This window comes from Armatimonadia bacterium (genome assembly GCA_039679385.1).
GTDB lineage: Bacteria > Armatimonadota > Zipacnadia > Zipacnadales > JABUFB01 > JAJFTQ01.
Window position 1 is genome coordinate 1 of record JBDKVB010000152.1, and the last position, 55,320, is coordinate 55,320.

Below are 55,320 nucleotides of genomic sequence, written 5' to 3' on the forward strand. Positions count from 1 at the left end.
GCAGGCTACGACACGGGATACTTCGGGAAGTGGCACCTCGGCGGGAACATGTACCGGGGACGTGAGGACAACCGTGCTCGCGGATTCGGAGGCGACTGGTACTTCCGGCGGGTCGAGAGTCCCGACGGGTTCAAGTTCGAGGCTGCCGCGGGTGGAGTCGGAGAGGATAAGCCACAGCACGGCTTCACCACCTGGGAGGGCGGCTGGGAACAGTATCATCAGTGGCTGCGAGATCAGGGACAGGGCGAGTTGCTGACCAAGTTCCCCAGCCTCGGCAACCACAACGATGCGCCGTCGGGCCCCGAAGGGACGCACCACTGGTCGCAGATCCCCGCCGAGTACCACATGGAGGCGTTCTTCGCCGGTCAGGCAGACCGATTCATCCGCAGCCATGCGGGGACGGGCAATCCGTGGTGTGCGGTGCTCTCCTTCTTCGGGCCGCACTCCCCCGTCGCTCCACCACGGCCCTGGGATGAGAAGTACACGCTCGAGCAGGCAGGCCTTCCACCGAACCACTACGACAAGCTCGAGGGCAAGCCGATCACTCAGCGAGCGAGCGCACAGTGCTACATGCTGCCGCGCTGGAACGATGGGCAGTTCATGGACTACCGGCGGCGCTACTTTGGCTACTGCAGCTACATCGACCACCAGATCGGCCGGGTGTTCCAGGCGCTGCAGGAGACCAACCAGTGGGACAACACCATCGTGGTGTTCACCTCGGACCACGGCGACATGGTCGGGGCGCATGGGATGATTCTCAAGCTCGGCTGCTGCGGCTATGAGGAGCTCTACCGGGTGCCCACCTTCGTGCACATCCCGGGTGTCACGCGGGCAGGCTCCAGTACCGACGCTCTCGCGAGCAACATCGACTTCATGCCCACGCTCCTGGAGGCGACCGGGCTTTCGGTGCCGAGCAACCTCGACGGCAAGTCGCTGCTGCCACTGCTGCGGGGCGAGACGAGCCGGCACCGGCAGGCGATCTTCAGCGATTGCAGCGACTCGTCGCTGATCACGCGAGACGAGCGGCACAAGTTCGTGCTGAACTGGAAGCGCCGCGACCTGGACGAGCTCTACGACCTCCAGTCCGATCCGGGCGAGATGACCAACCTGGCCTACGACCCGGCGCACAAGGCGACGGCGGACCAGATGCGCAAGCGGGTGCTGGACTGGACGGCGGAGACCACACACCCCTTCGCGGCGGTGATTGCGGCCCAGGCTGCGAAGACCCCGGAGAGCACCGTCGTGGAGATGCGGCCGGAGGCGGAAAAGTTCGGGTACCTGGGCGGCAACGAGTTCGAGATGGGCGTCGTGTGGCACGTCACCAAGCCCCTCAAGCCGGAAGGCAGGTACTGGTCCTTCATGCAGTTCCTGCGGGGCAACTCCGGGGAGATCGCCTTCCGTGCGACGCCCTATCCGGAGCCGCCGGTGACTGAGTGGAAGGCCGGTGAGGACTACCACGTGGGCCCGGTCAAGTTCGTCGTGCCTCCGGAGACGGCAGCGGGGAACTTCCGTGTGCGAGTAGGCCTGTATGATCCGGCACTGAAGAAGGGGCCGGGCAATCTGCTGGGCGGCGAAGGCAATGCCAGGACCGTCGGGATGTTGACGATCACCCGACAGGGCGGCAAGATCAGCGGGGTCAGCTTCAAGCCACAAGAGTAGGGCATACAACGTCAGCGCCAGGCATACCAAAAGGAAAAGGGCCTCGCCGATGGCGAGGCCCTTTGGTGTGTGTATGGGTGCATTCCGAGCGAAGCCCGAGCGGCTAGCGGCTGAGCCCCTCGATGGCCTTCGCCACAGCTTCCTTGACCTCGAACACCTTGTCCGGATCAGGCAGGATGCGGCTGGAGTAGCGGCCGCCGGCATTGGGGATCTCGACCAGGGAGGCTGCCAGTCCGAGGGCCTGCTGGGCCTGGGTGGTGTCCTTACCTGCTGCCTGAGCGCGGGCCACCAGGTCGCGGAGCAGGTACTGGTACTCGTAGTCCTCGACGCCCTCGCGGGCCTGGGCCAGGCGGACGGAACTCACGAAGCCGTCATAGCCGATGGGCTTTCCGGGATAGGCCAGGAAGCCGTCACCGTTCGGATAGCGGACCCAGCCGGTCTCGCCGGGCTGCCCGCTCTGGGAGATGTACGAATGCCAACCGAACTCGTAGGGGTTGTAGGTGAGCCAGGTGATGCCCCAGAACTCGTAGGCGCTGACCCCGTACTTCATGCAGTAGTGAGGCAGGAGTCGCTCGACGGCGCAGTAGGGCGTGTCGGTGCACATCTGGCCGTCGGTCGTGAACCACATCTTCGCGCCGCCCTTGCGGATCTGCTCCATGCGATCCACCGGGACGATGCCGTAGTGACCGATGCCCCAGAGGGTGATGTAGCCGTCCCACTCCGGCTGATGGTGCCAGGTGCTGGAGTAGATCGGGATGTTGGGATCGACCTCGTGGATCATGTCGCAGAGGGCCTTCATCTGCGCACGGATGCGCTCCTGGCTGTCATAGGGCTCGTCGGAGATGTACAGGACGACCTTGTCGTACCAGCCCTTTTCCTTCATGTGGTTGACATACAGGCGCAGACACTCCTGATAGGCGCGCTTGTACTCGGGCCGCAGCTTGCTGCGGTCGGTGTCCTCGTAGGGGTACGCACCTTCGAAGGGGTTCTGACCAAAGATGACCTTTGGCGGATAGCCCCAGCCGAAGAGGTAGAAGAGGCCCGGCGTGTAGCTGAAGGGGAACTTCAGCTCATCGAAGTAGTAGGCGCAGGCCTGGTCATAGGCGGTGAAGTCAGCCGAGGCCTTGCCGTTCTCGTACTTGAAGACGGGCTCGGGCTGCACCCGGTCCGGGCACAGGCGGTTGTCGGCCATGAACTTGAAGAACTCGCGGCGCACGGTGTCGATCGTCTTGCCCTTGGCCACCCACTGCCCGCCGAGGCGAACGTCATAGATGGCGCCGGTGTGATTTACGTCGGGCAAGGCGAAGTCCCACACGTGGACAGTGAAGGGGACCGTTGCCAGCGTGTTGCCGGCACTGACGAGCCTCATGCGGCCCTGGTAGTCTCCTGCGGCGGCCGTCTTGGGCACGCTCACGGTGATCCAGACCGGCTGCGTGGTATTCGCAGCAAGGTCGAAGTCAGCCTTCGGCAGGAGGGGATCGGGCCAGATGCCCGCCCAGCCGTCACAGCCGCCGGAACCGGCCGGCGGGAACTTGCGCTGCCAGGTCGGTGACTTGCTGCTGTAGTAGCTGGTCTTGTGGTCGATGGGCACGTAGCCGACGACCGAGACCTCTAGCTGGTCAAGCCTCTCGCCGCGGGCGTTAGCCGGCGAATCGACGACCACACGCACCCGATCGCGGGCCTGGGCGCTGCGGACGGCGAATTGCAGGGGCTCCTTTTCGTTGCGTGCCACGGTCACGCGAGCTGCCGGAATCTCCCGCGGCGCGCCGTCGTCCTGGAACACCTTGACGACGGAGTTGACCAGCCACACCGTCACCGCGCCGCCCGTCTGGGCAGGGACACGGGTCTCAACGGTACCGGGGGTGCCGGGCTGGACTTCGGCCACGAGCGCCCCATCATGCCAGGCAGTGCCCGTCGCCAGCATGGTCAGGTGAACCTGGAAGATCCGGCAGTCCTCGGGGATAGTAAAGAGCCCGGAGATCGGGGTCCAGTCGGTGGTGCCGTTGATGGCCGGACCGGCGGAAGTGTACGGGCTGTAGTCGCTGAGCGACCCGTCGGCCTTGCACAGGTGGACATGGATCTGCAGGCCGCCCTCAAGGTCCTGGCACTTGAGCCATGCCGAGCACAGGTAGGTGCGGCCGGGAAGGACGGGAACGTCCTGCCGCCAGCCGGTCCAGGCCTTGGTGGCATCCGCAGGAATGGACATGCGGGCGCAGCGCTTGCCGAAGAGACCGGATTCCTCCAGCCCCAGGCTGGCACCCTTCGGCAGCGAGCCCTCTGCGGAGCCCGGCCAGCCATCGGGCACCTTCGCACCGGTCTCGAAGCTGGGGTTCTTGACGAGATTCTGCGGCGAGGACAACAGGCGGGCATAGTCGGCGAGTGCGGCAGCATCGAAGCCCGCATCGGCGACAGTCGGGACATGGCTGGCGACGTCGGCGTTGTCATCGGGAGTCGCCGTGACCCGGGTGCCGCCAGTCGCCGGTGCTGCGGAAGCCACGACTTGCTTCTGGAAGCGCGCGTCGGCCGAGAGGTACACATAGTAGGTAGACACCGTGTCCGGCTCGACCTTCGCCGTGAACAGGACCATGTCGCGGAAGCGGAAGTGCGGGACGACAGTGCCGCCCTGGACCACGCGCAGGGAATCCAGATTGGCCTTGCCGCGCATCCGCACCAGGATCGAGGACAGGTCGGCACTTACCAGTACCGGGGCCAGTTCGACCCGCGACCTTGTTGCGGTCGGGTCGGCCTGGCTGATGACGCGAACCGGAATCCGGTAGTCCCAGAAGAGATCGTCCTTCGGATCGTCGTCGTACCAGGGAGCCCGGGCGCCGACCTCACGAAGGTCCATGCGCTCAACCTTCCCGGCCTTCGCGGTAAGGGGCGCTTGGCCGTCGATCAGCTCGAGGCTCATGTCGTCGAACCAGGCGGTACCGGTCCCGCGCAGGACGGTGCCCAGATCGGCGATCGTCGCTTCGGCTGGGGCAGTGAACTCGGCCCGGACTTCGCGCCAGTCGTAAGTGCCGTCGCCCGCCAGGAGCATGGGCGACACGATCATGGCGTTGGCGCTGTTGCCGACGTGGATGTACCAGCCGACGCTACCCTTGGCGTTCTGGGCCTTCACCCAGGCCTTCATGACATACTTGCCGCCGCCGGCGATGGGGATGCCGGACTGCCGGGTGGCGATCCAGGTCGGCTCAGCACCCTCCGCAACGACGGTCTTGAGGCAGTGGGTGCCGGAGTGAGGCGCCTCGGTGACCCAGGAGGTGCGATGGGTCTCGTCACTGGCGTCGTGGTTCCAGCCGATCGGTCCGTCGGAGGTACCCTCCTCCAGGTTCCCGTTGCGCAGTCCTGCGACGGTGGGCAGGAAGTCGGGAACGCGCCAGGCAGAGGGGTTATCGAAGTAGACGAAGTAGGAGGCAGTGGACTTCGCCGCGCACTCCGCCGGCAGGACGAGCTTGCTGCCCGCCGGGATTGGGCCCTGGCGCAGATCTACGCCGAGGGGATCGGCGATGCCAAAGAGCATCTCGACGCCCTTGGCATCACACACTCGGACGGCCTGGGCCTCAGCGCCGACGAGATCGGCCTCTCCGGCGCCCTTGCCGATGGTGACGGCCACGGGAGCGCCTTCTGCGGCAACCTCCCGGTTGTTGGTGATGTCGACCTGAACACGCTGGTGCCAGTAGCCGTCACCGGGCAGGTACAGCGAGTGGCTCCAGGGGACGGCAGCGCCCGCGGATAGGGCGGCCAGGAGCCCAAGGACGGGCAACATACTTCTCATCGGCCTTACCTCCAGGATGCGCAGCGTCTGAGTTCGGCTGCGCCGACTGACACGTCGCATGAGATGGTTCGTGCGCCTGCGGGCCCCAGAGCTATTCTGTGACCTGCTCGACCTTCTGCCGTTCGTTCACCCAGAGTCCGATCACGGGGACCTTCAGTCCCCAGGAGGAGACCACTGCGACAGCAGCTTTGATCTGGGCAAAATGCTCGTCGCGGGATCCGGGTGCACGCGTACAGTCGAAGTGCCCGACGACGGCGACAACCTGCGAGCCATGGGCCTCCACCGAGAGGCGGGTCCGGTCCTTGATGCTGAGCAGCTTGTCGATGACCCAGCGCGCGAGGACCATGTCGGCGCCGGGCTCAGTGACCATGTCGACGTAATCGACGTGGTGGGTGCTGCAGATCCACTCGATGACCGGGATCTGGACGCGTCCGTCAACACAGGCGATGGCCGTTCCGAAGGTGTCCTTGTCCATGTACGCTCACGCCCATCGTGGGAGTTAGTGGCCCTCTGATGGCAGGGCGACCGGGGCCTCTGTGGGGAGCGAGGAAACCTTGGCGCGACAAGGAGGAGTTTCGTTGCAGAAGAGGGAATTCCTTCTCTGGAAGACGAGAGGATCGAGGTGGGTGCTTGAGGAGGGTTTGGGGCGAGTTGCGCGCGGAGGCGTGAAAAATGCTTGCGTGGGTTGATTCAGGTCGCAGATATGGGGTAAACTGCGATGAGTAGCAAAGCCACAGACCGATAGGCCGGCTCCGAGCTTCCGCCGGTGAGGCGGGAACGGGGTCGGCATTTTCCGTGCATCTGGCGTTTGGGGCGGGCCACGAAGTAGCAGCAACAGACGTCCGGTATCCATTCGGGAGGGACTCCTATGCGTCGTGCATTGCGCCCCGGTCGCGCATCCCTGCTCCTGCCGTCACTCCTGGCCTTTGCAGCGATGTTCGCCGCAGTCATGCCTGTGTTCGCCCAAGGCACCGCAGCAGCAAATCCCAATGCCAGGCCCGACGGGTGGCTCGTGAACTACGGGCAGCCCGGTTACGCGGTCCCCGACGCCTCTCGTGCGCACTACGAGCGGGGTCTGGACCTGATGCAGCAGCAGGACTACGAGGGCGCCGCCCGAGAGCTTCTTGAATGCATGCGGCTCTTCAAGCCCTGGGTCGCAGCCGGAGAGCGCACGGCGACCTACGTGGACAAGCTGCGGATGGAGAACTACCTGACGCCGCTTGCCTCGGCCTCCGTAAACCTGGGGCACTCGCTGCGTCATCTGGGGCGCCTCGATACAGCGATCGCGCTGTATACGGCCGCGGCCGACACGGCGCCCGGTTACGTACCGGCGCACGAATCGCTCGCCTCAGCCCAGATCGAAAAGGGCATGCTAATGCATACCCAGCGCGATCGAGAGCGGCTTGCAGTGGGTGAGGCCTCCGGCAGTGAGGCCGAGCTCAACCTCTATCGCTCGGCGGTCGCGCACCTGCACATCGCCCGCCAGTTGGAGCCGCAGAACGCCAATGTGCACATGCTTCTCGGCGTCGCGCTGCGCCGCTGGGGAGTGTACGATGGCGCAGTGGTTCAGGCGCGGCAGGCCGTAGAGCTCGACCCGACGAACGCGCGCGGGCAGTACAATCTCGGGCTCGCGCTCGCCGCCTTCGGGCAGCCGCAGCCGGCCATCGACGCTTTGAAGGAAGCGGTTCGCCTCGCCACCGATGACACCGCTGCCTTCCAGGCTGAAGTCCAGAACGCTCTCGCCCTGACCCTGGCCGGCAACGGCAGCTTCGACGAGGCGCTCGCCGCCTACCGCAAGGCAGCGGAGCTTGATCCGGCTAACGGCGCGTACCAGAACAACCTCGGTGTCGCCCTGCGGGCCGCCGGCAAGCCCGAGGAGGCAGTCTCTGCCCTGCAGAGCGCAGCCGCGCTGCAGCCACACGAGATCGAGCATTACCTGAACCTGGCCGCCAGCGCCCGCGACAGCAAGGACCTCGACACCGCGGTCCGCGCCTATCGTCAGGCACTGCGTCTGAACTCCACCGACGCCGAGATCCATCACCAACTCGGGCTCACGCTGCATCAGCGGCGTGACCCGGACCGGCTTTTCGCAGCCTACAATGCCCTCAGCCAGACCCCGACCGACGATGAGGTCGAGGCCGCTCTGGCCGTCATCGCGACCCACTTCATGGCCGCCAAGCGGCTCTCCCTGGTCGACGCGATGGATCCGCGCAGCTACGAGGCCACTCCGCGGGTGAAGGTCACGCCCGACGTCTGGCCGCGGCTGAAGGCCCAGCTTGCAGCAGTCTGGCAACTGTGGGACAACCGCCCGCTGTACGGCACCACTCGCCTGGACATGCAGGACATGCTGGTCGACATCGACTCGCTTGAGCCGGCCATCCTGCGGATTGCCGCCAACTACCAGAAGGTGCTCGAAGTCAAGGCCGACGGCACCAGCACGGTCGAGCCGCTGGCGCTTCCGGACTCCGTGCTGAAGGGTCTGGCCTCCGACAGCACCATGGCAGCGAACGCCCAGACGCTGACCCCGAAGGTCAAGCGGAGCGTCATCGCAGCGGCCCAGGCACTCACCGCCGGCTCTGACCTGTGCGAGGCCATCGCCGAACTTCGGTGGGCCCAGCGCCTGAACTCGAAGTCCCCGTACATTGCGAACAACCTGGGCAAGTGCCTCTTTGATGCCGGCGAACCCGCCGCGGCCCTCGCCCAGTACGATCGGTCCATCAAGCTCAGTGCCGACATGGCCGAGACGCACTTCAACCGCGGTTACGCCCTGGCGGAGCTCGGCCGCATGGACGATGCCGTCCTGGCCTGGAAGCACGCTGTTGACCTCGGCATGCAGGACGTCCGCCTGTACACCGCGATCGGCGTTGCGTCGATCCCCCGGACCGAGTTCGACTATGCCAACGCAGCCTTCCAGAGCGCTCTGCGCATCGACCCGAAGTTCGCCCCGGCGCTGTACTACCAGGGACTGCTGGCTGCCCTGCGCGAGAGTTCCTCCTCGCTGACCTCGGCTCCGCTGGACGCCGCTCGCCTTCGGACTCAACTGGGCAAGCCGCACTACAACGTCCGTGGCGAGTTCATCACCACGGCAGCGCTGAAGCCGGCCCTCGACCTGCTCGCAGCCGCCGATAGCGCCGACCCGGAGCGCCGCCGCTTCTACGACTACATCGGCGTCGAGCTCGGCCTGCAGGACCCGGCACTCTCCAGCCAGAGCGGAGCGGTCGTCTTCCACGACGTCGCCGCCGCCCACGGCCTGCACCATGACTGGGCTGCAGTAACCAACAACATCGCCGTGATGCACGCACTGCGCGGCGACACCAACAAGGCCGAGACGCTGCTGCGCATCGCGGTCCGCGACGAGCCGGAGTACGCACTCGCGCACTGGAACCTCGGTCGCGTCCTGATGCAGAACCGCAAGGACGGCGAAGGGCTGCAGGAGCTCGGCACTGCGGTACGCCTCGCCAAGCAGCAGGGCCTGCCCTACTTCTTCAAGCTCCAGGCTGCAGCCGCTCCGCAGCCGGCCGGCCAGGCCGCTACCGCTACCGCAGCACCGATGCCGCGTCTCGCGGTCAAGGGCTTCGGTCTCAAGAGCCTGCTCGAGGCCTTCGACATTCCCGTTCCGTACCTGTAGGCCGCTGGCTCCAGGATGACGAAATAACAGCCCGGTCCCTCGTGGACCGGGCTGTTTGCTTATCCGGCACGGCCCAGACCGGCCAACGTGGATTCGCGTGGAGGCTAACATGAGACTGCATGCACTGCTCCTTGCCGTCCTCGGTATCACCGCCGCCGCCCACGCCGCACCACCTACCCAGGACCCTTCGCTGCGCCCCGAGCTGTGCCTGAACGGCGAGTGGCAGTTCCAGCCGGCCGACCCACAGCTCAGCTTCCCGCCGACCGGCGCCTGGGATCCAGTCGCGATCCGGATCCCCTCTCCGTGGAACGCCAACTCCTTCTCCCGCAGCGACGGCGGCGACTTCGAGTGCTTCCCGAGCTACCCGAAGGCCTGGGAGAGTGTGCAGGCAGCGTGGCATCGACGGACCTTCACGCTCCCAGAGTCCATGCGCGGCAAGGCCCTGTTCCTGCGCTTCGAGGCGGTGCACTACTGGGCCGACGTGTACGTGAACGGCAAGAAGGCGGGCTCGCACGAAGGAGGCTTCACACCCTTCGAGCTCAACATCACCGACCTGGTGCGCTTCGACGGTCCGAACGAGCTGGTCGTCGGGGTCAAGGCGCACCAGTTGTTCAACGTGAAGGGCCGCGCGACGTACGGCTGGGGAAGCTTCTGGGGTGGACACATACACGGCATCTGGCAGGACGTCTCACTGATCGCGCGTCCGCTGCTTCATGTCAGCGACGTCTTCGTCATGACCTCCGTCGAGCGCCGCGAGATCACGCTCCAGGTGTCCGTCACGAACCTCGATCGACAGCCCCGGCATGCGCGGATCAACAACCATGTCTTCGAGTCCGGGCAGCCCGCGCCGGGGAGCATGCCCAGCAAGGGTTTTGCGCGGGCACAGGCTGATCTCGCACCGGGCGAGACGCGGACACTGACCCTCTCCGAGCCCTGGGCAAGCGCGAAGCTGTGGTGGCCCGACGACCCGCAACTGTACGTTCTCCTGACGCGTCTCTATGCCGACGATGAGGACAACACGCCCATCGACATGAGGCGCACGCGCTTCGGCTTCCGCGAGTTCCGGCTCGATGCTGAGGGCAAGCACTTCGAGCTGAACGGTGTGCCCTGGCGCGGTCGGGCGGACGCCTGGCACTTCATGGGTATTCCGCAGCTCACGCCGGCCTACGCCCGCGCGTGGTATGAGATGGCGCAGGCGGCAAACGTGAACCTGATTCGCTTCCACGCGCAGGTCTATCCGGAGTACTACCTCGAGGTCGCGGACGAGGTGGGGATGCTGATCGTCGATGAGTCGGCGCTGTGGGGCTCGGCGATCAACTTCTGGTATGACGAGGACTTCCTGCGCAGGGCGAAGGCGCAGGTGCAGGAGCTTGTCCTGCGCGACCGCAACCATCCGTCGGTAGCCCTGTGGAGTGTGGCCAACGAGATCTATGCGCGGCGAGGAGACGACAACGCGCCCGACCAGGACTGGGTCTTCGCACGCTACGCCGAGCTTGCGGGTGAGATGAAGAAGCTCGATCCGACCCGCGAAGTGTCCTCCGACGGAGACGGTGACCTCAACGGTCGCTTGCCGATCTACAGCCTGCACTACCCCGGTGCGGGTGATCCGAAGAAGCCTAAGGCCAGCACGATCGGCGAATCCGGCGGGCTGTATCACATGACGCCGCCGGAGGTAGCGCAGTGGATCGGCGACCGCGCGTACCTGAGCTCGCGGGACCGGATGGACGCGCTGGCGGTGCAGATGCAGGACCTCGTGCCCGGGTACCGGCAGTGGGCCGCCTATGCGACGGTGTTCAACCTGGCCTGGTATGGCCTCGACCCGCTGCCGCTGGAGGTCCAGTTCCACTACGACGATCTGGGCACGCCGGGCGTCAAGCCGGAGCGGCTGGGGCCCTACTCGACCTGCCTCAACGCCGGGAGAGACCCGAAGCTGCCCGCCTACGAGCCGAACCCGCTCTTCACGGCGATGAAGGACCTGTACGAGCCGATCCGGTTCTTCGTGCGGGAGCGTGGGTACAGCCTGTGGGAAAGCGCGACCGTCGTGCGGCACCTGACGGTGCACAACGATGTGCTGGCGCCGTCGGCGCTGGTGCTGTCGTGGAAGCTCACTCTTGGGGCAAAGCAGGTCGCAACCGGGCGCACGCAGCTTGCCATGCAGCCCGGGGAGAGTCGCGAGGTGGAAGTGTCCTTCCGCACTCCGAAGGCGCCGGCGGAGGAGGAGTGGCCGCTCGCGAAACTGCAACTGGCGCTGTCACGTGAGGGGAAGGTCTGCTATCAGCAGGAGTTGGCCTATGCACTGTGGCCGCGACCGTCGCTGGCCAAGGCCGGGCCGAAGACGGCGAAGGACCTGCTGCTGTATGACCCCTCCGGGAAGACGGCCGAAGTGCTCGACTGGCTGGAGTGTCCCTACACGCGGGTGGCGTCGCCGATGGAGCTTGCGACCGACCGCGTTGCACTGTGTGTGGTGGGAGCGAACTCCGGGATCGGCCCTGGCGAGGCGCTGGCGATCGACGACAAGGCCCGCGGTCTGGTGGTCTTCGAGGGCAACCCGGCCTTCTACGGCGACGACTTCTACTGCTCGCGTCACAGCGGCACCTACACGCGGGGGTTCCTCGTGACCGTTGGTGAGGGCAGGGATGAGGACTGGCAACTTTGGGGCGCCGACGGTGTGATTGCCCGTGCGGCCTGCGGTCGCGAGGTCCACGGCGAGGTTCACCCCGAGGTCCGTTGCGGTGACGGGGACCTCGCCCTTTTCGACGTCATGAAGGGCGACCGACTGCGCGTGTTCTGCGAGCTGGTGGCGATCGAGAAGGCTCACGAGGAGCCGGTCGCTGCAGGGACCGTGATGGCCTCGATCGCACGGTTCTACCAGGAGAGTCCGGGCTGGTATCACCGGAGCCGTCCGGCGCTGATCGCAACGCCGCAGTCACGTTTCGTAGCGGCTCTGCAGGCCCTCGGAGTGCCCGCCAAGGCCGAGGATCCAGACCTGCTGCTGTGCGACGGCTCGGTTCCGCCGGCTGATCCGGAGGCGGTGCGTCGGTTCATGGCCGAGTCCACGCGAGGCGATCGGCGGATACTGCTGTGCAACCTGACGCCGGAGTCGCTGGAGGCCTGGAACGCGGTGCTGCCGGTGAAGCTGTCGCTGGAGCCGTCGGAAGCGGCGCAGCTCGTGGCCGACGGGAACGACGGCTTCCTGTCGCTGATCAACCTCGCGGACCTGTATTGGATCGAGGAGAAGAGCGCGCGGCGGATCATGGATTTCGCGGTGTCCTCCAGCGACCCGCAGGCCCGTCCGGTGCTGGTGACCAACCATACCGACTGGCGTCGCTGGGCCTTCCGGGGCGAGAACATCAAGACCGGTTCGCTGCTTCGCTCCGAGCGTGAGCCCTTCACCCCTCAGACGGGACTGCTTACCTGGAGCGGGGACTTTGGCGAGCTGATCGTGTCGCAGGTACGCCTCGACCCCACGAACCCTAAGTCGGCGCGGTTCTACAGCCAGATGCTCAGCGACCTGTGTGTGCCGCTTCGTCAGGGCGCACCCAGTGGTGAGAACCTGGCGGCCTTCAACGTCGACGCCGACGGGTACCTGACCAATTGGCTCGTGTGTGGCCCCTTCCAGTCTGAACGGCCCTATGACACCGACCTCCTCAGCGGAGAGAGCACGGTCCAGCCGGAGCCCGGTCTGTTCAACGGCACCTGCGTGTGGCGCGGGCTGCGAAGCTCGACGCCGGTGCTGGATTTCACCGGCGAGGAGGTCTTCGGCAAGCTCGACAACGCAGCCGTGTACGCGGCAGTGACGGTCCTGACGCCCCAGGCTCGCACGGTGGACCTGTGGCTTGGCAGCGACGACGGCGTGAAAGTCTGGCTGAACGGGAAGCTGGTGCATGCGAACCCGGCGACGCGCCCGGTGACGCCGGACAGCGACAAGATCGCCGGGCTGCAATTGCGGCAAGGCGAGAACCTGCTGGTCGTGGAGGTGAGCCAGGGGACCGGCGAATGGGGCCTGTGCGCCCGGTTCGTGGAGCCCACCGGCAAGCCGATCACAGACCTGACTGTGCTACCGGCCGGGCAGACCAAAGCGCGGCAGCCGCTGCCGACGACGGGCTGGTCGGCGACGGCCAGTCACTCGGGAGAGGATCCAGCTCGGGCCTTCGACGGCGACCCGGCGACTCGCTGGACCACCGGAACGCCGCAGGTGCCGGGCATGTGGTACCGCCTCGACCTGGGCAGCGTGCAGACCCTCAGTGAGGTCGTGCTGGACTCGGCAGGCTCAGTGCGTGACTACCCGCGAGGGTTCACGCTGGAGGTCTCAACCGACGGCCAGGAATGGAGAACGCTCGTCAACTGTCCGCAGGCGACGGGTGCCCAGGACAAGGGTGTCGTCACGGCGTGCTTCTCGCCAACCAGCTTCCGTTACCTGCGTGTCACCCAGACCGGAAGCGTGGGTGGTCTGTACTGGTCAATCCATGAGCTGCAGCTACTGCGCTGAGGCTGGGGGCTTGGCCGGTCTGGCCATGACCGGAGTCGTGGTCTTGGTCTTGTTGGCGGCTTCCGGCGCGGGTGCCTGCTCTTCCTTCAGCGACTGGCAGTGCGGCAGTCCGTCGACGACGATCAGATGAGCAGTGAGGACGATCGGCGGTGCTCCCATCTCGAAGGTCAGCAAGGCACCCTTGTCTGCGAGGTCGACGGAGGTGACCTTGACGGTCTTGTTCGCCCTGGCGGTGAGCCAGACCATCGCCTCGGTGGGGTTCTTGAAGCCCGCGGGATCCCAGTCGTCATCCACGAAGCAGTCGCGCAGGCAAACGGGCTCCTCCTCTTCCCCTTCGGCGTTCTCCGTGTCGTCCTCCGCCTCAAGGTCCTCAGCGTTGGCTGACTCGTCGGCCTTGGGGGCAGGCGGATGCAGCGCTTTCTGCACCGTCTCCAGCCAGATCTGGGCCTGATCCTCGGCCTCACGCAGAGTCAACTTGCGCTCTCCGCAGCCCGTTATGAGCAGGGCACAGCAGAGCAGACTGAGCAGTACCTGCGTCCGTAGATACCCTCGCACGGCATACCATCCCTGGGGAAAGCAAGATCGCAGGGCCCTGCGTGGCACGGGTCCCCGTCTATGTCTATAACGGCCCAGGGCCCGGGCGGCTTAAGGGACTGAGTCGGTCTCAGAACTTGCCGCCGAGGGTCTGGTACAACAGCAGGACGTTCAGGAGGATGACGATGGCGGAGGTAAGGATCAGGAGGGACTTCTCCAGCGGCCGGTTGGCGTACTCGCCCATGACCTTGCGGCTCGAGGTGAGTACTGTGAGAGCGACGCAGGTGAAGGGAAGCTGGATCGACAGGCAGACCTGGCTGAGGATGAGTAGGCGGAAAGTGTCGAGCGGAAGCGCCATGATGGCCACGGCGGGAACGAAGGTCAGCAGAAGGCCCAGGCGAAACCAGGGTGACTGGATCGCGGTCGGCTTGCCCAGGAAGCCGGTGAAGACCGTGCCTCCGGCCAGACCGGCGGTCATGCTCGAGGAGAGCCCCGCGCAGAGGAGGGCCACCGCAAACAGCAGGGCCGCCAAATCTCCGGCCAGTGGCCTCAAGGTCGCCTCGGCTTGCTCAAGCTCCGTGACCCCGGCGCCGTGGCGGAAGAAGACGGCGGCGGCGACGATGATCATGGCCGAGTTGATGAGCCAGCCCGCGGTCATCGCGAAGAGGGTATCGAGCATCTCGTAGCGTAGCAGGCGACGCTTTGCAGCGTCCCCGACGGCGCTCCAGTCACGGCTCTGGATGATCTCGGAGTGCAGGAAGAGGTTGTGAGGCATGACCACGGCCCCGAGCATGCCCATCGCCAGCAGGATCGAGTCGGAGCTCAGTTGCGGGGTGAAGGCACCAGTCAGCGTCAGGGGCCAGTCGGGCTTGACGAGCAGCATCTGCACCAGGTAGCAGAACCCGATAACCGAGACGAAGCCGATGATGAGGTGCTCGAGGACGTGGTACTTCTGCCAGCCGATGAGCGCCAGGATGACGACGGCTGCGAGGATCGACCCGGCCCAGAGCGGGAGGTGGAAGAGCATGCGCAGACCAAGGGCGGCGCCGCAGATCTCCGCCAGGGCGGTGCCGATGCAGGCCACCATCGCCGTCGAGCCGATCACGAAGGCCCAGGCAGGATGGAAGTGCGTCCGGCAGGCCTCGGAGAGACACTGGCCGCGGATGATCCCCAGGTGGGCGGCCATGTGCTGCAAGAGGAGGAGCATGAGGGTGCTGAGGGTGATGACCCACAGCAGGGAGTAGTTGAACTGGGCGCCGGCGGCGATGTTGGTCGCCCAGTTCCCCGGGTCGATGAAGCCCACGGTGACGAGGAAGCCAGGCCCCAGGTACCGGAGGAACTGGGTATCGAGCTTGAGGTTCTTCAGCCGCGCAGTGACTTCGCCGATCGCCATGGTTGCCGCCGATGCAAGGAGATCAGGGACGGCACACCTGAACCAGTCAGGCCCTTTAGCCGAACTTCCACACTACCCCGAAACCGCCGCGAGGGTACTCCCAGTCGATGTTGTCGTAGGGGCACACGATCTTGCACACGCCGCACTCGAGGCAGTTCTCGAAGGCGACGCGGTTCTCGTTGTCCTCCCACTCGTACACCTGGGCCGGGCAGCGCGAGATGCACGGCTTGTCCTCGCACTTGCGGCAGACTTCCTGGTCCTTGATCTTGAGGTGGGAGGCCTCGTCCGTCTTGTACTTGACCTTGTACAGGCGGTCGGCAAGGCCCACGTTCACCTTGCCCTCCATGACCAGTTCCCACGGCTTCGGTTCCTTGTTCTTCAGATCACTCATCGAAAGCCTCCGACCGATCGCGTCGGTCAAAACTCTAGACGCCTGCCCAGGGGCACGCCAGGGCTTCACAGCCTGCCGCCGACCGATCCCGGCCTAGGGGAAGGTCCGCAGGGCGTCGAGGCCATCCCAGGCCAGACCGAAGATATTGCGGCGCTGCAGCACCATCCGCAGCAGACGCCACTCCTTGGCGCGCTTCGTGTCGTCGTCGACCACCATGAACTCGCGCACCGCGTCGGAGGCAAGCTCGGGGTAGACCTTGAAGATCGGGTGCTGCTCCATGTAGGTGGTCATGCGCCGGTACTTGCGCAGGTCGGCCAGCGTCGGGCCATGTTCCAGGCGCTCGCGGTAGCGGTTGAGGACGCGGGAAGAGAAGTCGCCCTTGCTGTGGGCCTCGATGGCTGTCTCGGCGGCCGCCTTCCCCGACAGGATGGCGTGGTTCGAGCCCTCGCGATGCAGGGAGTTGACCAGCATCGCGGCGTCGCCGGTGATCATGATCCCGTTGCCGAAGAGCTGGGGCATGGCGTCGTAGCCGCCCTCGGGGATCATGTGCGAGAGGTACTCCAGCACCTGTCCACCCTCGAGCAGCGGGGAAATCATCGGATGTGCCTTGAAGCGCTGCAGCATGTCATAGGGTGTCAGGGGGCTGTCCATGCCATCGAGCAGGGACGGACCGACGCCGACGGAGAGCGTGCTCTTGTTGGTGTAGATGAAGCCCATGCCCAGCAGTCCGGCCGTGGCGTCGCCCATGATCTCCATGGCGGTACCGTGGCTGCTGTCGGGCAGGCCGAAGCGGTCGTTGATGACCTCTTCCGGAAGGCTGATGATCTCCTTGGCGATGCTGGCGAAGTGCTGGGGCTTGAGCTTCTTTTGCATCCCCAGCTTCAGGGCCAACTGCGGATTCACGCCCTCGGAGAGGATGACGACGGGCGCGTAGAGGTCGCCGTCCTGACGGCCGCAGCGGACACCGATGACGCGGTCGCCCTCCCTGAGAACCTCCTCGACCCGCGTCTGGCAGATGATGAGCGCGCCTTCCTTTTCGGCCTGGTCGGCGAACCAGCGGTCGACCTTGACCCGCAGGACGCTGCAGGCGTTCGGTCGATGCTCCAGCAGCTTCTCGCTGCGGTAGCCGAACTTGAGGGCCGAATCGGGCGTGAGCATCCAGACGAGCTGCTCAAAGATGGGGCGCTCGACCGGGGCTTCCTTCCACACATTCGGCCAGACCTCGGCCGTGGGCTGGGTGTAGAGGATGCCGCCCATCACGTTCTTGGTGCCGGGCTTGTCACCGCGCTCGATGACGATGGTGTTGAGGCCGGCACGGGCGCAGAGGGTGGCAGCTGCCAGACCCGAAGGCCCCGCGCCGACGATGATGACATCGAACTTGTTATCCACAGGTTGCTCCGCCGTCATGCCTGGTAAGTCTCCCTGTTCGAAGTGGCCGGTGATTCGGCAGTGCCGCGGCGGGCACCTCAAACACTCAGCTTGACCTCTTCGTCCTGGCCCAGCAGCACCTTCTTGAGGTCACGTTCCTTTGCGATACGGATCAGCTCGGGCACGACCTTGTACAGGTCGCCGACGATGCCGTAGGTGGCCACACCGAAGATCTTGGCGTTCGGGTCGCGGTTGATCGCGACGATGATATCGGAGGTCTCCATCCCGACCAGATGCTGGATGGCCCCGGAGATTCCGCAGGCGATGTACAGCTTCGGGCGGACGGTGGTTCCGGTCTGGCCCACCTGGTGATCGTGGGAGATCCAGCCGGCGTCGACCGTGGCACGCGAGGCGCCAACTACGCCGCCGACAGCATCAGCCAGCTCCCGGATGAGCTCGAAGCCCGCCGGGCTGCCAAGGCCGCGACCGCCGGAGACAATGATCTCGGCGAACTGCAGGTTCGGCTTGTCGCTGCCGGTGTCGGGCCGGAACTCGATGACCTTCGTCGGGATCTGGTCCTCGGTGCAGGCGAAGCTGCCACGGATCACTTCGACCTTGCGGCCACGCTGCCGAGGCAAGGCCTGCATCACACGCGGGCGGACCGTGGACATCTGCGGTCGAGTGTCGCGGGTGAGAATGGTCGCCATGATGTTGCCGCCGAAGGCCGGACGCGTCTGGCGCAGCAGTCGCGTCTCAGAGTCGATGTCAAGGCCGGTGCAGTCGGCGGTGAGCCCGGTATGCAGGTCGGTGGCGATGGCTCCGGCGAGATCGCGGCCGGTGGTCGTCGCACCCATGAGCATGATCTCGGGCTTGTACTTGCGGATCAGGTGGAGGATACCGGAGGCATAGGGTGCGGTGCGGTAGTCCTTGAGGATCGCCATGTCCATGACGTAGGCCTGATCGGCGCCGAACTCGCCCGCCTCCTCGGCCAGACGGTCGACCTTCTCACCGAGGATAACCGCGGCGAGCTTGCAGCCCAGCGCATCGGCGAGCTTGCGACCGGCGCCGAGAAGCTCCCAGCTTACCGGGTGCACGGTTCCGTGAGCCTGCTCGACGAAGACCCAGACGCCGGAGTAGGCGGCGAGATCCGGCTTGGTCTCCTCCTCAAGCTCTTCAAGCAGCTCGACCTCTTCCGCCTCCGCGGGGCCTTCTTCGCCCTCTGCGGCCTCGATGACAAAGGTGAAGGCTTTGGCCGGGCAGATCTTGGCGCACTTGCCGCACTTGATGCACTTGTCGAAGTCAACCTCGGCGACGCCATCAACCATCTCGATGGCCTCAACCGGGCACTCGCCGACACAGTAGGTGCAGCCTGTGCAGCGTTCTCTCTCGTAGGTCAGGGTCCGCTTCTTCTTCGCCATTCGCAATCATCGCCGTAGGTTGGGATGCGATACCAGTCAACTGCAAGACGGGCAGGACGCTTTGGCCTAAGCCGGATCAGGCGTGCTCCACCAGCGCCTCCAGCCGGTCTGCCAAGCTCTCAGCAGCGCGGCCGGGGTCGTCATCGGTGCCCACAATCTCACCAGGCTGACGTGCCGGTGGCGGGAAGATCCGGTTCACCATCGTGGGCGAGCCCTTGAGACCCAGGAGGTCGGGATCGCCCTTGAGGTCGTCCTTGCCCCACACTTCGGGCACATACCGCGCTGCCCGGATCATGTTGGGGAGCGTGGAGTAACGCAGCTCATTCATCTCTTCGACGCAGGTCAGGAGACAGGGGAGCGGGGTCTGGACGACCTCGACGCCCTTCTCAAGACGCCGCAGCACTCGGGCCGTGCGCGTCTCGAGGTCGACGTCCTCGACGCCGACGGCATAGGTGATCTGCGGGACATCGAGACGACGTGCCAGACCGGGGCCGACCTGCGCGGTGTCACCGTCGATGGCCTGCTTGCCGCACAGGACCATGTCGATGCCGTCCTCGTCGCGGAGTCGGCGCAGGGCCAGACCGATGGTGTAGCTGGTAGCCCAGGTATCGGAGCCCGCGAAGGCGCGGTCACTGAGCAGGATCCCGCGGTCGGCGCCGTAGGAGATGCACTGCTTGATGACCTCGAAGGCCTGGGGTGGCCCCATGCACACGATGGTCACCTTGCCGCCGTAGCGCTCCTTGAGCTCCACAGCCGCCTCAGCCGCGTGGGCATCGTAGGGGTTGAGGATCGAGGGCACGCCCTCCCGGACCAGGGTGTTGGTCACGGGGTCGATGCGGACCTCGGTGGTGTCGGGCACTTGCTTGACGCAGACTACCAAATGCATGACAGACCCTCTGAGCGTGACAGGTTCAGGCGCTCTCTCACACGGAGGCGGGCGCTATTCGTTGTCATGGTCGTGGCTATGGTTATGGGCGTGATTGTGGTTGTTGGTCATCCCGTGGGTGAACTGCTGGAGCAGTTCGCCGTCACAGGCCGGGTTGCACTCGAGTTCCAGCGTCGTATCGGAGAAGCCGAAGCGCTCGGTCAGGATCTGCTCGAGCTTGCAGCGCAGAGCGGTTCTCTCGGCCTCATTCTGCGGGCAGCTCACCACGTGGGCGGTGAAGGCCAGGACGTTCGAGCACAGGCTCCAGGCGTGGACATGATGCACATCCTGGACCCCGGGCACCTCGGCCAGGGCTGAGGCGACCTCGGCCAAGTCTATCCCCCGTGGGACGCCCTGCAGCAGGATGTGGGTCGCTTCCCGGGTCACGCGGAAGCCGCCCACGACGATCAGCAGACCGATCCCGGCGCTGAGCAGCGGGTCGATCAGCAGCCAGCCGGTGGCCAGGATGACGACTGCAGCCACCACTACCGCCACCGAGGCCAGGAGATCACCGGTTACGTGCAGGTACGCGCTGTGCAGGTTAAGGTCGCCGTGCTCATGGCCGCCGAGACGCAGCGCAACGATGCTGTTGGCGACCAGTCCAAGGATGGCCACGAGGAGCATCGGCCCAGATCGGATCGACGGCGGTTCGGCCAGCCGCTGGTAGGCCTCGTAGAAGATCACGGCACTGATGCCCAGCAGCGCCACACCGTTGAAGAAGGCGGCGAACACCTCTGTGCGGTGCAAGCCGTAGCTGTGTTGCTCCGTAGGCGGCCGACAGGCGAGGCCGACGGCAAGCAAGCTCAAGGCCAGCGCCAGGACATCGGAGAAGACGTGCCCTGCATCGCTGAGCAGCGCCAGGCTTCCCGTCCACAGCCCGCCGACCAGCTCACCGGCGAACACAACAGACGTCAGCGCCACAGCAAAGCGGAGCTGACGGGTTTTCACGACATCGAAGTCGACGGTCGACTCACAGCAGGGCTCAGGCGTGGTCATCTTGCATAGCCATATTACTACGACCGGGGCCGCCGCCGCAACCGCAGCACTGCCGAGACAGTCCCTATCCTCCGGGACGGCTCCCTCCCGGCTGTCCGGGCCACTGCGAGGAAATCGGAGCTTCGAGCCCGATGTTGTACTCTTCCTTGCAGTTGGGACACTTCAGGAGCATCGCCAGACGGCCTGTGGCCATCCCCATCTGGCCGGCGCGGAACACCAGGTGGAAGCCTCCGTCATAGCCGCAGTTCTCGCACACCGCGAACTCCGTAACGACCATCTTCGGCGTCGCCTGTCCCATGGCCTCCCGACACCTCCAGGGCGGCAATTGTCAAGCGTCGAGCGCAGCCATCATAGTACAGTACCGGCTTTTGCTCAAGACTAGCGAAACTGCGTGCGGAGGAGCGGTGTGGTATAATGCGGCCGGTTGTTTTACGAGAACGGTCGGCGTTGTCGCCCTTCCGAACCGAGAGGAATCTCCATGCCCAGCATGTTGCGCCGCCTGCTGATTGGCGAGCCGCTTCCTACCCAACAGCAGGCGCAAGAACGTCTCAGCAATTTCGCGGCCCTCGCGGTCTTCGCCTCGGACGGGGTCTCCTCGGTAGCGTACGCGACGGAAGAGATCCTGCTCATGCTTGCCCTGGCGGGCAGCGCCGGGATGCTGTTTTCGATGCCGGTGGCCATCGCCATCGCCACGCTGATCGCCATCGTGGCAACCTCCTACCGGCAAGTCGTATACGCCTATCCCTCCGGTGGCGGTTCGTATGCGGTGGCGCGCGAGAATCTGGGCATCATCCCGGGGCAGATCACTGGGGCAGCGCTGTTCGTGGACTACGTGCTGACGGTCTCCGTCTCGACGGCCTCCGGAATTGCGGCCGTGACCTCTGCGGTGCCGACTCTGTTCGAGCACCGGGTAGTGCTCTGCGTCATCGCCATCGCTTTCGTGACCGTCGCGAACCTCCGGGGCGTGCGTGAGTCGGCCCGGGTGTTCATGTTCCCAACCTACGGGTTCATGTTCTTCCTGTACGCCATGGTCGTGGCGGGGCTCTATCGCCACTTTACCGGAGCCGGCCCGGCCGAAACGCTCCCCGCCCAATCGGACGTCACACAGGTCTACCAGAACGCCTCGCTGTTTCTTGTGCTGCGGGCCTTCTCCTCGGGTTGTGCAGCCCTGACCGGCATTGAATGTGTCTCGAACGGTGTCCAGGCCTTCCGCGAGCCGGTCTCGAAGAACGCCTCGCAGGTTCTCTCGCGTCTGGCCCTCATTCTCGGCTCGCTCTTTCTGGGGATCACCTTCCTGTCGCGCACCTTCCACGTGATGCCCATCCACGAGGAGACCGTCGTCTCGCAGATCGCCCGCGCCAGCTTCGGGCACGGGTTCTTTTACTATGGCGTGCAGATGTTCACCGCCGTCATCCTGATCCTGGGTGCGAACACCAGCTTCAACGGCTTCCCACGGCTGGCCCGCGTGCAGGCTCTGGATGGGTTCTTGCCCCGGCAGTTCGCGAACCTCGGCGACCGGCTGGTCTACTCCAACGGCATCATCGCGCTCGGTGTGCTTTCCTCGGCGCTCATCGTCGTGTTCCGTGGCGAGACCCATCGACTGATCCCGCTGTACGCAGTCGGCGTGTTCCTGAGCTTCACGCTGTCGCAGGCCGGGCTGGTCCGACACTGGTTCAAGGCTCGCGACGAGGAACCGCGATGGAAGTCGCGGGCCTTCATCAACGGCCTGGGAGCGCTGGTCACCGGTGTGGTCGTGGTGGTCATCGCCGTCACCAAGTTCGTCCACGGCGCCTGGATCGTTGTTATCCTGATCCCGATGTTCGTGGGCGTCTTCCTGTCCATCCGCCGCCATTACGATGCGGTAGCCCAGAAGCTGTCCCTGCAGGGCATCGAGCCACCGACGGACGGCAACAACCTGGTGCTGGTGCTGGTGGGGAGCGTGCATCGTGGTGTCCTGGGCGCGATTCGCTACGCACGGTCCATCGCCAAGACACCGGAGAGTGTGCGAGCAATACACATTGAGACAGAGGCGAATCGTCCGCGAGCGGAGTTCGTCACCCGGTGGGAGCGGTATGGCCTTGGCCTGCCGCTTGTGGTGCTCAAGTCGCCCTATCGCAACCTGGTGGAGCCCCTGATGTCCTACATCGACGAAGCCCTGGAGAAGGAGGGCTTCGATTCGGTGACCCTCGTCCTGCCTGAGTTTGTGGTGGGTAAGTGGTATGAGAACCTTCTTCATAACCAGACTGCGCTTTGGCTGCAGGTGGCACTGCGCAATCGCCCCAACGTGGTGATTGCCAACTATCGTTACTATCTGTAGCCCCCAAGACCCCTCGGTCACTGCAACTTTCGGCCGTTCGGTTGTCTAACTGCTCAATCCTCGCGTGCTACGGGCGGACCTTTTCGCCTTGCCTGGGTACCGGGGGTGTTCTTGGCAATTGAAGGAGAGCCCCTTGTGGAAGTCCCCCTGATGGACCTGAAGACGCAGTACCTCGAGCTGCGGGACGAACTCCTGAAGGTCGTGGATGACGCCCTCACCTCGATGCAGTTGTTCCTCGGCCCGAACGTGCAAGCGCTGGAGAGCGAGTGGGCCGAGTACTGTGGTGTCCCGCACGCCGTGGGGGTCGGCAACGGTACCGAGGCCATCTGTCTCGCCCTGAAGGCGCTGGGTATTGGCCCTGGCGACGAAGTGATCACCGTGCCCTGGACCTTCATCGCGACCATCGAGGCCATCTGCCACACCGGCGCGAAGCCGGTCGTGGTGGACATCGACCCCCAGACCTACTGCATGGACCCCAACTGCCTTGAAGACGCCATCACGCCGCAGACCCGTGCGGTGGTGCCGGTGCACATCTTTGGGCATTCCGCCGACATCGATGCGATCCGTGCCGTGACGCTGCCGCACGATGTGGTCATCGTGGAGGATGCTGCGCAGGCTCATGGCGCGACCTACAAGGGCCGCCGCACCGGGTCACTGGGGATTGCCGCCGCCTTCAGCTTCTATCAGACCAAGAATCTGGGCGGCTACGGCGAGGGCGGCATCGTCACGACGACCTGCGACGAGGTCTATGAGAAGCTGACGCTGCTGCGCAACCACGGGCACCTGTCCAAGTACGAGCACGCCATCATCGGCTACAACGCGCGTCTGGATGAGATTCAGGCGGCGATGCTGCGCGTGAAGATGAAGCACCTGGATGCGTGGAATGACCGGCGCCGCGAGCTGTCGGCCATGTACACCGAGCGGCTGAAGGACCTGCCGCTGGTCACGCCCTATGAGGCGCCTGGTGTACACCATGTGTACCACCTGTACTGCATCCGGACCAAGAAGCGGGACGAGCTGGCGGCGGCCTTCCAGGAGGCCCACATCGGGCACTCGCTACACTACAAGGCACCGGCCAACACTCAGCCGGCCTGCAAGCCCTACGGTCTCGACCAGGCGAAGCTGCCCGTCACCATGGCGCTGGCGCAGGAGACGATCCAGCTTCCGATGCACCCGCTGCTCAAGGAGTCGGAGATCGACTACGTGTGCGACGTGGTGCGCAAGGTCGTCGGCTAGTCCGAAGGCCCCGATCAGAGAGAGGCAATCTGGCCGCCCGAGGCAGAGTCCCACGCTTCGGGCGGTTTTCGATTCCCGGTGAGGAGAGCCGGTCCGCAGTTCCTCGAGGCAGGAGCCCCTTTCGACCCTCGGGCTTGATTTCCGTCCTGTGCTGGTCCATTATTAGGCGTCGTATGGGAGGAGGCCGGAAGTCCGGCCTCCAGGGCGCCACTGGCGCCACACCACGATTTCCCCAGGGAGGGTATCTCCATGGCAGTACGAGTTGGCTTCATCGGCGCCGGTGGGATGAACTCATCGCACATGCGTAACCTGGCCCAGATCAAGGACGCAGAGATCGTCGCCATCTGTGACCTGCAGGAAGAGCGGGCCAAGCAGCGTGCGGAGGAGTACGGCGCGGAGGCATACACCTGCTGGAAGAAGATGCTCAAGGATGCCAAAATGGACGCCCTGTACGTAGCCGTCCCGCCCTTCGCGCACGAGGGTCAGGAGCAGGCTGCTGCCGAACTGGGCATCCACTTGTTCGTGGAGAAGCCCGTGGCCGTCAACATCGAGACGGCTCAGTCCGTGCTCAGCGCCATCAAGAAGGCCGGTGTCATCGCGACCGCCGGGTTCCAGGACCGCTACCAGGACACCGTCGCCCTCATGAAGGGCCTCCTCGCCAAGAACAAGCCCGCGATGGTCATGGGCTACTGGATCGGCGGAATGCCGGGTGTGCCGTGGTGGCGCGTGAAGGCGCAGTCGGGTGGCCAGGCCGTCGAGCAGACCATCCACACCTTCGACATGGCCCGCTACCTGCTGGGCGAGGTCAAGAGCGTACAGTGCACCTGGTCCACGGGCCTCATGACCGAGGTGCCCAACTACGACGTTGAGGACGCCACCTGCGTGAACTTGCAGTTCGAGAGCGGCGTGTGCGGCACGATCTTCTCCGGCTGCTTCCTCAAGGGTCTCGGTGGCAAGGTGGGTCTGGACATCTGGTGCCAGGCCATGCGGATCGAGTACGCCGGCCGCAAGCAGGTTACCGTCATGGAGCCCGAAAAGGAGCCCGTAGTCACTCAGGTCGGCAACACTCCGGGCCTCGACTTCGACACGACCTTCATGAAGGCCGTGGCTGCCGCCGGCAAGGACGCCAAAGCGGCCCAGGCCATGCTCAAGAGCAGCTACGCCGATGCCTGCCGCAGTCTCGCCGTGCCGCTGGCGGCCAACGAGTCCATCGCGACCGGCGCCGTGGTCGAGCCCGTGAAGTTCGAGGACTAAAGCGGCCTCACAATTGCAGAGCTACCAGGGCCACTCCCTTGCGGAGTGGCCCTTTCGTTTGGGTTGCGAAGATCGCTATAATGGGGGAGCAGTCGGATCCCCTGAAAGGACACGCATCAGTATGCCTGCATCGGTGGACCCTGCCATTTTCCGCGCCTATGACATCCGGGGCAAGGTCGGAGAGCAGATCACACCCGAGGCCGTGCGGCTCATTGCCCGGGCCTACGCCACCCGCTTCGTCGACCGGCCCAAGCCCACCATCGCCGTCAGTCGCGACCTGCGCACCTCCTCGGAGGAACTGGCGAGCGCGGCGATCGAGGGGATCCTGAGCACCGGGGTCAACGTGGTTGATGTCGGGCAGGCGCCGACACCCGGACTGTACTTCGCCATCGGTCTGTGGGGTCTGGACGGCGGCATGGGCATCACCGCCAGTCACCGGCCGCCCGAAGACAACGGCATCAAGGTCCGCATGGGCGACGGGCCCTTCTTCGGCGACGATCTCCAGCTGTTGAAGGACGAGGTCCTTGCCGGGAACTTCGCCGGCGGCCAGGGGAGCTACGAGCAGCGAGACTTCTACCCGGACTACTTCCGGCTGGCCTGCCAACAACTGCACATCGACCGTCCGCTGCGCCTCGTGCTGGACCTGGGCAACGGCTGCGGGACTCTCACCGCTCCGCGGCTGCTGCGGGAGCTCGGCTGCGACGTGACCACGGTCTTCGAGGAGCCCGACGGCAACTTCCCCGGACGCGGACCCGACCCCACTCACCCCGGCGCCATGGATACGCTGAAGAGTCGTGTTGTGGAGCTGGGGGCCGAACTCGGCGTGGCCATCGATGCCGACGGGGACCGGGTCGCGATCGTCGACCACACCGGGCAGGTTGTCGAGCCCGATCAGTATGTGCTTCCCGTCTGCCGCGAGGTGCTGGCGCAAGGTCCGGCGACCTTTGTCTCCGAGGTGCGGTGCTCGCAGTCCATCGTCGACGACATTCGCGCTCACGGCGGCGACATCAACCTCGTAGCAGTCGGGTATCCCTTCATCCTCGAAGCAATGAGGGAGCATGGCTCGCCCGTGGGCTTTGAGACCACCGGGCACTGCTACTTCAAGGATCCCTACTTCAAGTTTGATGACGCCAGCTTCGCCGCCGCGCGGATTCTCGGAGCCATATCGCGCAGCAGCGAGAACCTGCACGATCTCGTCGCCTCGGCGCCGAAGTACTACCCGGCCGATCCACCGCGGATAGCCTGCCCGGATGACCGTAAGTTTGCGCTGGTGGAAGAGGTGGCTGAGAGCTACCGGGGCACCCATGACCTCAGCGAAGTCGACGGGGTGAGGATTCAGTACCCGGACGGCTGGGCGGTCCTGCGAGCCTCCAACACCGGGGCAGAGCTGGTGCTTCGCTGGGAAGGTAGCAGTCCGGAGGCACGAGACCGAATCGGTGAGGAGCTTATGGGGCGCCTCAAGGAGCGGCTGTAAGGGGTGGCCTGAGGAGCAGAGGCACCGGCGGCCCCTCTTAGGGCTCCCGGACACTGGTGACAAGTCATGGCAAGTCTGGCCCAGAAACGTCGTCTCGATACCACGCTCGGAGCGCCGATCTGCACGATCCTGAATCTGCTCGCGCGGATCCTGGGCGCAATCCTTCGGCGTGACCACTCGCTTGCCAGGCCGCCACGACGCATCCTGGTCATCAAGCTGGTCGGCCTGGGCAGCGTAGTACACTCGACGCTGCTGCTGCGGGCGCTCAAGGCGAAGTACCCCGAGGCGACGCTGGGGTTCCTGTGCTTCCGGGAGCTGCGCGGCCTGTTAGGGCGCATCGAGGACGTCGACGAGATCCTCTCGCTCGATGATAGCTCCTACTGGCGGCTGCTGCGCAGTGTGCTCGGGTTCATCTGGGGCTCCTGGCGGCGGCCCTTCGACCTGGTCATCGACCTCGAAGTGCACTCCAAGTTTTCCACCATCCTGTCCACTCTCACCTGCGGCCGGGATCGCGCGGGCTACTACGTCATCACCACGCGCTTCCGCAGTGGCCTGTACACGCATCTGGTATACTACAACCGCTATCGGCACGTGCAGGAGGCCTACCGGCAGTTGGGCCGTGCCCTTGGGGTCGAGGCCGGAGTCGGCCAGCCTCTCGCACCGCGGCTTACGGAGGAAGAGCGCGACTTCGCCGAGAAGCTGCTGGAGCAGTGGCAGGTCGGGAATCGGCACCTGCTGCTGGTGAATGTGAATGCCGGTGACCTGTGCCTGGAACGGCGCTGGGAGCCCTGGAAGTTCGCGCGGGTGATGGAGGTCTTCGCCGCCCGGGAGGGCGTGGTCGTGGTCATGACCGGCTCGGCGGCCGAGCAGGCCTACACGGAGTCGGTGCGGCAGAGGGTCGATGAATCGGTCCGCGGCCGGGTGGTGAACTCCGCCGGTACCATGGGCTTCGGCCAGTACCTGGCACTTTTGGCCCGCTCCGGGGCGTTGCTTACCAATGACAGCGGGCCGCTGCACCTGGCGGCGTCTTTCGGCGTGTCCACGGTCTCGCTGTGGGGCCCCGGACTGCCCGCGACCTATCAGCCGCTGGTGGGCAATCACCGTGCCCTGTGCCGGGACACCTACTGCTCGCCCTGCCTGTACTGGGTGGATGAGCTGCCCTGTGCAGGCGACAATGTATGCATGCAGAGGATCAGTTGGCAGGAAGTTGCCGCCGCAACGGCGGAGGTGCTGGGCCTTAGCGTGACCCATCCTGAGGCCGACGAGACGACTGCGCAGGAAGCGGAGACGAAGGCCGAAGGCTACTTCGTGCGCCGGTCGGTTCCGCCGCCGCAGAACGGCTAGACGGGACACCGCAACGGTCGCGACGACACCTGCGCTTGTGCCTCCTTGATGTAACCCGCAAAGGACTCTCGACCATGCCGGACGCAGCCTCCGACAGCCTGAGCACCGAGACGACCACAGAGCCGCGACCGGTGGCGCAGTGGGAGCCTCGCCGTGACCCGCTGGTCTGGCTGATCGTGATCGTGTACTTCGCCCTGGCCGTGACCACGGGCTTCGTGCATGAACTGGGCTATGCGCCGGACGAGACGAGCCGGCACTATCCCTACGTGCAGTGGCTGGCGAAGGAGCACCGGATTCCGCCGGCCGACTACTCGCAGCCGGCGGCGCCTCTCAACCTGCATCCCCCGCTGTACTACCTGGCCATGGTTCCCGTGTACCTGCTGGCCGCTCCCTATGGTAACCGGGTGGCTTTGCGAGCACTGCGGCTGACCTCGCCCTTCCTGATCCTTCCCGTGATACTGATGTGGTTCGGCGTGATTCGGCGTGCCTGCGGCAACGACCGCAGGACGACGCTGTTCGCCTTCGCCCTCACCGCCTGGTGGCCGAACCTGTTTGTGGATGCCGGGATGCTCAATAACGACGTGGGCACGCTGCTGATCCTCTCGGGGTTGCTGTACCTGATCGTCGCGAAGCAGTGGCAGTCTCGCAGCCTGGGCTCGGCGGCTTTGTGGGGTGCGCTCTTGGGTGTGGGCGGACTGGTGAAGACCTCGGTGCCGGTGGCCGGGGTCCCCGTGGTCGCTGTGGCCCTGGTCTGGCAGCATGGGCGCAGCTTCTGGCGTGATGGCCGCTTCTGGACACGGGGCATGCTGGCCGCAGCGACCTGCGTCGCCCTCTGCGGCTGGTGGTTCCTGCGCAACCTGGAGCTGTTCGGCTCCCTCACCTGCATCACCCGCTCGATGGGCTTTTGCATGATCCCGGCGGGCCTCTCGAACTGGGACGCGATCGTGATGGGGATCGCCGGAAAGCTCCTGCTGCGGGCCATCAACGGCCTGTGGGTGAGTGTCTTCGCGGGTGCCGTGTGGTTCCCGGACTGGTCGCACCCGGTGGTGTACGGGGTGCTGCGTCTGCTGACCGCCCTCGGCGTGATCGGAGTAGTCGTCGGGCTGTGGCGGCTGAAGACCGGCAAGGTGCACTTCGCGCCGGGCCAGGTCGAGGCGATTCTGCTGCCCGTGATCGGCTTCGCGGTGCTGTACCTGTCCGACCTTCATGTGTCGGTGTTCGTCCACGCGGGCTTCTACCAGGGCGGCCGCTACCTGCTGCCCTTCCTGCCCGGTCTGACGATCCCGCTGGCCCTGGGGCTGCGACAGCTCTGCCCCGCACGGGCTCGGAACGGCCTGGGCATCGTCGTGGCCCTGTTCTTCCTGTGCCTCAACTTCCTGTCCTGGTATCACATCATCACCTACTGGAATCCCTACGTGCTGCAGACCGCCGGACGGTTCCAGTAGCCTGCGGATGAGACGACCCACAAGCCCACCATGAGCGATCCACAGCAGACCCCTCCCCAAACCGAGACGAGTACCGCACCTTCCGCTGAGCCCCGTAGCGAAGGGCTTTGGCATGGCCTCTTCGCCCTGGTGCTGGTGGTGTACCTGGCGCTGGGCAGCTACCTGGTCGCGATCCTGCCGCTGTGGGGCGGCGTGGCGGATGAGCCGATCCACTTCGGCTACTGCAAGTACATCGCGGTAAAGGGCCATCTGCCCGCGCTGTGGGATCACATCACCGACGACCTGCACTACTACTACCTCGCGCCGGGCGCCGGAGAGGCCGCTCACCACCCGCCCTCCTACTACCTGCTGGGCTCTCTCGTATGTCGGGCGTTCCTGCACACCCCGCTGCCGGTGCAGAACTACGCTGTACGGGCGATGTCCCTGCTGTTAGGGTTCCTGTCGCTGTGCTTCCTGTATCCGGCCTTCCGGCTTCTGCTGCCCAGGCGGCCGGAGCTTGCGGTGGCGGCTGTTGCCTTTGTCGCCGTATTCCCGCAGCGCCTCCTGATGTGCTCCATCATCGCGCCCGAGGCTTCGGGGATCTTCGCTGCCTCGGCGGCCCTGTGGATGTTCGCCCACTATCGCGCAACGCCACAACGCTGGGGCTGGCTCTGGGGTGCCGGTGCGATGGCCGGCATGATGGCGCTGACGAAGTCGACCTTGCTGCCCTTCTGCGTAGCGTTCTTCGTGACGGCACTCGTGCTGCCGCTGCAGTCCGGGCTGAGTCGCCGGGAGAAAAGCCTCGCGATCGGCGGGTTCATCCTGTGCGGCGCCCTGGTGTGCCTCTGGTGGTATGTCCGCAATATCGTGGAGTACGGCCAGCTCGTGCCGACCTCTGTCACCCCGGGGAGCCTCGACACCGCGGTCAAGGTCGCCGGTGGGCCGGACATGATCGCGCTGCTGTTCCTCCCGCGAGGCCGGTTCTACTACAAGCTGGCGGTCACAGGCATCTTCTGGTACTTCTGGTCCCCGAGCGACTGGATCCCGGCAGGCCTCCGGCCGATCTTCCTTGCTGTGGCGGCCCTGACCTGGATCGGCGCAATCGTCGGAATCTGGTGGGGACGCAGACGGCGCGAACCGCTCCTGGACAGCCTCTGGCAGCCGATCCTGCTGCCCTTCCTGTGGGCGATTCCGCTGCTATTCATCTTCTATCTGCGCTGGACGGTCACGACCTGCATCCAGGCCCACGCGGAGTTCGGCAAGTTCGTGATGCCGGTCCTGGGCTACCTGACTCTGCTGCTGGCCCTGGGGCTCAATAGCCTCTTTGGCCGCAGAGCCGCCCTCCTGCTGGTAGCCTTCGCGCTGTTCTTTGTGGCCTGGGACCTGGTGGCCTATCACAATCTCGCAACGGTGCTCATTCCAGCGCATGCTGGTGACTGGACCCCGCCGCCCTATTGAGAAGCCGGAGACAGAGGTGGAGTGGAGGAAGGTCGGCGGGCCTTTGAGAAGGCTTGGGGAAGGCTGTTTCCTCACTACACGGCCCTGATCGATGCCGAAGGTGGGATGACCGATGGCCCAGGACCATGTATATGACCTCGCTATTCTGGGAGGCGGACCGGGAGGATTGACCGCCGCCGTCTACGCCTCCCGCAAGCAACTCGACGTCGTCATGATCACCGGCGACATCGGCGGTCAGACGAACCTCACGCAGGACATCGAGAACTACATGGGGTTCCGCTTCATCAGCGGGCAGGAGCTGGCGGACAAGTTCCGCGAGCAGGTCGAGCAGTTCCCGATCAAGATCATGCTCGGCAAGCTGGCGGAGGGGGTTCAGCAGGAGGGCAAGCTCTTCCGGATCGCGGTGAGCGGCAAGGAAGAAGTCGTCGCTCGCACGGTCATCATCGCTACGGGCAAGCGTTCACGGACGCTCGGGGTGCCCGGTGAGAAGGAGCTTGTCGGCCGCGGCGTCAGCTTCTGCTCCATCTGCGACGGCCCCTTCTTCCGCGACCAGCGTGTCGCGGTCGTCGGTGGCGGGAACTCGGGAATCACCGCCGTCATCGACCTGCTCAAGGTGGCGCGGGAGATCACCGTCCTAGAGATCACCGATACCTGGCGCGCCGACCCTGTGCTGCTTGAGCGTGCGCGGGCTTCCGAGAAGGTCCGCTGGCTTGCCGGGCATCGAGTGGTGCGGATCGAGGGAACGGAAGAGGTCACGGGGATCGTCGTTACGCCAACTGCCGGCGGCCCAGAGGAGCTCATCAAGCTGGAGGGCGTGTTCCTGGAGATCGGCCTGCAGCCGAATACCGGCTTCCTCAAGGGCTTTGTGGAGCTCAACGAGTACGGAGAGGTCGTCATCGACTCCCGCTGCCGGACCAGCATCCCGGGGGTCCTGGCTGCCGGCGATGTGACCAACACGCCGGAGAAGCAGATCATCGTCGCTGCCGGAGAGGGCGCCAAAGCGGCCCTGGGAGTCTACCAGTACCTGCTGGGCGTGGAGGATGTTCGGCAACTGCAGACCTGGTAGGCCAGGATCGCGCACAGCTTCTGCGGGAGCCGGCTTCCGTGGTCGGCTCCCTTGCTCTTGTCAGCCATTTCTTGCCTCGGAGTCTGGAAGACCACGCCTATGATCTCGCGGGTGCTGCTTTGGATTCGCGCCGCTCGTGTGCCCTTCTTCACCGGGAGCGTCATGCCGGTATGTGTGTGCAGTGCCATGGCCTGGTACGAGACCGGGCGCTTCCACTGGGGCTACTGGCTGGTGACCGTGGTGTCGATGATGCTGATTCACGCCGGGGCGAATCTGGCCAACGACTACTTCGACCACCTCAGCGGCAATGACCCCGCGAACACGGAGTTCGTGAACCCCTTCACGGGCGGCAGTCGCGTGATCCAGGACCTGGAGGTCTGGCCGCTAGATGTGCTCTGGGCTGCCCTGCTCTGCCTGGGTGCCGGGAGCCTGCTAGGGCTGTACCTGGTGTATGCGCGAGGCCTGTGGATCCTGGCAATCGGCCTGGTGGGTGTGATCTCGGCCTTCTGCTACAGTGGCCCGCCGCTGCGGTTGGGCTATCGCGGCGTCGGCGAGTTGTTCATCTTCCTGGACTTCGGGATTCTGCCTGCGCTCGGGGCCTACTACGTGCAGGCGCAGACCTTCTCCTGGGGAGCAATCGCGGCGGGACTGCCCAACGCTCTGCTCATCACGGCGGTCCTGTTCATCAACCAGTTCCAGGACATGCGGGCCGATATGGTGGCCGACAAGCGGCACTGGGTTGTGCGGCTGGGGCGGAAGCGTGCCCGGTGGTACTACTATGCGCTCGTGACGGCAGCTCCCTTGTGCGTGATCGGCGGCGTTATCCTCGGATGGCTGCCGACAACGGCAATGATCGGCGTGGGTGGAGGTGTGCTCCTGCCGGGGATGATCTGGACGGCAGGGAGGTACTACGACGAGCCGGCGGAGCTTGCCCCGGCCAATGCCTCGACGATCGTCATGCACCTGCTGACGGGTGTGCTGCTCACGGTCGGCATCCTGCTGGGCGGCACGGCGTGAGTACCCCGACTGCCGAGTGGCCACGCTCTAGAGCCCAAGCTCCGCACTGATCTCGCGCATCGACTCAATCGTGAACTGGATATGCTCGGAGAGGTCGATGCCGAGCTCGTCGGCGCCTCGCTGGAGGTCCTCGCGACTCACGGCAGCGGCGAAGGACTTGTCCTTCATCTTCTTGCGCACAGACTTGGCCTCGAGGTCGCTCAGACTCCGCGACGGCCGCACAAGTGCGCAGGCGATGATGAAGCCCGTTAGCTCATCCACAGCAAAGAGGGCCTTGCGCAGGGGAGTATCCAGGGGCACGCCGGTGAAGGGCGCATGGGCCAGGACATCCTGGACGAGCGCTTCGTCGACGCCGCGCTCCCGGAGAATCTCGGAGCCCTTCAGCGGGTGATCGGGAAGCTGCGGGTGGATCTCCCAATCGAAGTCATGCAGCAGCCCCACGACCCCCCAGTACTCCTCGTCTCCACCCAGCTTCCGAGCGTAACCGCGCATCGCGGCCTCCACGGCATAGGCGTGCTTGCGCAGGCTGTCGGTCTGCGTGAACTCGTGCAGGATCGTCAGGGCCTCGTCGCGCGTCATCGCTATCCCTCCCACGACTGCCTCGAAACGGGAACCGGCGGAGCCTTCCCCGGTTACAGCTTCCGCACCTGCACCCGGTAGCTCCCACCCGACACAGTGACCAGAAGGTAGTGGTAGTAGCCGCCGCGAGAGGCCTGCGCATAGAGCGGCGCACCACCTCCGGCGGTGATCACGTAGTCCACCCCGTCCTTCTCCTTGCGGCTGAACAGGTGCTCGTGGCCCGCGAAGACGCAGTCCACACCCTCGCGGACAAAGAGAGCGTGCAGGGCGTCGCGCTCCTGGGGATGCTGGTCGAGGCTGCTGCCGATGTGCACGCTGACCGGATACAGCGGCTGGTGCAGGGCCACGAAGGTCAGCGCCGCCGCGCGATTCGCGGCGAGGTCCTGCTTGAGCCAGGCGAGTTGCTTGCTGCCGATGCGACCACTCAGGCCCGGCTCCTCGGTGTCGAGGAGGATGAAATGGCAGGCACCGCGGTTGAAGCTGTAGTAGCCGGCGTCGAAGTACTGGCAGAAGACCCGGTGGTTGTAGTTGCTGCCGAGGATGTCATGGTTGCCGGGCGCCAGGGCGACGGGAATCGTCCCGAAGGCCTGCAGCGGGGCGATAGCAAGGAAGAAGCCCTGCCACTGGTAGGCCAGGGTGTCGGGCTTGCTGCTGCCCTCGATGTAGTCGCCGGTGCCGAGCACCACAATCGGTCGCTGAGTGGCCATGTCGGCCGATAGCTTGCGCATGATCTCTGAGTAGTGCTCGCGGCCGGGGCGAGAGTCGCCGAAGACCGCGAAGTTGAAGCTGGTGAGGTCCTGGGCGAAGGCGTAGGAAGAGAGCAAGGCCACTGCGCAGACCGCGAGCAGCATCGCCCTGAGAGCGGCCCTCAGGCGGAGGCAAAGATAAGGCGACACGGAGCGCGAGACCGGGCTGTACACAGAGGACTTCCCTTCCTGAGCCACCGGCATGATAGCACAGGCCCTGCCCGGTGCAAAGCGCGCGTGGCAGGAGGGCACAAGGCCTTCGGTCCACCGGTCCCGGACACGGAAAGGGGACAGCCCCCCAAAGGAGGCTGTCCCCAAGATGGCTCCTTCTCCACACCCTCATACCCCTTGGAGCCGTCTGCCCCAGATGGAGAAAGGTCTGCGGCCTTACTGCGTAGGGGCCCCGGCAATCTCGATCTTGCGCGGCTTAGCCTCTTCGCGCTTGCCGACGCGTACCTCAAGGACGCCGTCGGTGAACTTGGCGCTGACCTGCTCGGGGTCAACGTTGCGCGGCAAGGCCAGGGACCGCTGGAAGGCCCCGTAGGGTCGCTCGATGCGGTGGTACTTGACGGTCTCGGTGTCCTCGGGCGCCGGTTTGTCGCCACTGATGGTCACAACGTTGTCCTCGACGTGCACCTGGATACTATCCATGGCTACGCCGGGAAGTTCGGCGGAGAGGACGTAGGCGTCCTGGGTTTCGGCGACGTCCAGCGGGAGGTAGCCGAGAGCATCTGCCAACTCCTGCCCTCTACGGGCGAGTCCGGAGCGTGCCCACCTGTCCATGTCATCCATCATGGCCCTCATCGCATTCCACGGCTCTCTCGTCAACATGCTCAACACCCCCTAAGGTTTGTCGGTGCTCTATGGGCGAGGTTCCGCCCTTCATTTGCAAGCAGTATAATGCTTGAGTGCATTGCTGTCAAGCTGTTTTCTTCCTTGCGCGAAGGGTCCTTTGCCCACGGTTGACGCCCCTGCCCGCATGGGATATCATTCCCGGGAACCCTTCACGGTCAGGATGCCCTTCCCATGCATCAGGCGGGTCTTGCGGCAGTTCGGCCTCGAGTCCTACCCCCTACGTGGCAATGCCTTCTCTGGTCCGTGATCGCTCTCGCGGCCGCAACGACCCTGGGTTGCCGTGCTGCGCCCGGCGAGACACGGCCCCTTGATGGGCCCACTGTGGCGGCCGCAGCAGTCGATCGCCCGACTCCCAGGCCGGCACCCCGTGCCCTGTGGATGGCGGCCGTCGGCGACATCATGCTCGACCGAAAGGTCGGCAAACTGATCAACGCCAACGGGACCGAGAGTATTCTCGCGAAGGTCCGGAATCGTCTGCAAGCCCCTAACCTGACCTTTGGCAACCTGGAGTGTCCGCTGTCGACCGAGGGGCCGCACGATCCCCACAACTGCTGCTTCCGGGCTCAACCCGGGACCGTGGCGGTGCTGCAGGACGGCGGCTTTGATGTGGTCTCGCTCGCCAACAACCACAGTCTCAATGCGGGACGGGAGGGGATCCTGCAGACGCTGGAGACCCTCGACAAGGCCCGGATCGCCTACTGTGGGGCGCGACGTGAGCGGGAGCGCGGGATGGAGCCGACGATCCTGCGCGTAGGTGGCCTGCGGGTCGGCTTCATGGCCTTCACCGACCTGAGCTTCGAGCATGGCTCGTACTCGAAGTTCACCGGCGATGGCGAGGCAGCGTGCGCTGCGGTGACCTCGGCCAGGGGGCAGTGCGACCTGCTGTTCGTCTCGGTACACTGGGGTGAGGAGTACCAGAGCATGCCCCAGCAGAGCCAGACAAAGACGGCACGGGCGCTTCTCGATGCGGGTGCCGACTGCATCCTGGGCCACCATCCGCACACTCTCCAGGGGATCGGCGTGTACAAGGGCAAGCCGATTCTGTACAGCATGGGCAACTTCGTTTTTGACCAGCGGCAGGGCGAGCGCATGGAGAGCGCGGTCTTCGAGCTCTTCTACAAGGAGCCCGGCCTATGGCAGATCAATGCCACGCCGGTGTGGATCCCGCCCGACCGTCTGGGACCGATCTATCCGGCGGCAGAGCGTTCGCAGGGCATCGCCCGACGCCTCCGGGACATCTCGACGGCCCTGGGTACGCCGGCCAGGGTCGAGAATGGGCGAGTGGTGGTCCGGATTTCGCCGCCGGCTGCTCCGGCGCAACCCGCCGTCGGCGAGCAACCTGCGCAGAACTCCGCACCGGCGCCAGGTGTCTAACCGCACATCACACTATCGTTTGCGTCAGGAGACGGCGATGACCGCACGTACCTTGTTTGTTGTGCTGGCACTGGCCCTTGTGAGCGTCGGGGCCCTTGCCCAGCAGCCGGTGGAGAAGTCCCATGCGCCGGGCGTGGCTGACCCCGTTGCGACGGTCAACGGGAAGCCGATCACTCAAGAGCAGTATCGCAACACCCTCATCGACTGGTTCGGCAGGGAAGTCTTTGAGGAGATGATCCAGACCGAGACCATCACTCAGGCGGCGGAGCGCGCGAAGGTCGTCGTCACCGATGAGCAGGTGGACAAGCGGCTGGCGCTGATGCAGTCCGACATCGAGGAGAAGGCGGCAACGGGCCAGGGCCCGACCTTCGCCCAGTGGATGGCGAGCCGGCGGGTAACCCTTGCCAACCTGCGCGCCCGACTGCGCAGCGAGCTGCAGCTTGAGGGTCTGGTCTCTGACGAGGTCAAGGTGACCTCCTCGGAGGCCCAGGACTTCTACGACAAGAACCAGAAGGCTTTTGCGGAGCCGGAGCGCGTGAAGATCAGCGTGATCACGGTGAAGACCGAAGACGAAGCCAACAAGGTTCGTACGCTGATCAACAGCAAGCAGAAGAACTGGGGCGACGCCGCACGCGAGTTCAACATCAACCCGTACACGGCCAAGACCGGCGGCGACCTGGGCTATTGCATAGATGACGGCAGCCCCATCGCCAAGGCGGCTTTCGGGCTGAAGGCCGACCTGGAGATCAGTGCCCCGGTGAGCTTCCAGAGCGCGTTCCACATTGTGCGCCGTGAGGACCGCCAGAAGGCTCGCATCGCGCCCTTCGACGAAGTCAAGCAGAGCATCGTAAGCATGCTCCTGGAGCAGAGGCTGTTCGAGACGAAGATGAAGAAGCGCACCGAGCTGCGCAATCAGGCCGTCATCCAGCGCCTTGTGGAGTTCCCGGAGGCAGTGGCGACCCCTTAAGGAAGCCGTCGACCCCCGGGGCGCAGTTGACGCACCCGCAGGGGCTGTGCTATTCTCAACGCGCGCCGGAGTGTACGTACTCCGGCCCACAACCCGCATGGCGGCAGACCTTGAGATCATCCCCCGGACACCGCTCCCGGCGAGGGCAGTAGGAGGGACGGGGCCAGGGGATGGTTTTCGCTGTGCGTGGTCAGTCGCAAATCCTGCTGCAGATGATCCCCCAGGCTGGGGCGTCTGCCGCAGCAGCAACGTCGCAAGCCGTCGCGGCCGCCTCTGCGGTCCGAAGGAAGCGACGTGCGGTCCGAGGTAGATTAGGCCCTCGCCCCGAGACGATCGCGAAGGAATCGCCTAGCGCGAGCCCTTCCAGTCTCACGCGGACCGTGAGGCAGACCCTGGCAGGTCTGCAGGAGGTGGCCACTTTGGCCCTCGTAAGCATGAAAGAGCTGTTGGAGGCAGGGGTGCACTTCGGGCACCAGACCCGACGGTGGAACCCCAAGATGAAGCGCTTCATCTACCATGAGCGCAACGGCATCTACATCGTCGACCTGCACCAGACGCTGCGACTGCTCGAGACGGCGTACAACTTCGTCCGTGACACCGCGGCCCAGGGCAAGCAGGTGCTCTTTGTCGGCACCAAGCGCCAGGCCGAGGATGCAGTCCGCCAGAGCGCAGAGCGCTGCGGCATGCCCTATGTCAACCGCCGCTGGCTCGGCGGAATGCTGACCAACTTCCGGACCATGGCCGACCGCGTCAAGTACATGGAAGAGCTGGAGACGGCTGAGAAGACCGGCGAGTGGACCCGCCTGACCAAGAAGGAGGGCCTGGTTCTCAAGCGCGAGCAGGAGAAGCTGGTCTACAACCTCGGCGGCATTCGCACTCTGAAGGGCGTTCCGGGCGCTGTCTACATCGTCGACCTGAAGCGTGAGCACCTGTCCGCGACGGAAGCCAACAAGCTCGGCGTGCCCGTGGTCTCCATCGTTGATACGAACTGCGACCCGGACATGGTCGATTACGTGGTCCCCGGCAACGATGACGCGATCCGCGCGATCCGTCTCATCACCGGCAAGATGGCGGACGCCGTGATCGAGGGCCAGCAGGAGTACCAGTCACGTCTGGCTGAGGCGGCCGCTCTGGCCGAAGCCGAGAAGGCACGTGCCGAGGAAGAGGCACAGGCCAAGGATGCCGAGGTCTGGACCGGCGCCGTCGAGGACCAGTTCATTGAGGACCAGTTCGAAGACGCCTTCGGCGAAGGCACCAGCAGCACCAGCACCAGCAGCAGCTAGCGAGGAGTCCCGAAGTCGCAGCGGCCGCTTCGGGACTCCGGACGGCCAGTGGCGAGAGCGGTGCAGCACCCGCGACGCAAGGGGCTCCAAGAGCCCTGCCTGAACTACGCACGATACCGGGGCGGCGCCGACCGTTAGGGCGTCGCCCCTTTCCGGGTCCACCCCTGGGAGGATGACATGGCCATTACGGCTGAAGACGTCAAGAAGTTGCGCGAGAAGACCGGAGCAGGCATGATGGACTGCAAGAAGGCCTTGCAGGAAGCCAACGGCAACATGGAAGAGGCCATCGCCAGCCTGCGCAAGCACGGCATCGCCGTCGCCACCAAGCGTGAGGGCAAGACCGCTCAGCAGGGAACCATCGCCACCTACATCCACGCCGGCGACCAGATCGGCGTTCTCGTCGAGCTCAACTGCGAGACCGACTTCGTCGCCCGCACCGACGACTTCAAGGCCTTCGCGCGCGAAGTCTGCATGCAGGTCGCCGCCCAGCAGCCCAAGTGGGTTGCACCGGAGGACGTCCCGGCGGACGCCGTCGAACGCGAGAAACAAATCCTGCGCGAGCAGGCGTTGAACGAGGGTAAGCCTGAGGCGATCGTCGAGCGAATGGTTGAGGGACGCGTCAAGAAGTTCTACGAGAACTACTGCCTGGTCAACCAGGCCTACATCCGCGACGACTCCAAGACGATCGGCGACCTGCTCAATGAGTTGCTCGCCAAGACCGGGGAACGCGTTCTTGTCCGCCGGTTCGTGCGCTATCAGGTCGGGGAGGAGTTGTAGGATGTCGGCACGGTCTACCCAGCGAGGCCCCTGGGAACTCGTCTTGCTCAAGCTCAGCGGCGAATCCCTGAAGGGACCGCAGCCCTACGGTATCCACCGGCCCACGGTCAGCGCCATCGCCAAGCAGATCATCGAGGCGACGACGCGGGGCATCCGGTTTGGTGTCATCGTGGGCGGCGGCAATATCTGGCGTGGCGGCGAGGCGGCTGCTGAGGGTATGGACCGTGCCACCGCAGACTACGCGGGAATGGTCGCAACGGTCATCAACGCCATCGCGCTCCAGGACGCCCTGGAGCGCAATGGCATCGAAACCCGCCTGCTGACGGCCATTGAGATGCGCGCCGTGGCGGAGCCCTTCATCCGGCGCCGGGCCATTCGGCACCTGGAGAAGGGGCGTGTGGTCATCTTCGCCGCCGGCAGCGGCAACCCGTTCTTCACTACAGATACGGCAGCCGTGCTGCGCGCCAGTGAGATCGGCGCCCAGGCGATCCTCAAGGCGACCAATGTGGACGGCGTCTACGACCGCGACCCGCGGAAGAACCCGGACGCAGTCTTCTACAAGGAATTGACGCACCACGAGGCCCTGACCGCCGGTCTGCGCGTGATGGACTCCACGGCCATTGCGCTGGCAATGGACAATGGACTGCCCATTGTGGTATTTAACGTAACGACGCCGGAGAACATCGTCCGCGCCGCCACGGGAGAGCCGGTGGGCACCCTGGTGCACACACCGGCGAAGCCGGAAGGCCAGTAGGCGGGCGGCGGGCCCTGCAATCCGTGTTGTGTCGATGTTCCCACCCCATGCATCGAAGGAGGGAGCACCATGCCGACGGAAGACATCATCGCCGAAGCCAAGCAGCGCATGAAGCGAGCGGCGGAGAAGCTCGAGCACGAGTTCACAACCATCCGTACCGGCCGCGCTTCAGCAACCATTCTGGACCGTCTCAAGGTGTCCTACTACGGCAGTGAGATGCCGATCAACCAGTTGGCCACCGTGTCGATCCCTGAGGCACGGCTGATCGTCATCACTCCCTGGGACAAGGGGTCGCTGCGGGCCATTGAGAAGGCGATTCTCACCTCGGACCTGAACCTGACCCCCGCCAGCGACGGCAACGTCGTACGCCTGGAGATCCCGGCTCTCACCGAGGAGCGCCGCAAGGAGCTCGCCAGACTCGTGAGCCAGAAGGCGGAGGACGGCCGGGTTGCGGTCCGGAACGTCCGCCGCGACGCCAACGCCCACATCGAGAAGCTGGAGAAATCCTCCGACGTGTCCGAAGACGACGTCGAGCACGCCAAGAAGGAAGTCCAGGACGCGACGAACGCCATGATCAAGGAGATCGACCGCGCCGCGGAGAAGAAGACGGCGGAGGTCATGGAAGTTTGAGCCCTGAGCCCCCCGACGTAACCGCCTGGCCTCTGGAAGCTGCCCGGCAGGTTCTGACAGAGGCAGGCTGGCAAGTGCAGGTGACTGTCGCCGGCCATCCCCGGGGCAAGACCGGGCTCGGAACTCAGCGAGTGGTCCGGCAGGGCCTCCTGCGCGAGAAACTGGTGGAGCTGGTGGTTGTGTTCGCCCGGTATGAGCAGCCTGCCTGACCAGGGCGGACGGCCGGTTCGGCTCAAACCAGACAAGAGGAGACGACCCTAAGCGTCGGCAGACTGGATGCCTTACCCTCGTCTGCCGGCGCTTATCTGTATGCGGCGAGCCTTCGTCAGAGGCTGTGTTGCGGTGTCTGACGAGAGCGCCGGCAAACTGATTCCCCGGCTGGGAGTGCGAGCGGAACTGCGGTCGAGTTGTCGTACTCGTTCCCAGCCCCTGAGAGTAGACGGTGAGGGACCTTGGCTGATCTGATGGCGTGGAGAGAGCCACTCGTCGGACACGTGCTGCCGAAGCACATTGCGGTGATCATGGACGGAAACGGGCGCTGGGCCCACCAGCGCGGTCTGCCGCGAATCCAGGGGCACTTCCAGGGGCGGAAGGCTGCGAAACGGTGCGTTCAGGCTTGCGTGGACCTGGGGATTGAGGCGCTGTCGATGTACGCCTTCAGCGCCGAGAACTGGCGACGCCCCGAAGACGAAGTGCGGGGTATCCTGGACCTGCTCGAGGCGGCCATCCGCGAGGAGACGCCGGAGCTTCATGACGTCGAGGTTCGGCTGACGGCCTCGGGACGTCTGCACGAGCTTCCCGAGAGCCTGCAGCAGACCATCGCGCAGAGCCGGGAGGAGACCAAGCACCACAAGGGCCTCACCCTCAACCTGCTGATCAACTACGGCGGGCGGACCGAGATCGTCGACGCGGCCAAGATGGTGGCCCGCAAGGCCATGGCAGGCGAGCTCGACCTGGACAAGCTGGAGGAGAAGGGCTTCTCCGCGCTGATGTACTCGCCGGAGTTGCCCGATCCGGACCTGGTGATCCGTCCCGGCGGCGAGCTGCGGATCAGCAACTTCCTGCTCTGGGAGCTTGCCTACAGCGAGATCGTCCTGATGCCGGTGCTGTGGCCGGACTTCAATGAGCACCACCTGGTGGAGGCCATCCTGGAGTACAGCCACCGGCAGCGCCGGTTCGGCGGTCTGGCTTCGGATGACGCCCGGCACCTGGTTATGCCCGAGTAGAGGCGGACGGCCGCTGCGCCCCCGGGGCACTACAAGAGAAGGTATCTGGCTCGCGATTCCCAGGAGGTCGTGCCATGGTGCCGGAGCCGAACTTCGACCGCGTGCTGGCTGCGCTGCGACGCGAAGAGCCCGACCGGGTTCCCGTGTGCGAATTCCTGGTCGATCCGCCGGTGAAGGAAGCCTTTCTGGGCCGGCATGTGGGCAACTCGCTGGTCCGCGCCGACGAGTATGACGTGGCGGCGGATGTGCAGTTCTGGTACCAGGCCGGCTTCGACTTCATGCATCTGGCGCCCAACTATCTGGGCCTGTTCACGGGTGGCTGGAACGTCGCCGAGAGCGAGTACAGCGTCTACGATGACAAGCCGGTGCAGAAGGCCTGGATGGAGGAGCACCAAGGCGTCCTCCGCAGCCGCGAGGACCTCGAGAGCTACCCCTGGCCCGAGGCCGAAGACGTGGACCTCAGCGATATCCTCCAGGCGGCCGAACTGCTCCCCGAGGGGATGATGCTCACCAGTGGGACCTGGGGCATCTTCGAGACCACCCGGGCGCTGATGGGCTTCGAGGGCCTCGTGTATGCGCTCTACGACCAGCCGGGACTGGTGGAGGCGGTGCTGGACCGGATGGGGCATTTCCTCTTTGGGGTGTTCCAGCGGGTGCTGGAGCTGCCTCGAGTCGGCGCGGTCTGGTTCGCCGACGACCTCTCCAGCACGGACACCTACTTCGTCAACCCCCAGTGGTACCGTCAACACCTCTTCCCCTGGATGCGCAAGTATGGCGAGGCGGCCGCCGCCCATGGCCTGCCGCTGATCTACCACTGCGACGGGCGGATGTGGGAGGTCCTGCCGGACGTCGTCGACTGCGGGTTCGCCGCGATCCAGCCGGTGGAGCCCAAGGCGATGGACATCGTCGAGGTGAAGCGCCAGTATGGCAAGCACCTGTGCCTGATCGGCAACATCAATCTTGGCGGCAGTCTGGTGCGCGGGACTCCGCAGGAGGTTGAAGCGGAGGTTCGGCAGAGGATCCGGGAGCTTGCCCCCGGCGGCGGCTACATGGTGGGCAGCAGCAACTCCATCACCAACTACGTGCCGCTGGACAACTTCCGAGCGATGGTCGAGGCGACCTTCAAGTGGGGCCGGTACCCGATCCAGGCCTGAAACGGTCAGCTCTCCTCATGATCGCCCTCCACGAGCCTGCCTCGACGGATCGCGTCACGGCCAAAGCGGCTGCGGAGAGCGTCCACGGCCTCATCCAGGGCGGAGTGGACGGCGCCGCCCTCCTCGAAGAGGGACGGCTGCACTTCCTCGCCGAAGCCTGAGAGCCCGACGCCGAGGAGCCGCACCTTGCGACCCGTCAGCGGCGCCTCACCCAGCAGTCGCAGGACCACTTGGTAGAGAGTCGCGTCGGCATCGGTGGGACGAGGCAAGGTCTGGCGACGGGTGATCGTCTCGAAGCTCTCGAAACGCAGCTTTAGCTGAATGGTTCGGCCCCGCAGACCGCCTCGACGCACTCTTCGCCCCACATCCTCGGCCAGACGCAACAGCGTGGCCTCCATCAGAGCACGGTCGGCGATGTCCTGGGCGAAGGTGGTCTCGGCGCTGACAGACTTGGCCTCGCGCTCGGTCTCGACCGGACGGTCATCTTGTCCCAGGGCCAGCGAGTGCAGGTGTGGGCCGAGGTTGCCAAACTGGCGCTGCAGGTGGTCCTCAGGGAAGCGGGCTAACTGGCCGATGGTGCGCAGGCCCAGATCGTGAAGACGCCGCTCGGTGGCCTTGCCCACACCCCACAGGCGGGAGATTGGCAGCGGGGCCAGGAAGGCGGCCTCCTGACCGGCAGGCACCACCACAAAGCCGTCCGGTTTGCGCAGGTCCGAGGCAATCTTGGCCACGAACTTGTTGGAGGCGACTCCAACGGAGGCGGGGAGGTCGAGCTCAGTGCGGATCCGGGCCTTGATCTCGCGGCCGATGTGCTCAGCCTCACCGAAGAGGCGCCGGGAGCCGGTGACATCCAGGAAGGCCTCGTCGACGGAGATCTGCTCCAGCAGTGGGGTATAATGGCGTAAGATGGCCATGACCTGCCGGGAGACCTCCTGGTAGCGCGCCATGCGAACCGGCAGGAAGACAGCCTGCGGGCAGAGACGTCCGGCCTGAGATGAAGGCATCGCCGAGCGGACACCGAAGACCCGGGCCTCGTAGGAAGCCGCCGAGACGACCCCACGGGCAGCCGGCGGCGCACCCACGATGACGGGTCGTCCGCGCAACTGCGGGTCGTCGCGTTGCTCGACCGAGGCGTAGAAGGCATCCATGTCGACGTGGAGGATGTCGCGAGGCATGGTCTGGGAGGACTTCGTCACAGGGCGGGCTTAGTCCTGTCTGCTTGATGCGGGCTGGTGACCGGCAGCTCCCGCGTCGCCTTGACAGGTCGCCTGCGGGCAGTTGACAATGTGGTCGGGGAATTGCAGGGGCGAGGAGTAGAACCGTGGCCTTCGTGCCGCAGGCACGGGCAATCGGCTGGCAGGGGCCCTGTCCCCGGCACTTCAGGAGGTTCGTGAAGCATGAAGGCATACCGTACCTACACCGTGACTCCGAAGCTTCCAGAGAGCCTGGAAGACCTGCGCAGGATTGCCTACAACCTCTGGTGGTGCTGGAATCCTGATGCGATAGAGCTGCTGCGACGCGTGGATCGCGACCTGTGGGAGGAGTGCGCCCACAACCCGGTTGCCGTATTCGGACGGGTGAGGCAGGAGCGCTGGGAGCATCTGGCAGCGGATGAGGGCTTCCGCCAGCACCTGGAGCGCGTCGCAAGCGCCTTCCGCGAGTACATCGACTCGAAGACTACCTGGTTCGCCCGGACCTACCCGGAGGCAGCGAAGCGGAAGATCGCCTATTTCAGCTTCGAGTACGGCCTGACCGAGGGCCTGCCGATCTACGCCGGCGGACTAGGTGTCCTGGCAGGCGATCACCTCAAGGCCGCCAGTGACATGGGCGTTCCGCTGGTGGGCATCGGCCTGCTGTATCAGGTCGGGTACTTCCGCCAGTACCTCAACGCAGACGGCTGGCAGCAAGAGTCCTATGCAGAGAATGACTTCCACATGCTGCCCGTCGAGCCGGTGATGGACGACGACGGCTCCCAGCTTTGCATCCATATTCCGGTCGACGACCACTCTCTGACGGCCCTCGTGTGGCGGGTGAATGTGGGGCGCATCCCGCTATACCTGATGGACACCAACACCCCGGAGAACAGTCCGGAGGACCGCCAGATCACGTACCAGTTGTACGCCGCGGACATGGTCATGCGCATCCGCCAGGAGATTCTGCTGGGCATCGGCGGCATTCAGGTTCTGGACGCCCTGGGCGTAGCGGCCGAGGCCTTCCATATGAACGAGGGGCACGCGGCCTTCATGGCGATCGAGCGCGTTCGTCGCGCCATGAGCAAGCACAAGCTGACTTTCCCCGACGCCGTCGAGGCAACTCGCATCGCGAACGTATTCACGACTCACACCCCGGTACCGGCCGGGCATGACCGCTTCCCGCCATCGCTGGTCGACCGCTACTTTCGCCACTACTACCCGCAGCTCGGGTTCACCCTCGATCAGTTCCTGGCCCTGGGGCGCGAGAATCAGGCCAATCCGAACGAGGAGTTCTGCATGACGGCGCTGGCGCTGCGGCTGTCGGCGTGGCGCAACGGCGTCAGCAAGCTGCACGGGGAAGTCTCCCGGCGCATGTGGAAGGGAATGTGGACGCAGGTCCCCGAGGAGGAGCTCCCGATCGGTTCGGTGACCAACGGCGTGCACACCGGCACCTGGATCTCGAACGACCTGGCGGTGCTGTACGACCGCTACCTCGGTGCTGAGTGGCGGACCGAGCCGGGCGACCAGACGATCTGGCACCGTGTGGCCGGCATACCGGAAGCCGAGCTGTGGCGCACACACGAGCGACGTCGCGAGCGGCTCGTCGCCGTTGCCCGGCAGAGAATGCGGGACCAACTGCTGCATCGCGGAGCCGGACCGGCGGACCTGGCCCAGGCGGACGAGATTCTGAATCCGGATGTCCTGACGATCGGCTTTGGACGACGCTTCGCCACCTACAAGCGGGCGAATCTGATCCTGCGCAACCCGGACCGGCTCAAGGCCCTGCTCAACGACCGCGACCGGCCGGTGCAGATCCTCTACGCCGGGAAGGCGCATCCCAACGACCGGCCCGGCAAGGACCTGATCCGGGAGATCGTGCACTTCGCCGCGGATCCGGCAGTGCGCAGTCACGTGGCCTTCCTCGAGAACTACGACATGAGCCTCGCCCGCTACATGGTGCAGGGAGTGGACGTGTGGCTCAACACTCCGCGCAGGCCCCTGGAGGCCAGCGGCACCAGTGGAATGAAGGCGACGGCGAATGGCGGCCTGAACTGCAGCGTCCTCGACGGCTGGTGGGTTGAGGGCTATGCGCCCGAGACCGGCTGGGCGATCGGCCACGGTGAGGAGTACGCTGACGAAGAGCAGCAGAACGACATCGAGGCCAATGCACTCTATACGCTGCTCGAGCAGGAAATCATCCCGCTGTTCTACGAACGCGGTCGTGACGGCATTCCTCACGACTGGGTGCGCCGGATGAAGTCGGCCATGGGGGCGATCTGCCCGGAATTCAACTCGAACCGCATGGTGGGCGAGTACGTGGACCGCTTCTATCTCCCCGGCCTGCGAAGGGGCGCTGAGCTGGCCGCCAATGACTACCAGCGGGCCAGGCAGCTTGCCCAGTGGGTGCAGCGAGTCAAGCAGAACTGGGCACAGGTGCGCTTCGTCGAGATCACCGACGACGCTCCCGAGGTTGCGCAGTACGGGGACCGCGTCACAGTCCGAGCCAAGGCCTTCCTGGGCGCACTCCAACCCAGCGACATCCTGGCGCAGCTTGAGTTCAGCAACGTCGACTCGGGTGCGAACCTGGTGGCCCCGGAGACGCGGCGGATGGAGTACGTCGGCCCCTCCTCGGACAACACACACCTGTTCCTGGGGACTGTCGTGTGCGAGGGGACGGGTCGCTGGGGTTATGAGGTGCGGCTGATACCCTCTCACCGGGACCTCCCCGACCCCTTCGACATGAACTGCATTCTGTGGGCCTAGAGATGACGGGGGCCAGGTCGCGAAGACCTGGCCCCTTTGCTTTTGCGGTGTGTTGCGCGACCGGTGGACCGGCTCTCAGCACAGGTTCAGCGGCACCTTCATCAGGTACACGCTCCGGGCGTCCTCCCAGGCGAAGTGCAGCAATCCCCGCTGCTCGTCGAGATACCCGTCGGGGTAGTTGAGGCTCACCCGTGGGTTGTCATCCCAGACCAGGTCCAGCTTCGCCGACCAGGTGCGCAGGTCGTCCTCACTCACCCACAGCGAGAGTGGATTGCGGCGACCGGGAACGTCCCCTTCATAGGGCACCGGGTTGTGGATCAGGAAGAGGCGGCCGTCCGTCGCCCGCAGCAGATTCACCTTCGCCGCCGGGTTCGGGATGGCCGACTGTTGCGCCTCCGACCAGGTCTCGCCTCCATCGGTCGATTCGCTTTGCCACAGCCAGCCGTCGCGCTGAGAGCGGATCAGCATCACCAGACGGCCGCCGGAGACCTCCACCACCCGCGGCTCAATCAGCCAGCCATGCTTGCCTCCACGCACGTACCCTCGCAGGCGGAAGGTCTCTCCCCCATCGTCGGAGAGCATCACGCCCACGCAGTAGCGGTGGTTCCGGTCGGCCCACTGGTTGCCCGCGTTCTGCAGTAGTCCGGAGTCGGCGCCATAGGGCATTTCAACCTGCATCAGCGCCCGGTTGCCGACTCTTCCAGCCACCGGAGCACGCCCGCAGGAGGGCTCGGCCCACTCCTCGCCAATCAGCTCCGGCCAACTCACCGGGATCACCCAGCGCCCGGAGGAATGCAGGATCCCGCGGTTCGCCCAGACGTTGTGGATGCCGCCGGGAATCGAGTGGGGGCCGCTCCAGGTCAGGCCGCCGTCGCGACTGACAGCCCGGTAGCTGTGGTTGTGGCACATCCAGGCGTAGTTACCGTAGGTCTGCACGAAGGCGTGGACCTCGTCGCCTCCCGGAACGAAGAGCTCAGAGGTGAACAGCCCACGTGTGGGATGGCGGAACTCCCCGAGGCTGCGCCAGGTTGCGCCGCCGTCATCGCTGCGCTGGATCATCGTGTAGTTGCCGACGTGGGGCTCCGTGAAGCCGCCGACGGTCCAGGTGCACAGCAGGGAATCGCCGCCCAGGGGACGCAGAAGCGCCTCCCGGGTCCAGCAGCGCAGGCCGGTCTCGGCCCAGGGATAGCCCTTGGGGCCAGGCCAGATCTCGGTGTTCTTCACGCCCGGATGGACGTGTCGCGTCGGTTCGGACATCAGAGGACTCGCCTCACTCTTTGGCGGTATCCCTGCCGACTACCCGTTGGGCAGAAGGCATAGCTGCGGCAGTTGCACGGTGAACTCGACCTTCTCCTTCTCCTTGCCGAAGTAGCCGCCCCAGCCCACACTCACCCGGACGATGCGGTCCAGGTCGAGCTGCCCGGTAGTGTCCTTCGACCAGCCCGCGAGGCGTAACTGGCTGAAGGCCACCACGGCCCCGCGATCACCTGCCATGCTCAGCGGTCGCCCGCAGTCGGCGAGGTACTGGCCGCCGTCGGAGTCCTCGAGGATCACCAGCAGGTTCGAGGGCGTCGTCTGGCCCGCAGGCACCGAGGTGCGGACATAGAGTCCGGTCCCGGCGCTCAGGTCGATCGGCTTCGGGTACAGGAAGTTCATGAACAGGAAGGTGTCGACGTCGGACTTCGTCAGAGTGCCGACCGATCGCCAGCCGCCGTCGGGCGCCTTGGTGACCTCGGCGGAGACGAACTCACCCCGTCCGGCCGTGGGCTCAACGGTCGGGATACTGCGCAGGCTGAGCTCGAACCCGGCGGTCGAATCGAGCTTCTTGCGCTCGGGAGTTCGCGCCGAGGGGAAGCGCAGGATCGCACCTCCGTAGGGCTCCAGCGAGAGCTTCGCGGTGCCACTCGTGAGCCGGGTGCTTTCGCCCGTGGCCGGGTTCCACAGCTTCCCGGCGCCAGTGCCGGTCACCGTGACGTCGCCCTCGAAGGGTGCGCCGCTGTCGTTGATGACGAAGTAGACCTCGTTGCCGTCGATGGAGCGATGCGTGGCACGGATCGGCGACTGCCCACCGGCGGCCGCGACCTCGGGCTCCAGCACCGCGTTTAGGACCGTCGTCAGCAGGGCTCGTGTACCTGCCGGAAGGTAGATGCCAACGCCACCGGCGGCGTTGCTGCGACTGCGGGGGACGAAGGCCTCGGCTGCGCTCTTCGCCTCGCCGAAGATCTCTCGTCCGAGAGCCTGCACACGCGCCGAGGGGAACTCGGTGTCGCTGTTGGCCGGTAGCGCATCGAGGGCGACGACAACTCCGCCGGTGCGCCAGAAGTCGGCCAGCTTCTCCCAGACCGCTGCGGGGAGTGTGTCCACAGCGGGCAGCACCACGACACGCCAGCGCAGCTTGCCATGGCTCAGTGCGCCGGCGTCGACCTTGGACTCGCCGAGCGCCTGGCTGTCGACGTAGGTGAAGTCGCGGCAGGAGCCATAGAGGCTATCGCCGGCTCCCCGGTAGGCCGACTCGATGAGGCGCGCCTCGGGCGAGTCCGTTGAGCCACGTCGGGCCGGGAGGAACTTGGCCCAGACACTCTCCACGGGATACACGAGGGCGATGTCGGCGACCTGGTGCCCGCCCCAGAGAGCGGTGCTGCAGCGACCGACCCAGGTGTTCAGGCGGCGCAGCTGGTCGGGCTCGAGGCCATTGAAGGTGTAGTAGCTGGTGATCGTGTTGATCCCGTTGAGTAGCAGGCGATTGCAGGTCCCGCGAATCTCCTCTTCGGTGACCACGCGAACCGGCCGAGTGTCACCTGCCGGCCGATAGCGCTGGGAGTGGTCGGAGGTCTCGCACATGGTCGGGCCGACCTCACGCAACTCGGCGGCGCTACTCAGGAGTCGGGCGACGAACCAGGGCACCTCGGCGGGGATTGAGGTGAGGCAGTCGATGCTCGGAGCATCCAGCCGCCGTATGCAGCGGAAGAAGTCGCCGTAGTAGCAGACGTGCGAGAGCAGGGATTCCTCGATCAGCAGGTGGCCGCCGGAGGGCACCTTGAGCTTGCGGCACGCCTCCTGGATCTGGCCGAAGAAGTTCTCAGACACCAGTTCACCGATGGTCTGCCAGAAGTCGCACCGGGCCCTCTGACCGGCCGAACCGGCGTCGGCAATAAGCGCCGGTAGGACCGGCTCCAGGGCATACCCGCGACGCTTCTGGAACTCTGCCGGGAGCTGCGGCGCCCAGGGCAAGGGCCGCCAGTTGCTGGGGCGCATGAAGCTGCTCATCAGCGAGGGCTCGTCGGTGAAGGTGGCCTCGAAGTACTTGCCGAGGTCGGGGCCGAGGGTCTTGGCGTAGCCGCCGTAGGTGAGTTCGATGAAGCGCTGGGTCGGCTCGGGCATGAGCAGGTTGATGTAGTGGTACTTCTGCGCCAGGCTCAGGGCCGCGTGGGTGTTCTCATAGAGCGGTCCCTCGCAGAAGACCATCACGTGCCACTTGCCCGCGGGAAGCTCGGCGGTCAGCTTTCCGTCGCGGACCGAGGCGGACAGGTCTCGCGGCTGCTTGAGGTCGACACCGGCCGCCGTGACTGGATAGGCCGCTGCGGAGTGGATCGTGCCCGGCGGCACCTCGAGGCTGATTGGTCCGCCGTCGCTCAGGGCATCGGCAACCAGCAGACCTCTGGCTTCCCACTCGGGATGGCCCTGCAAGGTGAGGCTGCCGGCGGCTCCGGAGGGATAGCCCTTCTCGTCATAGAGCCACAGGGCCATGCCGGAGTCCTTGGCCATCGTCACTCCCTCGCGGAAGCGCTGCCACTCAGCGTCGTCCTGGAGGTACTTGTCGGAGAAGGGGTAGTTGGTGACCATGCCGCCAAACTCCAGGGACAGCAGCTGGCGCAGGTTGCTCTTCTGAGCATCCTGGGCCATGCCTCCGAAGCCATGTTGGATGCGCAGGATGCGACAGGCTGCGGGCGGATTGGCGAACCGCTCCTCGAAGGGCTGGTCGGGCTTGCCATAGCTTCCGGCAGAGAGGGCCATGTCCGAAGGGATGAGCGTGAGCATGGGACCGTCGATTCCTCCCGGGCCGCCGCCGTCGTAGACGCGGACGGCCAAGACATTGTCCGCGCCGGGCTTCACCAGTCCGGCCGGGACCTTGTAGCTGCGCCACGTGCCAACCTTCTCGGCAGCGCCGACCAACTGGCCGTTGAGGAAACTGCGGTCCCCGTCATCCACGTTGCCCAGTTCCAGCAGAAGCTCCTTGCCTTCCCAGGCGGCGGGCACCGTGAAGTGCAGCCGGTACCAGGCTGCGCCGTCGTAGTCGGTCCAGGGCAGGTTGCCCTTGGGCTTCGGCGGCTGACCGGGACGCGGATCGGTCACTCCCTGCGGCTCCCAGCTTCCGGGCACTCGCAAGGTGCGCCAGTCGGAGTCCTTGTAGTCAACGCGCTGCCAGCCTTCCTTCTCCCCCACCTCCGCGGGGTCGGTCGAGAACAGCCAGGAGCCGTTCAGGTTGCCGTAGCCCGAACTGAGAGTGCGTGGAGCGGCCTGGCAGCCCCAGACGGGAATCAGCAGGGACACGATGACGGCCAGGCACAGTTGGCGGTGCCTTGGATACATGGGCAAGCTCTCCCTTCGCTTCAGCCTTTGCAGACGGTCTCGACAAGTGCCTTGCCGGCCGCAGCAGCGAGTGCGGTCTTGTAGGAGCGATTGAGGCGGGTCACCGGGATCAGGTCAAAGATCTTCATGCCCAGATGCTGGAAGTAGCGCTCCAGCGCCTGCTGACAGGTGACGGTTCCGCCACCTCCACCACCGGCACAGGCGATTCCGATTGCGTAGCGACCCACAAGAGGCTTCTCACCCGGCGCGGGATTCTCACAGCGCCGCAGGCGGTCGAGGAAGTTCTTGGCAACCTCGGAGGCCTCGCCGTAGTACACCGGCGTGCTGAAGATCAGCGCATCGGCACCGCGCAGCTTCTCGCGCAGCGCCTGGAAGTCGTCCTCGATGATGCAGCGGCCCTCACTGCGGCAGACTCCCCAGCCGTTGTCGCATTGCCGACAGGCCTTCAGCTTCAGCGTCTTCATGTGCACCAGCTCAATCTCAGCTCCCGCCTCGCGGGCACCATCAAGCGCAGAGATGAGCATGGTGGCCGTGAGGCCATCCTGATTCGGGCTCGCGTTCAGACCAATCACACGCATTGCAGCAGCACCTCCCAAAGTGGTTCCTTGCTTGCAGGCATCCGTCGGTACAACGGCACCTCACCCTAAGCGCACTGCTGAGGCCCTGATACCGCTTGGGGTCTCCGTGCACTGTAAGGACGTGGACTGAGCCGTATGGGTTTCTATCGCCCAGCCTTGTCGATTCCCAGAAAGCAGCCGTTCCCGCCGGTGCCCATCCACAGTCGCGAGGGGTCCGTAGGGTCAACCCGCAGGCAACTGACGTTGGTCGAGGACAGGCCCTCGTTCTCGGGCTGCCAGGTCTTGCCGCCGTCCGTGGACCTGAAGACCCCCGGCGCGCGGCAATCGTCATGATAAGGGTGGTCGGTGGTGCCCACGTAGATCACGTCGCTGTTGGCCGGACTGACCGCGACGCAGTTGGTGAAGTGGAAGTCGAAGACCCTCCTCCAGGTGCGGCCGCCGTCGACGCTCTTGAACAGCCCGCCGGGGAGCGTTCGGTTCGGCGTCACGGAGCGGTCGAGACCCTCCCGCTGGCACAGATAGAGCGTGTCGAAGGTCTTCGGATCGGCGCAGAGCTGCTTCAGGTCGCCGAAGAACGGCCCGGGAGCAGCGCCGTCGACAAGCTGTGAGGGCACGGCCGACCAGGTCGCGCCGCCATCGCGAGTCTCGTAGAGTCCGCTCCCTGCCGAGGGTCTTCCGGGCAGCGCGCAGCACAGATGCAGTGGGTTCGCCGGGTCCATTAGCAGGCCTGCGGGTCGCTTGCCTGCCTCCTCCGGAAGGCCCTGCATCACCGGCTTCCAGGTCTGCCCGTCATCCGCGCCGGTGTAGATGCCGTTGCCCTCGCTGAGGACATAGAGGCGGCGACTGTCCGCCGGGCTGGTCGCATCGACGAGCAGGCAACTGGTGCGTCCGTTGGGCAGGCCCGTCTCCGGGGTGCCGACCCGAGTCCAGGTCAGGCCGCCGTCGAGACTGCGGCAGACCTCACCGTTGTTGGCGCCCCAGTCGCCGTTGCAGGACCACAGCTTGTTGCGGACGGTCGGGTCGAGGGTCACGCTGAAACAGGTGCCCGTGAACTTCATCCCCTGCGTGCCCTTGCGGAAACTGCGGCCGTTGTCGTCGCTGACCAGCAGGCCGATGTCCATGTAGCCGAAGTACACGCGACCGGGGACTAGCGGGTCCGGTGTGATATCGCGGGCGCAGGTGACCTCGACACCGTTGGTGGAGAACCGGGCCGGTGCGTCGCCCTCAGCGGCCATCATGCGGCAGTAGCGCTGGCTCCAGCCCTTCGCGCCATTGTCGGTGAGGAAGACTTGACCGGAGGTGCCGAAGATCACGCGCTCGGGCCTGGTGGGGCACAGAGACAGGCACTCGACGGCCGGCCCCCACTGGGTGATCCAGCCATAGTCCATTGTGGCGCGGTCCCCGGCCTGCCGCCAGGTGCGGCCGCCGTCGGTGGTCTTCGAGACACCGGCGCTGACCCAGGCGACATCGCCCACATAGACGGTGTCCGGATCGCGAGGGTCGACCGCGATCTCCTTGTAGTTCGAGGTCATCTGCATGGGCTGGCCGGTCTTGCCCACTCGCATCGCCAGGCCCTGACTGCGCGAGGTCCAGGTCCGGCCATAGTCCTCGGAGCGGAAGACGCCGCCGTTCCAGGTCTGGGTGTCGCGAGCGGTCGTGCGCAAGGTCGCGTAGACAATCTGCGACGCCGAGGGTGCGAAGGCGACCTCGCGAACATCGCCATGGAGCAGGCCCGACTGCGAGAGGGTCCAGGTGTCGCCCTTATCGTCGGAGCGGTAGAGGCCCTTACTGGTCGCCGCAAGGACTACCTTGCCGTCAGGAGAGACTTCGAGATCGCTGACAATGGCCTGCGGGTCGAGGGCACCGGCTGGAGTGACCAGGCTCCAGGTCTCGCCGGTGTCCTCGCTGCGGTAGATCTGGCCCTTGCCGTCGCGTCCCTCACGGGGTCGGCCGATCCCTGCGTAGACCACGTTTGGCCGCGTCGGGTCAAAGCACACGGCGCCAAGCGGGCCGCCATAGCTGTACCGTTGAGGCGCCGGAAGGCCCTGAGTCTTGCGCACCCAGTGCAGGCCCTGATCGGTGGACTTGAACAGGCCGCCCGGCGAGCCGAGGAGCAGGATGCGACTGTCCTGCGGATGGACGGCGATGCTCTCGACGTAGTAGTCGGTGAGGCCGTCGTTGTGGATGGTCCAGGACCGGCCTGCATCGCGGGAGAGGTAGAAGCCGCCCACGTCGCAGCCCAGGTAGATCGTGTCGGGGTCGCGCGGGTCGAAGCAGATCGACTGGATCCAGCCGCCTCCGCCGGGGCCGAGGTTGGTCCAGGTGAGATCGGCCGCACAGCCCAGAGTCGGCAGCGCGAGCAGGACGCACAACAGACTGACCGGCAAGGCTCGGTTCATTGCGCCCTGGCCCTCCTGGAGGACTGCGCGGTTCGTCGAGACGGGTTGCGGGGAGGTTCTTCCTGTCCCGGCACCTGAATCCCTGCCTCGGCTGGCGTCCACCCACTTTCTGATGAGGGGCCGGGTCGGGCCTGGGGATGGGCGCCCAGGGCCTTGACCTCACCCCCGTCTCGCTGTCGCTCGACTCCCCCTTGTATGATGCGCAAGGGCGTGGGAGGATGGGTCATTCCCCACGGTGTGTGGGGGAGCCCGTCTGCCCCCCTGGCCAGGGGGGCAGACGGCG

At 65.4% G+C, this 55,320-nt stretch carries 40 protein-coding genes; 22 read left to right on the top strand and 18 right to left on the bottom strand.

Annotation, left to right across the window (positions count from 1 at the left end; all coding sequences use genetic code 11):
* The coding region (locus ABFE16_17470) for a sulfatase-like hydrolase/transferase (GenBank protein MEN6347091.1) at positions 1–1,659 on the top strand (1,659 nt) is incomplete at its 5' end.
* A gap of 103 nt (positions 1,660–1,762) precedes the next feature.
* Here ABFE16_17470 and ABFE16_17475 read toward each other — a convergent pair.
* Positions 1,763–5,437 carry a glycoside hydrolase domain-containing protein gene (locus ABFE16_17475; protein MEN6347092.1) on the bottom strand — a complete coding sequence of 1,225 codons (3,675 nt, stop codon included), beginning with the start codon at positions 5,435–5,437 and terminating at the stop codon, positions 1,763–1,765.
* Between the two features lie 91 nt (positions 5,438–5,528).
* Positions 5,529–5,912: a carbonic anhydrase gene (locus ABFE16_17480; protein ID MEN6347093.1), complete on the bottom strand. Its 384-nt coding sequence runs from the start codon at positions 5,910–5,912 to the stop codon at positions 5,529–5,531.
* Between the two features lie 393 nt (positions 5,913–6,305).
* Here ABFE16_17480 and ABFE16_17485 point away from each other — a divergent pair, with 393 nt between their 5' ends.
* Entirely contained in the window at positions 6,306–9,065 is a 2,760-nt protein-coding gene (locus ABFE16_17485) for a tetratricopeptide repeat protein (GenBank protein MEN6347094.1), read from the top strand.
* A 109-nt stretch (positions 9,066–9,174) separates the two neighbouring features.
* Positions 9,175–13,554 (top strand): discoidin domain-containing protein, encoded by a 4,380-nt coding sequence (locus ABFE16_17490; GenBank protein MEN6347095.1) that lies wholly within the window; start codon positions 9,175–9,177, stop codon positions 13,552–13,554.
* On the opposite strand, the gene ABFE16_17495 is transcribed toward ABFE16_17490, so the two are convergent.
* From ABFE16_17495 to ABFE16_17530, 8 genes are all read right to left on the bottom strand, one after another.
* On the bottom strand, positions 13,543–14,028 hold the full coding sequence (locus ABFE16_17495; protein MEN6347096.1) for a hypothetical protein: 486 nt from the start codon (positions 14,026–14,028) through the stop codon (positions 13,543–13,545). The two genes, ABFE16_17490 and ABFE16_17495, sit on opposite strands and share 12 nt — an antisense overlap.
* Before the next feature lie 190 nt (positions 14,029–14,218).
* Positions 14,219–15,481, bottom strand: coding sequence for an Nramp family divalent metal transporter (locus ABFE16_17500; GenBank protein MEN6347097.1), 1,263 nt, complete (start codon positions 15,479–15,481; stop codon positions 14,219–14,221).
* Positions 15,482–15,536: 55 nt separating this feature from the next.
* Positions 15,537–15,809, bottom strand: a complete 273-nt coding sequence (locus ABFE16_17505) for a 4Fe-4S dicluster domain-containing protein (protein MEN6347098.1) — start codon at positions 15,807–15,809, stop codon at positions 15,537–15,539.
* Between the two features lie 156 nt (positions 15,810–15,965).
* Positions 15,966–17,279 (bottom strand): FAD-dependent oxidoreductase, encoded by a 1,314-nt coding sequence (locus ABFE16_17510; GenBank protein ID MEN6347099.1) that lies wholly within the window; start codon positions 17,277–17,279, stop codon positions 15,966–15,968.
* A gap of 59 nt (positions 17,280–17,338) precedes the next feature.
* Positions 17,339–18,658 (bottom strand): electron transfer flavoprotein subunit alpha, encoded by a 1,320-nt coding sequence (locus ABFE16_17515; GenBank protein MEN6347100.1) that lies wholly within the window; start codon positions 18,656–18,658, stop codon positions 17,339–17,341.
* A 76-nt stretch (positions 18,659–18,734) separates the two neighbouring features.
* Entirely contained in the window at positions 18,735–19,544 is an 810-nt protein-coding gene (locus ABFE16_17520) for an electron transfer flavoprotein subunit beta/FixA family protein (protein ID MEN6347101.1), read from the bottom strand.
* A 54-nt stretch (positions 19,545–19,598) separates the two neighbouring features.
* The gene (locus ABFE16_17525) at positions 19,599–20,579 is read right to left on the bottom strand and encodes a cation diffusion facilitator family transporter (GenBank protein MEN6347102.1); all 981 of its coding nucleotides are present in this window, start codon (positions 20,577–20,579) and stop codon (positions 19,599–19,601) included.
* A gap of 64 nt (positions 20,580–20,643) precedes the next feature.
* On the bottom strand, positions 20,644–20,877 hold the full coding sequence (locus ABFE16_17530) for a hypothetical protein (protein ID MEN6347103.1): 234 nt from the start codon (positions 20,875–20,877) through the stop codon (positions 20,644–20,646).
* A gap of 180 nt (positions 20,878–21,057) precedes the next feature.
* Here ABFE16_17530 and ABFE16_17535 point away from each other — a divergent pair, with 180 nt between their 5' ends.
* The 9 genes from ABFE16_17535 (at position 21,058) to menA (ending at position 33,169) form a co-directional block, all read left to right on the top strand.
* Positions 21,058–22,896 carry an APC family permease gene (locus ABFE16_17535; GenBank protein MEN6347104.1) on the top strand — a complete coding sequence of 613 codons (1,839 nt, stop codon included), beginning with the start codon at positions 21,058–21,060 and terminating at the stop codon, positions 22,894–22,896.
* Between the two features lie 135 nt (positions 22,897–23,031).
* Positions 23,032–24,132 (top strand): DegT/DnrJ/EryC1/StrS family aminotransferase, encoded by a 1,101-nt coding sequence (locus ABFE16_17540; protein MEN6347105.1) that lies wholly within the window; start codon positions 23,032–23,034, stop codon positions 24,130–24,132.
* Positions 24,133–24,381: 249 nt separating this feature from the next.
* Complete coding sequence (locus tag ABFE16_17545) at positions 24,382–25,386, top strand: Gfo/Idh/MocA family oxidoreductase (GenBank protein MEN6347106.1); 1,005 nt, start codon at positions 24,382–24,384, stop codon at positions 25,384–25,386.
* A 121-nt stretch (positions 25,387–25,507) separates the two neighbouring features.
* Positions 25,508–26,860 (top strand): phosphomannomutase/phosphoglucomutase, encoded by a 1,353-nt coding sequence (locus ABFE16_17550; protein MEN6347107.1) that lies wholly within the window; start codon positions 25,508–25,510, stop codon positions 26,858–26,860.
* 66 nt (positions 26,861–26,926) lie between these two features.
* Entirely contained in the window at positions 26,927–28,204 is a 1,278-nt protein-coding gene (locus ABFE16_17555; protein ID MEN6347108.1) for a glycosyltransferase family 9 protein, read from the top strand.
* A 74-nt stretch (positions 28,205–28,278) separates the two neighbouring features.
* Positions 28,279–29,649, top strand: a complete 1,371-nt coding sequence (locus tag ABFE16_17560) for a hypothetical protein (protein ID MEN6347109.1) — start codon at positions 28,279–28,281, stop codon at positions 29,647–29,649.
* Between the two features lie 30 nt (positions 29,650–29,679).
* Entirely contained in the window at positions 29,680–31,086 is a 1,407-nt protein-coding gene (locus tag ABFE16_17565; GenBank protein ID MEN6347110.1) for a glycosyltransferase family 39 protein, read from the top strand.
* Positions 31,087–31,198: 112 nt separating this feature from the next.
* The gene (locus ABFE16_17570; protein ID MEN6347111.1) at positions 31,199–32,152 is read left to right on the top strand and encodes an FAD-dependent oxidoreductase; all 954 of its coding nucleotides are present in this window, start codon (positions 31,199–31,201) and stop codon (positions 32,150–32,152) included.
* Between the two features lie 99 nt (positions 32,153–32,251).
* On the top strand, positions 32,252–33,169 hold the full coding sequence (menA, locus tag ABFE16_17575; protein ID MEN6347112.1) for a 1,4-dihydroxy-2-naphthoate octaprenyltransferase: 918 nt from the start codon (positions 32,252–32,254) through the stop codon (positions 33,167–33,169).
* Positions 33,170–33,196: 27 nt separating this feature from the next.
* Here the strand turns inward: menA and ABFE16_17580 are convergent, their stop codons facing one another.
* The 3 genes from ABFE16_17580 to ABFE16_17590 all read right to left on the bottom strand — a co-directional run bounded on the left by ABFE16_17580 (position 33,197) and on the right by ABFE16_17590 (position 35,325).
* The gene (locus tag ABFE16_17580; GenBank protein MEN6347113.1) at positions 33,197–33,748 is read right to left on the bottom strand and encodes an HDIG domain-containing metalloprotein; all 552 of its coding nucleotides are present in this window, start codon (positions 33,746–33,748) and stop codon (positions 33,197–33,199) included.
* 53 nt (positions 33,749–33,801) lie between these two features.
* Positions 33,802–34,599, bottom strand: a complete 798-nt coding sequence (locus ABFE16_17585; GenBank protein MEN6347114.1) for a metallophosphoesterase — start codon at positions 34,597–34,599, stop codon at positions 33,802–33,804.
* 282 nt (positions 34,600–34,881) lie between these two features.
* Positions 34,882–35,325, bottom strand: coding sequence for an Hsp20/alpha crystallin family protein (locus ABFE16_17590; GenBank protein MEN6347115.1), 444 nt, complete (start codon positions 35,323–35,325; stop codon positions 34,882–34,884).
* A 345-nt stretch (positions 35,326–35,670) separates the two neighbouring features.
* Here ABFE16_17590 and ABFE16_17595 point away from each other — a divergent pair, with 345 nt between their 5' ends.
* The 9 genes from ABFE16_17595 (at position 35,671) to ABFE16_17635 (ending at position 43,514) form a co-directional block, all read left to right on the top strand.
* On the top strand, positions 35,671–36,723 hold the full coding sequence (locus ABFE16_17595; protein MEN6347116.1) for a CapA family protein: 1,053 nt from the start codon (positions 35,671–35,673) through the stop codon (positions 36,721–36,723).
* Between the two features lie 37 nt (positions 36,724–36,760).
* Positions 36,761–37,690 (top strand): peptidyl-prolyl cis-trans isomerase, encoded by a 930-nt coding sequence (locus tag ABFE16_17600; protein MEN6347117.1) that lies wholly within the window; start codon positions 36,761–36,763, stop codon positions 37,688–37,690.
* 419 nt (positions 37,691–38,109) lie between these two features.
* Positions 38,110–38,973, top strand: a complete 864-nt coding sequence (rpsB, locus tag ABFE16_17605) for a 30S ribosomal protein S2 (protein MEN6347118.1) — start codon at positions 38,110–38,112, stop codon at positions 38,971–38,973.
* Between the two features lie 177 nt (positions 38,974–39,150).
* Entirely contained in the window at positions 39,151–39,750 is a 600-nt protein-coding gene (tsf, locus tag ABFE16_17610) for a translation elongation factor Ts (protein MEN6347119.1), read from the top strand.
* Position 39,751: 1 nt separating this feature from the next.
* Positions 39,752–40,504 (top strand): UMP kinase, encoded by a 753-nt coding sequence (pyrH, locus tag ABFE16_17615; GenBank protein MEN6347120.1) that lies wholly within the window; start codon positions 39,752–39,754, stop codon positions 40,502–40,504.
* A gap of 69 nt (positions 40,505–40,573) precedes the next feature.
* The gene (gene frr, locus ABFE16_17620; protein ID MEN6347121.1) at positions 40,574–41,134 is read left to right on the top strand and encodes a ribosome recycling factor; all 561 of its coding nucleotides are present in this window, start codon (positions 40,574–40,576) and stop codon (positions 41,132–41,134) included.
* Positions 41,131–41,343 carry a hypothetical protein gene (locus ABFE16_17625; protein ID MEN6347122.1) on the top strand — a complete coding sequence of 71 codons (213 nt, stop codon included), beginning with the start codon at positions 41,131–41,133 and terminating at the stop codon, positions 41,341–41,343. The genes frr and ABFE16_17625 overlap by 4 nt, the downstream gene beginning before the upstream one ends.
* Before the next feature lie 243 nt (positions 41,344–41,586).
* Positions 41,587–42,360 carry a polyprenyl diphosphate synthase gene (gene uppS, locus ABFE16_17630; GenBank protein ID MEN6347123.1) on the top strand — a complete coding sequence of 258 codons (774 nt, stop codon included), beginning with the start codon at positions 41,587–41,589 and terminating at the stop codon, positions 42,358–42,360.
* A gap of 74 nt (positions 42,361–42,434) precedes the next feature.
* Positions 42,435–43,514 carry a uroporphyrinogen decarboxylase family protein gene (locus ABFE16_17635; GenBank protein MEN6347124.1) on the top strand — a complete coding sequence of 360 codons (1,080 nt, stop codon included), beginning with the start codon at positions 42,435–42,437 and terminating at the stop codon, positions 43,512–43,514.
* 5 nt (positions 43,515–43,519) lie between these two features.
* Here the strand turns inward: ABFE16_17635 and ABFE16_17640 are convergent, their stop codons facing one another.
* The gene (locus tag ABFE16_17640) at positions 43,520–44,689 is read right to left on the bottom strand and encodes a DNA polymerase IV (GenBank protein MEN6347125.1); all 1,170 of its coding nucleotides are present in this window, start codon (positions 44,687–44,689) and stop codon (positions 43,520–43,522) included.
* Between the two features lie 222 nt (positions 44,690–44,911).
* On the opposite strand from ABFE16_17640, the gene glgP reads away from it, so the two are divergent.
* Positions 44,912–47,470 (top strand): alpha-glucan family phosphorylase, encoded by a 2,559-nt coding sequence (gene glgP / locus ABFE16_17645; protein ID MEN6347126.1) that lies wholly within the window; start codon positions 44,912–44,914, stop codon positions 47,468–47,470.
* A 75-nt stretch (positions 47,471–47,545) separates the two neighbouring features.
* Here glgP and ABFE16_17650 read toward each other — a convergent pair whose 3' ends face one another.
* The 4 genes from ABFE16_17650 to ABFE16_17665 all read right to left on the bottom strand — a co-directional run bounded on the left by ABFE16_17650 (position 47,546) and on the right by ABFE16_17665 (position 55,037).
* On the bottom strand, positions 47,546–48,727 hold the full coding sequence (locus tag ABFE16_17650; protein ID MEN6347127.1) for a sialidase family protein: 1,182 nt from the start codon (positions 48,725–48,727) through the stop codon (positions 47,546–47,548).
* A 39-nt stretch (positions 48,728–48,766) separates the two neighbouring features.
* Positions 48,767–52,060, bottom strand: a complete 3,294-nt coding sequence (locus ABFE16_17655; protein MEN6347128.1) for a glycosyl hydrolase — start codon at positions 52,058–52,060, stop codon at positions 48,767–48,769.
* Between the two features lie 20 nt (positions 52,061–52,080).
* Positions 52,081–52,638 (bottom strand): flavodoxin family protein, encoded by a 558-nt coding sequence (locus ABFE16_17660; protein ID MEN6347129.1) that lies wholly within the window; start codon positions 52,636–52,638, stop codon positions 52,081–52,083.
* A 143-nt stretch (positions 52,639–52,781) separates the two neighbouring features.
* Positions 52,782–55,037, bottom strand: coding sequence for a hypothetical protein (locus ABFE16_17665; GenBank protein ID MEN6347130.1), 2,256 nt, complete (start codon positions 55,035–55,037; stop codon positions 52,782–52,784).
* Positions 55,038–55,320 lie beyond the last annotated feature (283 nt).

Bases quoted from the DNA above. Each gene is read 5' to 3' on its own strand.
- ABFE16_17475 (MEN6347092.1), bottom strand. From the start codon at position 5,437: ATGAGAAGTATGTTGCCCGTCCTTGGGCTCCTGGCCGCCCTATCCGCG.
- ABFE16_17480 (MEN6347093.1), bottom strand. From the start codon at position 5,912: ATGGACAAGGACACCTTCGGAACGGCCATCGCCTGTGTTGACGGACGC.
- ABFE16_17485 (MEN6347094.1), top strand. From the start codon at position 6,306: ATGCGTCGTGCATTGCGCCCCGGTCGCGCATCCCTGCTCCTGCCGTCA.
- ABFE16_17490 (MEN6347095.1), top strand. From the start codon at position 9,175: ATGAGACTGCATGCACTGCTCCTTGCCGTCCTCGGTATCACCGCCGCC.
- ABFE16_17500 (MEN6347097.1), bottom strand. From the start codon at position 15,481: ATGGCGATCGGCGAAGTCACTGCGCGGCTGAAGAACCTCAAGCTCGAT.
- ABFE16_17510 (MEN6347099.1), bottom strand. From the start codon at position 17,279: ATGACGGCGGAGCAACCTGTGGATAACAAGTTCGATGTCATCATCGTC.
- ABFE16_17515 (MEN6347100.1), bottom strand. From the start codon at position 18,658: ATGGCGAAGAAGAAGCGGACCCTGACCTACGAGAGAGAACGCTGCACA.
- ABFE16_17520 (MEN6347101.1), bottom strand. From the start codon at position 19,544: ATGCATTTGGTAGTCTGCGTCAAGCAAGTGCCCGACACCACCGAGGTC.
- ABFE16_17525 (MEN6347102.1), bottom strand. From the start codon at position 20,579: ATGACCACGCCTGAGCCCTGCTGTGAGTCGACCGTCGACTTCGATGTC.
- ABFE16_17530 (MEN6347103.1), bottom strand. From the start codon at position 20,877: ATGGGACAGGCGACGCCGAAGATGGTCGTTACGGAGTTCGCGGTGTGC.
- ABFE16_17535 (MEN6347104.1), top strand. From the start codon at position 21,058: ATGCCCAGCATGTTGCGCCGCCTGCTGATTGGCGAGCCGCTTCCTACC.
- ABFE16_17545 (MEN6347106.1), top strand. From the start codon at position 24,382: ATGGCAGTACGAGTTGGCTTCATCGGCGCCGGTGGGATGAACTCATCG.
- ABFE16_17550 (MEN6347107.1), top strand. From the start codon at position 25,508: ATGCCTGCATCGGTGGACCCTGCCATTTTCCGCGCCTATGACATCCGG.
- ABFE16_17555 (MEN6347108.1), top strand. From the start codon at position 26,927: ATGGCAAGTCTGGCCCAGAAACGTCGTCTCGATACCACGCTCGGAGCG.
- ABFE16_17560 (MEN6347109.1), top strand. From the start codon at position 28,279: ATGCCGGACGCAGCCTCCGACAGCCTGAGCACCGAGACGACCACAGAG.
- ABFE16_17565 (MEN6347110.1), top strand. From the start codon at position 29,680: ATGAGCGATCCACAGCAGACCCCTCCCCAAACCGAGACGAGTACCGCA.
- ABFE16_17570 (MEN6347111.1), top strand. From the start codon at position 31,199: ATGGCCCAGGACCATGTATATGACCTCGCTATTCTGGGAGGCGGACCG.
- menA (MEN6347112.1), top strand. From the start codon at position 32,252: ATGATCTCGCGGGTGCTGCTTTGGATTCGCGCCGCTCGTGTGCCCTTC.
- ABFE16_17580 (MEN6347113.1), bottom strand. From the start codon at position 33,748: ATGACGCGCGACGAGGCCCTGACGATCCTGCACGAGTTCACGCAGACC.
- ABFE16_17585 (MEN6347114.1), bottom strand. From the start codon at position 34,599: ATGCTGCTCGCGGTCTGCGCAGTGGCCTTGCTCTCTTCCTACGCCTTC.
- ABFE16_17590 (MEN6347115.1), bottom strand. From the start codon at position 35,325: ATGTTGACGAGAGAGCCGTGGAATGCGATGAGGGCCATGATGGATGAC.
- ABFE16_17600 (MEN6347117.1), top strand. From the start codon at position 36,761: ATGACCGCACGTACCTTGTTTGTTGTGCTGGCACTGGCCCTTGTGAGC.
- tsf (MEN6347119.1), top strand. From the start codon at position 39,151: ATGGCCATTACGGCTGAAGACGTCAAGAAGTTGCGCGAGAAGACCGGA.
- pyrH (MEN6347120.1), top strand. From the start codon at position 39,752: ATGTCGGCACGGTCTACCCAGCGAGGCCCCTGGGAACTCGTCTTGCTC.
- frr (MEN6347121.1), top strand. From the start codon at position 40,574: ATGCCGACGGAAGACATCATCGCCGAAGCCAAGCAGCGCATGAAGCGA.
- ABFE16_17635 (MEN6347124.1), top strand. From the start codon at position 42,435: ATGGTGCCGGAGCCGAACTTCGACCGCGTGCTGGCTGCGCTGCGACGC.
- ABFE16_17640 (MEN6347125.1), bottom strand. From the start codon at position 44,689: ATGCCTCGCGACATCCTCCACGTCGACATGGATGCCTTCTACGCCTCG.
- glgP (MEN6347126.1), top strand. From the start codon at position 44,912: ATGAAGGCATACCGTACCTACACCGTGACTCCGAAGCTTCCAGAGAGC.
- ABFE16_17650 (MEN6347127.1), bottom strand. From the start codon at position 48,727: ATGTCCGAACCGACGCGACACGTCCATCCGGGCGTGAAGAACACCGAG.
- ABFE16_17655 (MEN6347128.1), bottom strand. From the start codon at position 52,060: ATGTATCCAAGGCACCGCCAACTGTGCCTGGCCGTCATCGTGTCCCTG.
- ABFE16_17660 (MEN6347129.1), bottom strand. From the start codon at position 52,638: ATGCGTGTGATTGGTCTGAACGCGAGCCCGAATCAGGATGGCCTCACG.
- ABFE16_17665 (MEN6347130.1), bottom strand. From the start codon at position 55,037: ATGAACCGAGCCTTGCCGGTCAGTCTGTTGTGCGTCCTGCTCGCGCTG.